Origin of the sequence: Allohoeflea poritis, assembly GCF_027889715.1 — a bacterium.
Lineage (GTDB): Bacteria > Pseudomonadota > Alphaproteobacteria > Rhizobiales > Rhizobiaceae > Hoeflea_A > Hoeflea_A poritis.
The window spans coordinates 284,603-341,589 of record NZ_JAPJZH010000004.1; the positions used below are offsets into that span (position 1 = coordinate 284,603).

The 56,987-nt window shown below is 60.1% G+C and carries 51 protein-coding genes, 1 tRNA gene and 1 pseudogene (2 of these 53 running past the window's edge); 30 read left to right on the forward strand and 23 right to left on the reverse strand.

Going from position 1 to position 56,987, the window contains the following annotated elements; genetic code table 11:
* Positions 1-262, forward strand: partial view of a TRAP transporter large permease gene (locus OOZ53_RS08705; protein WP_271089051.1) — the 3' end only. Its footprint begins 1,055 nt before the window's first position; the window shows 262 of its 1,317 coding nt (coding positions 1,056-1,317); the start codon falls outside the window, past its left edge; it ends in the stop codon at positions 260-262.
* Positions 263-289: 27 nt separating this feature from the next.
* On the opposite strand, the gene OOZ53_RS08710 is transcribed toward OOZ53_RS08705, so the two are convergent.
* The 3 genes from OOZ53_RS08710 to OOZ53_RS08720 form a co-directional block, all read right to left on the reverse strand.
* Positions 290-1,234, reverse strand: a complete 945-nt coding sequence (locus OOZ53_RS08710) for an NAD(P)/FAD-dependent oxidoreductase (RefSeq protein ID WP_271089052.1) — start codon at positions 1,232-1,234, stop codon at positions 290-292.
* A gap of 179 nt (positions 1,235-1,413) precedes the next feature.
* Positions 1,414-3,621 (reverse strand): hypothetical protein, encoded by a 2,208-nt coding sequence (locus OOZ53_RS08715; RefSeq protein WP_271089053.1) that lies wholly within the window; start codon positions 3,619-3,621, stop codon positions 1,414-1,416.
* A 737-nt stretch (positions 3,622-4,358) separates the two neighbouring features.
* Entirely contained in the window at positions 4,359-5,051 is a 693-nt protein-coding gene (locus OOZ53_RS08720) for a Crp/Fnr family transcriptional regulator (RefSeq protein ID WP_271089054.1), read from the reverse strand.
* Between the two features lie 228 nt (positions 5,052-5,279).
* Here OOZ53_RS08720 and OOZ53_RS08725 point away from each other — a divergent pair, with 228 nt between their 5' ends.
* The 3 genes from OOZ53_RS08725 to OOZ53_RS08735 all read left to right on the forward strand — a co-directional run bounded on the left by OOZ53_RS08725 (position 5,280) and on the right by OOZ53_RS08735 (position 11,671).
* Positions 5,280-6,938, forward strand: coding sequence for a S8 family peptidase (locus tag OOZ53_RS08725; protein ID WP_271089055.1), 1,659 nt, complete (start codon positions 5,280-5,282; stop codon positions 6,936-6,938).
* 90 nt (positions 6,939-7,028) lie between these two features.
* Positions 7,029-7,862: a hypothetical protein gene (locus OOZ53_RS08730; protein ID WP_271089056.1), complete on the forward strand. Its 834-nt coding sequence runs from the start codon at positions 7,029-7,031 to the stop codon at positions 7,860-7,862.
* Between the two features lie 2 nt (positions 7,863-7,864).
* On the forward strand, positions 7,865-11,671 hold the full coding sequence (locus OOZ53_RS08735) for a hypothetical protein (protein WP_271089058.1): 3,807 nt from the start codon (positions 7,865-7,867) through the stop codon (positions 11,669-11,671).
* 11 nt (positions 11,672-11,682) lie between these two features.
* Here the strand turns inward: OOZ53_RS08735 and OOZ53_RS08740 are convergent, their stop codons facing one another.
* On the reverse strand, positions 11,683-14,574 hold the full coding sequence (locus OOZ53_RS08740) for an ATP-binding protein (protein ID WP_271089059.1): 2,892 nt from the start codon (positions 14,572-14,574) through the stop codon (positions 11,683-11,685).
* Positions 14,575-15,132: 558 nt separating this feature from the next.
* On the opposite strand from OOZ53_RS08740, the gene OOZ53_RS08745 reads away from it, so the two are divergent.
* Positions 15,133-17,430 carry a methyl-accepting chemotaxis protein gene (locus OOZ53_RS08745; RefSeq protein ID WP_271089060.1) on the forward strand — a complete coding sequence of 766 codons (2,298 nt, stop codon included), beginning with the start codon at positions 15,133-15,135 and terminating at the stop codon, positions 17,428-17,430.
* A 160-nt stretch (positions 17,431-17,590) separates the two neighbouring features.
* Complete coding sequence (locus OOZ53_RS08750) at positions 17,591-19,102, forward strand: alpha/beta hydrolase (RefSeq protein WP_271089061.1); 1,512 nt, start codon at positions 17,591-17,593, stop codon at positions 19,100-19,102.
* A 30-nt stretch (positions 19,103-19,132) separates the two neighbouring features.
* On the opposite strand, the gene OOZ53_RS08755 is transcribed toward OOZ53_RS08750, so the two are convergent.
* Genes OOZ53_RS08755 through OOZ53_RS08765 form a run of 3 tightly spaced genes read right to left on the reverse strand, consistent with a single transcriptional unit; the run spans position 19,133 to position 21,893 of the window.
* A complete protein-coding gene (locus OOZ53_RS08755) occupies positions 19,133-19,981 on the reverse strand; it encodes an MBL fold metallo-hydrolase (RefSeq protein WP_271089062.1) in 849 nt (282 codons plus the stop codon).
* Positions 19,978-21,417 (reverse strand): sulfatase family protein, encoded by a 1,440-nt coding sequence (locus tag OOZ53_RS08760; RefSeq protein WP_271089063.1) that lies wholly within the window; start codon positions 21,415-21,417, stop codon positions 19,978-19,980. The genes OOZ53_RS08755 and OOZ53_RS08760 overlap by 4 nt, the downstream gene beginning before the upstream one ends.
* Positions 21,417-21,893: a MarR family winged helix-turn-helix transcriptional regulator gene (locus OOZ53_RS08765; RefSeq protein WP_271089064.1), complete on the reverse strand. Its 477-nt coding sequence runs from the start codon at positions 21,891-21,893 to the stop codon at positions 21,417-21,419. The genes OOZ53_RS08760 and OOZ53_RS08765 overlap by 1 nt, the downstream gene beginning before the upstream one ends.
* 109 nt (positions 21,894-22,002) lie before the next feature.
* On the opposite strand from OOZ53_RS08765, the gene OOZ53_RS08770 reads away from it, so the two are divergent.
* The 5 genes from OOZ53_RS08770 to OOZ53_RS08790 are packed head-to-tail and all read left to right on the forward strand — an operon-like array spanning position 22,003 to position 27,564.
* On the forward strand, positions 22,003-22,956 hold the full coding sequence (locus OOZ53_RS08770) for a Bug family tripartite tricarboxylate transporter substrate binding protein (protein ID WP_271089065.1): 954 nt from the start codon (positions 22,003-22,005) through the stop codon (positions 22,954-22,956).
* A 41-nt stretch (positions 22,957-22,997) separates the two neighbouring features.
* Positions 22,998-23,564: a hypothetical protein gene (locus OOZ53_RS08775; protein ID WP_271089066.1), complete on the forward strand. Its 567-nt coding sequence runs from the start codon at positions 22,998-23,000 to the stop codon at positions 23,562-23,564.
* A complete protein-coding gene (locus tag OOZ53_RS08780) occupies positions 23,564-25,171 on the forward strand; it encodes a tripartite tricarboxylate transporter permease (RefSeq protein WP_271089067.1) in 1,608 nt (535 codons plus the stop codon). Before OOZ53_RS08775 ends, OOZ53_RS08780 begins: the two co-directional genes overlap by 1 nt.
* A gap of 9 nt (positions 25,172-25,180) precedes the next feature.
* On the forward strand, positions 25,181-26,011 hold the full coding sequence (locus tag OOZ53_RS08785) for a universal stress protein (protein WP_271089068.1): 831 nt from the start codon (positions 25,181-25,183) through the stop codon (positions 26,009-26,011).
* A gap of 23 nt (positions 26,012-26,034) precedes the next feature.
* Positions 26,035-27,564: a sulfatase-like hydrolase/transferase gene (locus OOZ53_RS08790; RefSeq protein WP_271089069.1), complete on the forward strand. Its 1,530-nt coding sequence runs from the start codon at positions 26,035-26,037 to the stop codon at positions 27,562-27,564.
* 2 nt (positions 27,565-27,566) lie between these two features.
* Here OOZ53_RS08790 and OOZ53_RS08795 read toward each other — a convergent pair whose 3' ends face one another.
* Both OOZ53_RS08795 and OOZ53_RS08800 read right to left on the reverse strand, forming a co-directional pair.
* Complete coding sequence (locus tag OOZ53_RS08795) at positions 27,567-27,722, reverse strand: DUF3096 domain-containing protein (protein WP_271089070.1); 156 nt, start codon at positions 27,720-27,722, stop codon at positions 27,567-27,569.
* A 156-nt stretch (positions 27,723-27,878) separates the two neighbouring features.
* Positions 27,879-28,100: a hypothetical protein gene (locus tag OOZ53_RS08800; RefSeq protein WP_271089071.1), complete on the reverse strand. Its 222-nt coding sequence runs from the start codon at positions 28,098-28,100 to the stop codon at positions 27,879-27,881.
* On the opposite strand from OOZ53_RS08800, the pseudogene OOZ53_RS26535 reads away from it, so the two are divergent.
* Together OOZ53_RS26535 and OOZ53_RS08805 are read left to right on the forward strand one after the other, a co-directional pair.
* Positions 28,099-28,143: pseudogene (locus OOZ53_RS26535) on the forward strand (hypothetical protein); the annotation flags it as partial. The gene OOZ53_RS08800 and the pseudogene OOZ53_RS26535 overlap by 2 nt on opposite strands.
* Positions 28,144-28,203: 60 nt before the next feature.
* Positions 28,204-28,458, forward strand: a complete 255-nt coding sequence (locus OOZ53_RS08805) for a cysteine rich repeat-containing protein (RefSeq protein WP_271089072.1) — start codon at positions 28,204-28,206, stop codon at positions 28,456-28,458.
* Between the two features lie 172 nt (positions 28,459-28,630).
* On the opposite strand, the gene OOZ53_RS08810 is transcribed toward OOZ53_RS08805, so the two are convergent.
* Positions 28,631-29,077 (reverse strand): MerR family transcriptional regulator, encoded by a 447-nt coding sequence (locus tag OOZ53_RS08810; protein ID WP_271089073.1) that lies wholly within the window; start codon positions 29,075-29,077, stop codon positions 28,631-28,633.
* Between the two features lie 158 nt (positions 29,078-29,235).
* Between OOZ53_RS08810 and OOZ53_RS08815 the strand changes: the two genes are divergently transcribed.
* Positions 29,236-29,652, forward strand: a complete 417-nt coding sequence (locus tag OOZ53_RS08815) for a hypothetical protein (RefSeq protein WP_271089074.1) — start codon at positions 29,236-29,238, stop codon at positions 29,650-29,652.
* A 6-nt stretch (positions 29,653-29,658) separates the two neighbouring features.
* The gene (locus tag OOZ53_RS08820) at positions 29,659-32,154 is read left to right on the forward strand and encodes an HD domain-containing protein (RefSeq protein ID WP_271089075.1); all 2,496 of its coding nucleotides are present in this window, start codon (positions 29,659-29,661) and stop codon (positions 32,152-32,154) included.
* 297 nt (positions 32,155-32,451) lie between these two features.
* On the opposite strand, the gene OOZ53_RS08825 is transcribed toward OOZ53_RS08820, so the two are convergent.
* The 3 genes from OOZ53_RS08825 to OOZ53_RS08835 all read right to left on the reverse strand — a co-directional run bounded on the left by OOZ53_RS08825 (position 32,452) and on the right by OOZ53_RS08835 (position 35,182).
* Positions 32,452-32,910, reverse strand: coding sequence for a GAF domain-containing protein (locus OOZ53_RS08825; protein WP_271089076.1), 459 nt, complete (start codon positions 32,908-32,910; stop codon positions 32,452-32,454).
* A gap of 62 nt (positions 32,911-32,972) precedes the next feature.
* The gene (locus OOZ53_RS08830; RefSeq protein WP_271089077.1) at positions 32,973-34,568 is read right to left on the reverse strand and encodes an ABC transporter substrate-binding protein; all 1,596 of its coding nucleotides are present in this window, start codon (positions 34,566-34,568) and stop codon (positions 32,973-32,975) included.
* Positions 34,568-35,182 carry a helix-turn-helix domain-containing protein gene (locus OOZ53_RS08835; protein WP_271089078.1) on the reverse strand — a complete coding sequence of 205 codons (615 nt, stop codon included), beginning with the start codon at positions 35,180-35,182 and terminating at the stop codon, positions 34,568-34,570. Before OOZ53_RS08835 ends, OOZ53_RS08830 begins: the two co-directional genes overlap by 1 nt.
* Positions 35,183-35,281: 99 nt before the next feature.
* Between OOZ53_RS08835 and OOZ53_RS08840 the strand changes: the two genes are divergently transcribed.
* Genes OOZ53_RS08840 through OOZ53_RS08855 form a run of 4 tightly spaced genes read left to right on the forward strand, consistent with a single transcriptional unit; the run spans position 35,282 to position 38,743 of the window.
* Entirely contained in the window at positions 35,282-36,295 is a 1,014-nt protein-coding gene (locus OOZ53_RS08840; protein WP_271089079.1) for an ABC transporter permease, read from the forward strand.
* A complete protein-coding gene (locus OOZ53_RS08845) occupies positions 36,292-37,194 on the forward strand; it encodes an ABC transporter permease (RefSeq protein WP_271089080.1) in 903 nt (300 codons plus the stop codon). The genes OOZ53_RS08840 and OOZ53_RS08845 overlap by 4 nt, the downstream gene beginning before the upstream one ends.
* On the forward strand, positions 37,191-38,012 hold the full coding sequence (locus OOZ53_RS08850; RefSeq protein ID WP_271089081.1) for an ABC transporter ATP-binding protein: 822 nt from the start codon (positions 37,191-37,193) through the stop codon (positions 38,010-38,012). The genes OOZ53_RS08845 and OOZ53_RS08850 overlap by 4 nt, the downstream gene beginning before the upstream one ends.
* Entirely contained in the window at positions 38,009-38,743 is a 735-nt protein-coding gene (locus OOZ53_RS08855; protein WP_271089082.1) for an ABC transporter ATP-binding protein, read from the forward strand. The genes OOZ53_RS08850 and OOZ53_RS08855 overlap by 4 nt, the downstream gene beginning before the upstream one ends.
* A gap of 43 nt (positions 38,744-38,786) precedes the next feature.
* On the opposite strand, the gene OOZ53_RS08860 is transcribed toward OOZ53_RS08855, so the two are convergent.
* From OOZ53_RS08860 to OOZ53_RS08875, 4 genes are all read right to left on the reverse strand, one after another.
* A complete protein-coding gene (locus OOZ53_RS08860; RefSeq protein ID WP_271089083.1) occupies positions 38,787-39,584 on the reverse strand; it encodes an FkbM family methyltransferase in 798 nt (265 codons plus the stop codon).
* Positions 39,585-39,838: 254 nt separating this feature from the next.
* Entirely contained in the window at positions 39,839-41,167 is a 1,329-nt protein-coding gene (locus tag OOZ53_RS08865; RefSeq protein WP_271089084.1) for a hypothetical protein, read from the reverse strand.
* A gap of 225 nt (positions 41,168-41,392) precedes the next feature.
* Complete coding sequence (locus OOZ53_RS08870) at positions 41,393-41,899, reverse strand: HEPN domain-containing protein (RefSeq protein ID WP_271089085.1); 507 nt, start codon at positions 41,897-41,899, stop codon at positions 41,393-41,395.
* 459 nt (positions 41,900-42,358) lie between these two features.
* Positions 42,359-42,433 (reverse strand) — tRNA-Gly (locus OOZ53_RS08875).
* 200 nt (positions 42,434-42,633) lie between these two features.
* On the opposite strand from OOZ53_RS08875, the gene OOZ53_RS08880 reads away from it, so the two are divergent.
* The 5 genes from OOZ53_RS08880 (at position 42,634) to OOZ53_RS08900 (ending at position 45,839) form a co-directional block, all read left to right on the forward strand.
* Positions 42,634-43,173 (forward strand): prolyl-tRNA synthetase associated domain-containing protein, encoded by a 540-nt coding sequence (locus OOZ53_RS08880; RefSeq protein ID WP_271089086.1) that lies wholly within the window; start codon positions 42,634-42,636, stop codon positions 43,171-43,173.
* Between the two features lie 82 nt (positions 43,174-43,255).
* Positions 43,256-44,239, forward strand: coding sequence for a thioredoxin (gene trxA, locus OOZ53_RS08885; protein ID WP_271089087.1), 984 nt, complete (start codon positions 43,256-43,258; stop codon positions 44,237-44,239).
* 94 nt (positions 44,240-44,333) lie between these two features.
* The gene (locus OOZ53_RS08890) at positions 44,334-45,011 is read left to right on the forward strand and encodes an LON peptidase substrate-binding domain-containing protein (protein WP_271089088.1); all 678 of its coding nucleotides are present in this window, start codon (positions 44,334-44,336) and stop codon (positions 45,009-45,011) included.
* Between the two features lie 30 nt (positions 45,012-45,041).
* Positions 45,042-45,266 carry a Trm112 family protein gene (locus OOZ53_RS08895; RefSeq protein WP_271089089.1) on the forward strand — a complete coding sequence of 75 codons (225 nt, stop codon included), beginning with the start codon at positions 45,042-45,044 and terminating at the stop codon, positions 45,264-45,266.
* Positions 45,267-45,269: 3 nt separating this feature from the next.
* Positions 45,270-45,839 (forward strand): TetR/AcrR family transcriptional regulator, encoded by a 570-nt coding sequence (locus tag OOZ53_RS08900; RefSeq protein ID WP_271089090.1) that lies wholly within the window; start codon positions 45,270-45,272, stop codon positions 45,837-45,839.
* A gap of 20 nt (positions 45,840-45,859) precedes the next feature.
* On the opposite strand, the gene OOZ53_RS08905 is transcribed toward OOZ53_RS08900, so the two are convergent.
* A complete protein-coding gene (locus OOZ53_RS08905) occupies positions 45,860-46,561 on the reverse strand; it encodes a glutathione S-transferase family protein (RefSeq protein ID WP_271089091.1) in 702 nt (233 codons plus the stop codon).
* Positions 46,562-46,656: 95 nt separating this feature from the next.
* On the opposite strand from OOZ53_RS08905, the gene OOZ53_RS08910 reads away from it, so the two are divergent.
* Positions 46,657-46,983: an ArsR/SmtB family transcription factor gene (locus tag OOZ53_RS08910; RefSeq protein ID WP_271089092.1), complete on the forward strand. Its 327-nt coding sequence runs from the start codon at positions 46,657-46,659 to the stop codon at positions 46,981-46,983.
* Between the two features lie 18 nt (positions 46,984-47,001).
* Here the strand turns inward: OOZ53_RS08910 and OOZ53_RS08915 are convergent, their stop codons facing one another.
* The 5 genes from OOZ53_RS08915 to OOZ53_RS08935 form a co-directional block, all read right to left on the reverse strand.
* Entirely contained in the window at positions 47,002-48,132 is a 1,131-nt protein-coding gene (locus tag OOZ53_RS08915) for an ABC transporter permease (protein WP_271089093.1), read from the reverse strand.
* A gap of 1 nt (position 48,133) precedes the next feature.
* Entirely contained in the window at positions 48,134-49,087 is a 954-nt protein-coding gene (locus OOZ53_RS08920; RefSeq protein ID WP_271089094.1) for an ABC transporter ATP-binding protein, read from the reverse strand.
* Complete coding sequence (locus OOZ53_RS08925) at positions 49,084-50,034, reverse strand: HlyD family secretion protein (protein WP_271089095.1); 951 nt, start codon at positions 50,032-50,034, stop codon at positions 49,084-49,086. Before OOZ53_RS08925 ends, OOZ53_RS08920 begins: the two co-directional genes overlap by 4 nt.
* A gap of 1 nt (position 50,035) precedes the next feature.
* On the reverse strand, positions 50,036-50,680 hold the full coding sequence (locus OOZ53_RS08930; protein WP_271089096.1) for a TetR/AcrR family transcriptional regulator: 645 nt from the start codon (positions 50,678-50,680) through the stop codon (positions 50,036-50,038).
* Positions 50,681-50,837: 157 nt separating this feature from the next.
* Positions 50,838-52,064: a ubiquinone biosynthesis hydroxylase gene (locus OOZ53_RS08935; protein WP_271089097.1), complete on the reverse strand. Its 1,227-nt coding sequence runs from the start codon at positions 52,062-52,064 to the stop codon at positions 50,838-50,840.
* Between the two features lie 139 nt (positions 52,065-52,203).
* Between OOZ53_RS08935 and tesB the strand changes: the two genes are divergently transcribed.
* From tesB to OOZ53_RS08960, 5 genes are all read left to right on the forward strand, one after another.
* Positions 52,204-53,076, forward strand: coding sequence for an acyl-CoA thioesterase II (gene tesB / locus OOZ53_RS08940; protein WP_271089098.1), 873 nt, complete (start codon positions 52,204-52,206; stop codon positions 53,074-53,076).
* Positions 53,077-53,366: 290 nt separating this feature from the next.
* Positions 53,367-53,705 (forward strand): P-II family nitrogen regulator, encoded by a 339-nt coding sequence (locus tag OOZ53_RS08945; protein ID WP_271089099.1) that lies wholly within the window; start codon positions 53,367-53,369, stop codon positions 53,703-53,705.
* Between the two features lie 21 nt (positions 53,706-53,726).
* Positions 53,727-55,079: an ammonium transporter gene (locus OOZ53_RS08950; protein ID WP_271089100.1), complete on the forward strand. Its 1,353-nt coding sequence runs from the start codon at positions 53,727-53,729 to the stop codon at positions 55,077-55,079.
* 280 nt (positions 55,080-55,359) lie between these two features.
* Positions 55,360-56,583: an ammonium transporter gene (locus OOZ53_RS08955; protein WP_271089102.1), complete on the forward strand. Its 1,224-nt coding sequence runs from the start codon at positions 55,360-55,362 to the stop codon at positions 56,581-56,583.
* Positions 56,584-56,759: 176 nt separating this feature from the next.
* On the forward strand, positions 56,760-56,987 hold the 5' portion of the coding sequence (locus OOZ53_RS08960; protein ID WP_271089103.1) for an FtsK/SpoIIIE family DNA translocase. The gene runs 2,385 nt beyond the window's last position; only the first 228 of its 2,613 coding nucleotides appear in the window; its start codon is at positions 56,760-56,762; its stop codon lies beyond the right edge, outside the window.

Sequence of the window (56,987 nt, forward strand, 5' to 3'; positions counted from 1 at the left end):
GCCGATCTTCTTTCCGCTGGTCCGCGATCTCGGCTTCGATCCGGTCTGGTTCGGCGTTGTCGTCGTGGTGGTGACGGAGATCAGCCTGATCACGCCGCCCGTGGGCATGAATGTGTTCGTGCTCAAGGGCGTGGTCGGCGATGTTCCGACGAGCACCATCTTCAGGGGTGTGACGCCCTTCTGGGTTGCCGATATCTTCCGACTGGCGCTGCTGGTGGGGATTCCGGCGCTGGCGCTGTATCTTCCAAGCCAGATGGGCTGAACACCACGCTGTGTGGCCGGATCGGGCCTATTGCGCCGCCACGATCCGGTCTTCCGGATAGATCTCTTCGCGGGCACGTGCCTGGCACAGGTCGAAGACCAGCCAGGCGGCGGCCATATTGCCCATATGGATTGCCGTGTTGGTGTTCTGATGCCCGCCATAGGTCAAATCGCCGGCGGCGAAGATGCCGCGGCGCCCGGTGCGGTAGCATTCGTCGATCTTGACATATCCGTCGTCGCTGATCGGCAGGTCGAGCGACTTCACCAGCTCACCCTGGGTCTGGTGGGGCCAGACAAGCAGGATATCGCGCGGGACGCGCCGGCCGGAGCGCAGCACGACATGTGTCAGTTTTTCGCCGTCTCCCTCGAGCGTCTCGATCCGGCCGGGAATGAGCCGGATGCCAAGCGCCTCGATGGCCTCGGCGCGTTCCGGCGGGACATCGATCCCCGGTTCGATGAACATGACAAGGTCATCGGTCCAGTTGCGGTAGATTTCGGCGGCGGCGAGAATTTCCGGCCGATGCACGTAAATGCCCCAGGACTGATTGCGAACCTCGTAGCCCTGGCAGAACGGGCAATTGATCACCGAGGCGCCCCAAAAATTCTTCAGGCCCTCGATGTTGGGATAAAGGTCCACCATTCCGGTCGTCATCAGCAGGCGCCTGGCGCGATAGGACGAGCCGCCCTGGGTCGAGAGCACAAATCCTTCGTCTTCCTCGACGACCTTGGCAATCTCGGCCGATTTCAGATCCGCGTAGCCATAGGGCCGGATGTTGGCTGCGATGCTCTCTCGAACATCCTCGGGCTTCGCCAGATCCATGGACGGAAAGGCGCCGACATGCGGCGATGCCGCATTCCTGGCAGGAATGGGCGAATCAAAGACTATGGTGCGCATCATCGATCGCGACAATGTCAAAGCCGCCGCCAGACCCGCCGGTCCGCCACCGATGATCGCAACCTCGTATTCCGTCATGGTGAGGACCTCCTTGACGTCATTGCAGGTGCGTGATTCGAAACTAGGATAGCATTGAGAACGCACAAAGTGCGGCCCGCCTGTGGATAACGGGGATTGCGGGACTAAACGGTGCTTAAAGGCCTCATTCGGCCGCCGGATCGGCCCGAATATGGCGGACCGATCCGGTCAACAGCTGATTACCTGCGACGCTGGAAGCGCCGGGTCGTCGGGCGCTGCAATTCGCTGCGGCCGCCCCTTTCCACCTGACGCCGGCTTTCCACGCGCTGGATGCCGCGATCGCGCGAGGCGCGCTGGCGGTCAAGCGACTGGCGAAGTTCCTCCACCCGCTGCGTCCGGTTGGTTCCGGTTTCGCGGGAACGGATGGATTTCCACTGGCCCTTTTCGTGCTGCTTCCACTCACCGTTCTCCTTGCGGAAGACGTTGCCGTCGCGATTGGCGATCAGGTCGTTTTTGCGGGCGTCGGAAATGGCGCTCGTGTCGCGCTTCTGCCAGCGGTTTTGCGCGTTGGTCTTGACGTTGTCGCGTGACCACCGGTTTGTCGTCGTCACGCCCCGATCCCAGGATTTGTAGATGTTTCCGTTGACGTCGGCGACCCAGTAGCGGTTGCCGGCCGGTCCGCGCACGGAGACGAAACCGGCATTGTTGTAGGGGCCCCAGGCTCGGCCGCCGCGGATATAGGCGCCGGTGTTCTGGTTGTAGATGCCGCCGGCGGCAATGCCGCCATAGGGGCCGTAGGCCCGGCCATAATGGGCGGTGAAGGTGCCGCGTCCCGGAAGGTAGTAGGTTCCCGAGCCGTAGGTTACCCGCCACGGCCGGTAGATCGGCGGATAGCCGGGGCGATAGACCCAGTAGGGCGGATAGTACCAGCCGGTGCCGTAGATCAGCGTGCCCCATGCCAGGAACGCCCACAGATAGCCGGATGTGTAGCCGTAGACGACATATTCGGGCGTGGTCTCGTAGACCCGCACATAGGTCACATTGTAGACCGGCGAGGACGGGGGAATGGAATAGATGTCGTCCGGAACCGTATCGGCGACCGCGAACGGGCCGGTCGGCGTATCGCCGACGAACCAGACGCCGTTGTAAAGGACGAAATATTTGCCGCCGACCCGGATGACCGTGAAATTGGTGTTGACCGCGTAGGCCATGTCGGTTCCGGTGATGCGTTCGAATTTCGGATCGCCGAAATAGGTGACATCCACGGAGACGCCCGTGCGGCTGACGCGTGCCGTGGTCGGGATGGATGCCTGCAGTCGCGCCTCTTCGCTCTCCGATGTTCCGGGCACCGAGGCGCGCACGATCGAATAGGGCTGACCGTCCGGAATATTGCGGAAATCGTCCGGCAGGTTTTCCGACGCAAAGGCCCAGGGCCCCTTCAGGTCCGTGGCGCTGAACCAGCGTCCGGAGGCAAGGAAGTACCAGGTGTTGTTCGCCGAATCGAAGAACAGGTCGGAATTGGCGTTGGCGACCCATTGCAGATCGGTGTTCTCGACCGGCTGCAATTGCGGCTGTCCGTCAATGACCACAAGCTCGGCCGGCTTGTCACTGTAATAGACCACCGGAACGCCGTCTTTCGAAGCTTGCGGCGGTATGGCGGCGCGCGCTTCCTTCCAGTTGTCGTCATCCGGCAGCTTGCCGAAGATCGCCGGCAGTTCGCTGACCGCGGTCCACGGCCCCTCGATCCTGGCGGCCGAGACCCAGGAATTTTCGATGCGCAGATAGTAAGTTGCCGGATCGCCGGTTGCCAGCAGGTCCCAGTTCGTGTTGACGACGAATTCCAGCCCGTCGGCGCCCTTGACCGGCGCCGTCGTCGGCTTGCCGTTGGTCTGCAGCAGGATGGCCGGCTTTTCGGAAACGAAGATCGCTGGCGCGTCGGCGCCGAAGCCCTTGGCGTCCTGCAGTTGCTCGTAATTGTCGAGGCTGGCGGTCAGGCGGGTCAGGGAGACGGTGATCGGAGCGGTCGGCAGCAACTTGCCGATCTCAAGCGACGTGTCGGCCAGCTGTTCGCGACCAAGGGTCGAAAAGTTGATGTTGGCGACCTCGATGTTCGACAGCGTGACCTCGTCCGCCTCCCGGTCCGCCGCCGTGTCGGCGGTGACCTCGATGACACCATAGGCCGGATCGCTGCCGCCCTTGGGGCTGTATTCGCTGGCGATGAGCGCCGTGAGCTTGGAAAACCCCGTCCATTCGGTGACCTGCGGCTGGTGCAGGGTTATCGTCGCGCCTGCCGGCGACTCAAAGCTGCGCGGCCATTCGGCAGTGGATTGCTGCTGCTGTTCGGTGCCCGAGGAGGCTGACTGGGCAAAGCCGTGCGCGGTCCAACTGAAGGACAGTGCAGAGGCCAGAGCGATGCGCAGGAAGGACGATGCGGTGACGCGATTCATCGATACTCTCCTTCGTTAAAAGGTCTCGTTCGACACCATTTGCACGAACTATAGCGCAATTATGATCTGTTGTTACTTTTGTGCTGAATTAGTATTAGCCGATTATGTATTTTGTATTTCTGCATTAACGCCAAGCGGCCTCCGTCCGCGCAAGACTGGAGTATCGCGCGGACAGAGGGCTTGGGAGTCGACCAAGGCGGGGGCCTGACCTGCTCCGGCCGGGTGCAGGGTGGTCAAAAACCCGGCTTGCGCATCAGGTCTTCCGACCGCTGCCGCTGTCTTGCGTTTGGGCCCGCAAGAGTGCTGTCATCGCGGTCCGAAGTCCCCCCATCACGATGCGCGACGAGATTGGCCGAACGGGATCGCAACGGATGTGGCGAATCCCACAATGCAGTGAAATACCGCCGCCGCGCCGGCTTAGAGCGTATCTGGTTTAGATTGAAGCATTTGATGGCGGAAAATCGGTTCACTCGGCTAGGCGCGTCGCGCAGCGCGATGCAGGGCATCGGGCAAGCGGCGCAACGACGTCCGATGGGTCGATTTTCCCCACCCTGGCGAAGTCTATCGTGTTGAAATTCAGAGATGACCGGGCCGGGCGATTTTGGCCCCTGGCGTCGTTGGTCCGCGCTTGTGGTGGGCTGGCACCACGGCGCGCAATCCGCCTAGCCAGCGACCAAAATCGCCTCGGTCAAATGCTTCAATCTAAGCCAGATACGCTCTAATACACTGACTTTACTTTAATAAATGCCTGATTGCGCCAGCTGTCGAAGGCGTTCCAGATCCAGGACTTCGATCTTGCGCCTGCCGGAACTGACGATGCCGAGCTTGGACAGCCGCGCCAGTTCCTTGCTGACCGCCTCGCGGTGGGTGCTCAGCTTGGTGGCGATCTGGTAGTGAGACGGCGCCGGTTCGATCAGGTGCTTGCCGTCCGCATTGCCGGCATCGACCATGCGCAGGAGTTCGGTGCAGATGCGCTGATGCACCGCCATCGTGCTGTATTCGAACATGCGGTCCGTCAGGCTGCGGTTTTTGCGCACCAGAAGCTCCGCCATTTTCAGCCCGATCACCGGGTAGTCAACGATCAGGGCGCGGAACTGGGTGGAGTCCATGCGGGCGAGATAGCTGTCTTCCAGGGCCTCCACGGCCGCCGAGCGGGGCCGCTGGTCGATCGCGGAAAACTCGCCGAAGACCTGGCCGGCCGAGATTTCCGCGTAGGTGACCTCTTTTCCCTCGATGGAATAGCCCTTTGCGGCGACGCTTCCTTCGACAATGAAATAGGCATCGGTGGTCAGCTGATTCTGGCTGATCACCTCCTGTCCCTTCGAAACGCGGATCCACTCGCAGTTTTCGCCGATTTCATTAAGCTGAACCACATCGAGATCCGCCAGCAAGTCGACGAGATACAAAAGATTTCTTGCGCCCGATTTCATCAATTCCACCCTTGGGCCTGAAGCCGGATCAAGAGTAGCGCCATTACCCTGAACTTGCAGCAAGTTTTTCGCCCGGTGGCAAGTTTGCAACGTCGCCGATCCGATCGGCCTCAATGTGGGTAATCTCACATTTGCGCTGCCCGCGTTGTGCCATAGCTCGCCCTTGTGATGCCGACCGCAAGAATCGGCGTACGGAATGTGAGGTGGAATGGCAGCCGGAACCAAGCAATGATGCCGATCAGAACCCTCAATCACTTGCTGGTCAGGCCGGAGGTGAGCCGCAATCCGACGGCCGGTGAAACGTGCCGGAGCGCGTTGCCCGCCGATGAACTCGGATTTGTCCTGCAATATGCGGTCAAGCCCGATCTGAGCCGCGCGCGCAGGGAATTGGCGGCGATCCTCGATATGCTCGATTTCACACTCGACCCGCTGTTTCCGCGCAGCGCCGACGAACTGGCCCATTTCGTTGTCCTGAGGTTTCCCGGCGTTCCGGCGGGGCGGGCGTCCGATGCGCTTTTTTCCATTGCCTATGAACTGCGCGACAAGATGGACCTTATCTCCTGCGAGCCTTGCATCGGCGAGCACATCATGACCGTTCCCGAGCCGCCGGACGGGAAAAGCCAAGGCGGTGCGGTTGCGGGAAGCCTTTGCTGGGTCAACGGGCCGGCGCCCGCGGACAAGAAGTGGGCGCTGGAGAATACGCGCGTCGTGTCGGCTTGGCACCTTTCGCCGGATCAGGGCAAGGGAATCTTCATCGCTCAGCCGGATACGGGTATCGCCCGGCACGATCAGATCGAATCCGAAAGCCTGCGCCTCGACCTTGCAGCCGACGTCCTGGAGGGCGGCGGCGATCCCACGGATCCGCTGGATCCGGAACTGGCCGGTGCCGGTCATGGGAGCGGCATTGCAAGTGTCGCCGTCGGACGCAATTCCGATGAGATGAGCGGTGCCGCGCCAGGGGCGCATCTGGTCCCGATCCGCTGTGTGCACGACGTGCGCATCGTCAATCCCGCACCGATCGCGCGGGCAGTCAACCACGCGCGGCTGTCGGGTTGCCATATTATCTCCCTGAGCCTGGGCGGGCTCGGCAGCGAAGCGCTGCGGAAGGCCATCGCGAAGGCCGTCGAGGCAAATCTCATTGTCGTCGCGGCTGCGGGGAACTGTATCGGGCTGGCTGTCTACCCGGCCCGCTACAGCGACGTGATCGCGGTCGGCGGAACGAATGTCAACGACCGCAAATGGCGCGGCAGCTGCGCCGGGCCGACGGTTGATCTTGCCGCGCCGGCCGAAATGGTGTGGCGCGCCAAGCACGACGTGAATGATGGTGGCCGGCCGTTCGTTGCGGAAGGGCAAGGCACGTCCTATTCGGCGGCGCTGGTTTCGGGAATAGCGGCCCTCTGGCTTGACCGGCACGGCAGGGACAACCTTATCGCCGAAGCGCATAGGCGCGGCGTGCCGCTTCAGCAGCTCTTCAGGGCGGCGGCTTGTCACACGGCGCGGGTTCCCACGGGCTGGAACAGCAGTCGCATGGGTGCCGGTATCATTGATGCCGAGGCTCTGCTGCGTCAGAACCCGGCGGATATCCCGATCGAGCAACACGACCACGAACAGGAGACGGCGGACCATACGGATATCCAGCGCCTGGTTTTCGAGGTGACACGGCGCAAGCCCGCAGACGATAGGTTCGACTGGTCGCGCTACGGCGCGGAAATCGCCAATCTGGCGTTGCGGCTGGCGCATGTCAGGGCGCAGTGGAACGGCATAACCCGGCAGGACGGCGGTCGGCGGATTGCCGTTTCGGGCGCGCTGGAACAGGCTGTCCGGCGATCCGGAGACCCGGCGCTGGAAGCTTTGATGGAGAGCTTCCAGGGTATTTTGAACGAATGAGGAATTGCCTGTTTGCATCCGCCGTATACGGCTATTGTTGAAATGCGAGATTGCTTGCCCGGCGACTGATATTATTTGAGGGGAGATATTATGGAACGCGAGCTGTTGGACTGGTCGATGTCCGCAACCATGGGCGGCGTCACCGAAATCGCCGTGATGTCGCCGATCATCCGGGGGCGAGCCCCCGGCGAGAGACTGACCTACGAGGAGAAGCTGCGGCGCGTCATTGAATCGATCGCCACCCGTGCGGATCGCGGCATTCCCCATCAGCTCAACACGATTTCAAGCATCCATTTCGGCCGGATGATGATTATCCGTCCGGAACAATATCTGACCAATTCCAGATCGGACGATGTCGACTATTACGATGCCAAGGGCTCAACCGGCGGGCCGCAAGGCAGTTTCAACGTCCCGAGGCCCATGGACGAGTTCGAGATCAGCGTGCTCGGCACAGACGGCAACATCATCGATGCGGGCGCATGGGGAAACACAGCGGTTTCCGACAGGCCCGGATTCCATTCCTGGCTGCTTACGATCGTGTCCTTCGACGGGGACCTGAAAGTCTATTTCAGGGACATCGCGCAATTTCTCGCGCGTGATTTCGACGATGTTTTCGTCAATTGCGTCGATTTTCCATCGACGCGGGATTTTGAGAAGTTCTGGCAGTGGATCCGGCGCTACCAGGTGCCGGTCGATCTGTTTCTTTGCGCCTATCCCGACCTAACGGTCGCCCGGATCAAGCAACTGGAAGACTTCAAGCGATGTTTCGACGCTTTTGTCGACAAGGTGCACTCGCCGACGGGCCGCAAGGTGGAGAACATGGAGGAGCTGTTCGACGAGTTCCTGCGCGAGACCGGACAATATGCCTCCGATTTTCCGACACCGGGCGGCACATATCGCATGAAGAGCGGTAAGGGAGCCTGATCATGACCAACACATATGCTCAAGCACCCGACCATGCCGGGTCCGATACCGCCGCACGCATCCAGGCGCATCTCGGCCAGCCGTCGAAATTCGCCAACGGCAAGACACGAAACTGGTCGCTGTTCGTTTTTTTCCGCATTCTCAGCAAGACCGAGATGGAGACCTCGCGGGCGCTTTTCGCCAGGCTTGCAAAGGAGGTGCTTTCTTCTAAACCCGCGAAAAGAGGATCGGCCGGAGCAACCGATTATGGCAGCGAACTTGCCTCGCCGCACCTTGCCAGATCAGCAATGCCCGGGGCAGCGGCGCCGGGTGCCGAGGCGGCGGCGCTGCCGGAAGATCCGCTGGCCGAAAACCTTGCCTGCGACGAATTCAGGGCCTGGCTGAAGCTCCTTTCGACCGGCGACCACGGTGAGCTGCTGAAACAACTGGATGGTTTTCTTCAGTTGGATGCGCGCAAGGCGCCCAGCGCGAAGATAATGAAACTGGTGAGCACGTTTGCCGGAGCTCTCAGAAAGGGCAACGGCATTTTCGGCGCGATCGAGCTGGCTCAGAAGAAATTCAGCCGCGGTCTCGGCAATGAACGCGACCTCGTCGCGGTGATCCTGGCGCTGACGGTGTTCCTCAAGAGCAGAGATCCCAGGATCCGCAGGGCCGTTGCCAGAATCTTCGACCTGAGCGCTTTCGGCAAAGACGCGGGCGAGGCGGGCGTCAACGTGGTTTCGCACCGGCTTGTCGCTCTGTGCGCCTACGAGCTCTTGCGCCAGACCAAGCTGGCGCGCGATTCAGCGGCAGAGGCCGGGGACGCCTCGCCGGTGCGCAATGAGCGGGCCGAGGCCGGTTCCGCCGCTCACGCCGACGGCGAGGGATTGAAAAAACAGGTCTTTGACCCGGTTCCCGTCAACATAGCCTTCACTTTTCCCGGGCTGGAAAAGCTGAATATCGATGCGAACACGCTCCGTTCCTTCCCGGATGTGTTCAAGGAAGGCATGGCGGCCCGTGCCAAACGGCTCGGCGATACCGGTGCGAGCGCTCCGGAAAACTGGGACGGCGAACTCGGACTGAAAAACGTTCATGGCTACTTCACCGGCGGTTTCCAGGTCGGCGACGTCATTGGCGGCGGCAAGTGGGACATGGGTCCCGAGGAAAGCTGGGAAGCGCTGCGCCGGGACATTGACGATTTCAACCACAGAAACGGCGAGCGCGGAAAGGCGCTGCGCACGATGCTGGGCGGCCTGTTCCGGTTCCTCGGCATGGAGATCGTCCATATCGAGCTGGGACAGGATCCCTATTCGGTCGAGAACGGCAGGGCCGTCACCTCCGGCTACCGCAAAGAGCATTTCGGCTTCCGGGACGGTATCAGCCAGCCCTTTGTCGACATGAAGCTCGGCAAACCGATGCCAGGCGGCGCCACGCCCGGACCCAACGGAACCTGGGCTCCGGTTGCGCCCGGCGAGATCTATCTGGGCTTTCCCGACGAGGACGGCAATTACGCCAGGCAACCGGCCAACAAGGTGCTGCGCGACGGCGCGACATTCGTTGTCTTCCGCAAGCTCGAGCAGGACGTCGCAGGATTTCGCGATTTTCTCGAAAAACAGCGTCCCGGCGACGCGCAGGCGCAGACCAAGCTGGCGGCGCAATTCATGGGGCGTTGGCACAACGGAACGCCGCTTGTGCTGCAGCCGGACAGCCCGCGCCCCCTCGGACCGGAAAGCGACCGCAAGATCAACGACTTCCTTTTTGTCAGGGACGATCCGAACGGTGACAGATGCCCGCTCGGCTCGCATGTGCGCCGCACCAATCCGCGTGATATCGGCGGACGCAACGACGTGCGCCGCCACAGGATATTAAGGCGCGGCATCGGCTATGGCGGTCCGCTCATGGCGGATGGATCGCGCGGAGACGGCAAGAAGCGCGGGCTGTTGTTCATCGCAGCGAACGCACGCCTCGATCTCCAGTTCGAGGTCATACAGGCCGACTGGATGAATGGCGGCGAGTTCCTCGGCCAGGCCGGGCTGGACCGATGCCCGGTCGCCGGCACCAATTCGGGCGGTCTTGAAGACCGTTTCCACGAATCGGGCGCTGCGGTTCCCATCACGCATATTCCGAGTTTCGTGACGACACGCGGCGGTGACTATTTCTTTGCGCCGAGCAAGGAAGCGATCGCCGGCATGGCATCGCGCGACCGGTTCGAACTGGATCCGTCGGAACTGCTCTCGCAGGGTCACAGCATGAGCGATCCGGAAACGCCGGGTCTGTTCACGGAGACCCGTATCCGCGGCTTTGTCGGCCGGTTCCTAAAGGACAAGAGGGTTTCGCTTATCCGCGCGAAGCTGCCGGATATTCCGACCGATTCGCCCTATAATGACGGCACGACGCTGCATGAACCGTCCGGCCTGGACCATCCGGTTTGTTTTGTCGGCAGGCACGGCGACGTCGCTGATGTTCTGAAACTTGTCGACGACAAAGGGGACGGCCGGTTCTCGGTCGACCACTACAGCCTTGCTGGACGACGGGTCCTTCGCGGCGACGACATGCTGATCGGTACGGCGCAGTTCCCGGCGGACAGCGGGAAACGCCGTAAACTGCTCTATACAATCCTGATGGAAGCATGGAAGGCGCTCGATGCTGCCCATCGGGCCGGCAATGCGGGCACCGGAGTCCGTGGCCGCCTGGAAGATATCGTTTCCACACGCATCGAAATGGCGCTGGCGCGAACCGGAGACAGCCACCGGATCGACCTCGTCCGCGACCTTGCAAGCGACGTCTCCTATGCCGTTCTCAAGGATCTGCTCGGGACGCCGGGACCGGCCTGGATCACGGAACTGGGAATTTCGCTGCCCTTCGCGCGCCAGCATGTCGGTCATCTTCATCCCGACTGGCTGAGTGTTTCAAAGGGCAAGATGCCGCAGGATCCGGGCCTTGCGACCATGCAGATCTGGTCGATCCTGACGCTTGGCGACGTCTTCGGAAACGTCCTGTCCTACAAGACGCTGATGCACCTGTCCGAACAGGCGGGGGCGGAGTTGCTCAACCATCTCAACCGGCTGATCATGGACGCATGGTCCGCCAGGCCCTCCAGGACACGCACGCTGGTCGATGCGTTCATCGCCATCGAGGACCAGATGTTGCGCGACAACAAGGGTTATACGAGAGCCCAGTATCATGCGGATGTGGCGGCGATCCTGTTCGAGCTGATCGCTTCGACAATGGCCGCCATACCGTCAACCTTCGGCAATATCATGGATACGCTGCTGACGTTCCGGATCAGCCTTCCGAGCCTGTTCGATCTGATCAGGAAGCAGGGCCTGGAACCGGACGGTGCGGATAAATGCGGATATTCGCTGGCGACCCAAATCATCTATGAGTCCGAAAGGCTGCAACCCAATTTCAAGCTCCTGATGCGCCGTTGCGTCAAAGGAACCCAATTGGAAAGCGGTGCGCGGCTCGATGCCGGCGAATGGGTTGCGGCACTTATTCCCGCCGCCAATCTGGACGGGTCGGTCTTCGATGACCCGTACCGCTTCTCGCTGTATCCGTTTGTCCAGGAACATCCGCAACGGTCGCTTGAGAAGTATCTGCTGTTCGGCAGCGCCACGAATTCCGTCGGCACAGATGTCGATGCGCGGGTCGGCGCACGCCATTGCTGGGGCCGCGATGCCATCGCCCTTTATATACTGGAGCGGTGCCTGTTGGCCGCAGGCCGGCTCGAGGGGCTTCGCAAAGTCGCGGGCGAGGCAGGCGAAATGCAGGAGATTGCCAAGGCGGCCACCGGCCTTTGGGGACGCTTCAACCAGCTCCGGCCGCGATAGTAAGACACGCTCTATACCAGCTGCTTGAAACCGTGCCTGTCGCACAGCGTCCTGTGCTCATCGATATCCGGCTGTATCAGCGGGCTGTCGGACTTGATCGCCATGGCGAGCTTGGCCCTGATGGCCAGTCCCTGAACAATCAGACCCGGATTGTTGATGCTGCGGCCGATCTCGATGGCCTGGTCGATCGCCGGAAGGCAGCGCTCGACGGCGCCGGACCGGAAGAGCGCTTCCGCATAGCCGGCGTAAAGATAATATATCTCCAGCCTGCCGGTGCGCAGGTGAAGCGCTTTCCTGAAGCAGTCATCAACGCGTTCTATGGCCTCCTCGGCGCGACCGTTGCGCGCCAGGGCCGTCGCCAGAAGACCCGTGATATGGGGTTTCGGCGCGTCATAGCCGTGCTGCTCGATCAGGTCCATCGTGGTTTCCAGGCACGCGACGGCTTCGTCGGTCCGTTCCATCATGATGAGGACCCTTCCGAGTGCGTTGAGCGCCACGACCTCGGTATAGGGATCCTTGCACGATCGCGAGATATCAAGCGCCTTCTGAGCGTGTTGAAGGCTTTCTTCATACGCTCCGATGTCGATCAGAAACCACCCCAGAAATGCGTGTGAAATGGCGCCTGGAATGCCGGCTGCTCCAAGCCGCTTGGTCTCAAGGTCGCCGGAGAGCCGCTGACACAGGTCGCGCGTGAAGTCGAGTGCTTCATCCATGTTGCCCATGGCGTGGTTCAGGACCGCAAGCAGGTGCTGCGCGGCAAAGATGTGCGGCAGGCTATCCAGTTCCCGCGCCATCTGGAGCGCTTCATCGACAGTCCTTATGCCGTCTTCATAGCGGCCTTCAAACCAGTCGACCATGCCCAGATTGCACTTGGCCGCGCATATCTGGTTGGTCCGGTTCTGCTTTTTCGCCAGAGCCAGTACCTTCGGCAGATGATCGTGCATCTTGGAGAACTCGCCGAGCTGCAGCATCGTGGTGCAGACCATGATCGTCAGATCGACAAATGCTTCTTCGGCCGGTTCACCGATTCGATCGATGCAATCGAGTGCGCGGTCAAACAGAAGCTGAAGCGATTTGCCGGCATAATTTTTCATGGCGCCGCGGGCCGCCTTCGACAAATACTCCAGCGCCAACCGGTCATCGCCGGCTGCCTCGGCGTGATACGCAAGTCTCTCATACTGGCCACCGAGATCGTCATAGGTGGCGGTAATCACGTCGATGGCCGTAAGGTGTATGTCCTTGCGCCGCGCGCGCGGCACCGTGTTCTGGCAGGCTTCGGCGATGATGGCATGGCAGAAACGTACGGAGCGGCCGGAAATCACTCTGGTGATGGCCAGGTGATTAAGCTGGGCGAGGTTTGCCATCAGCTCCTCGGTGCCGATGCCAAGCACCTTGCGGGCGAAATCCAGTTCAACCTGCTCACCAAGGATGCTGAGTGATTGCGCGCAGTGTTTGGCGGCGCGCGGAAGCCGGTTGAGCCGGGCATGGATCATGGACTGAACGCCCTGCGGAATGGATTGCAGGGGATCGACGCCCTGCGCATCCACGGAACAGACAAGCTGCTCAAGCACGAAGGGGATGCCGTCGGCCTGGTCGAGCGCCTTTTCTATGTCCAGCTCATCCGGAATGTTCTTCGTCCACAGGCGTCGCGCCAAGAGGCGCATCTTGTCGCGCGACATCGGCTCCAGGCGCAAGACGGTGTCGGCAATCTGCTGCGCGTCGAAGGCGGCTTCCGGGCGCCCTGTCAGCAGCAGGTAAAGCGCGTGGCCGTCATTGCCGCCGCAAAGCAGCTCAAGACACAGCTGGCTTTCCGGATCGACCAGATGCAGGTCCTCAAGAAGCAGCAGTGTGCGGTCCTTGAGGGCCAGCCGCGCGAAGATATCGACGAGCCCCTGAGCAATCTGCTTGAGGGACAGTCGCGGGCCGGATTGCGCCGAATCGCTGCGCCCGTCGGACAGGAGGATCGCGTGAAGGGCGCCGCCACCGTCCGCCTCAAAGCCGGCATCGCAAAAGGCAGCCTCGATCTGTGATTGCGTTGCCTGCTCGTCCAGTTTCAGGGCGTCAAGAATGAGGCTGCGAAAGACGGCGAAAGGTGTCGTGCGCTTTTGAACATCGCCACGGTAAACCAGCAATCGGTCGACCGCGTTCTGCGACAGTGCCTCATCGATGGCCGCGGCGGCGAGACGGCTCTTGCCGATGCCGGGCTCGCCAATGATCGCAAAGGCTGCCTTGGCGTGCGAATTGCGTGTAATGGATTTCCGCAATATCGCCCGTTCCATGTCACGGCCGACAATCGGAAAGGCATATTCGTGGAGTGCGTCGTTCGCACGGCGCCGCTTCGGCGGGGCGCTGAGCTGGTAGACCGTGGAATTGATCTCCTCCAAAATCGCCAGATCGGGCCGCGCCGTGTGTTCGAAATCCAGCCTGCAAAGCTCCAGTGTTTCCGCGCTGAGGAGAATCTGTCCCGGTTGCGCGCTCTTTTCCAGGCGCGCGGCGAGGTGCACGGTGCCGCCGACGAGATCGATCTGCGAGCCGCGCTCGAGTTCGAGGTGGCGCAGGCCCACAAGCCCCGAATGGATGCCGACCCGAAACTGGACCTCGTTCTTTTCGGGATCGAGTATGGGACTGTCGCCGCCGGTGAAATGCTGGATGTTCCAGGCCGCCTCGCAGGCCCGGTCTGCGTGGTCTTCCAGCGAATCGGGCCAGCCGAACACGGCAACGCCGCCGTCGCCCGCAAAACTGACCAGAAGCCCGCCGGCGCGTTCCACCGAGTGACGGATGTGGGCGAGGACATCATCTACCATGAGTTGTGCGTCATCCGGGTCGACGGAGGCTATTCGGCTTGTTGAGCTCACGGCGTCGACGACCAGGACGGTCACGACGCTGCGTTCTGGATACGCCATCAAATGCAATGCCTGCGCCCCTACGTCCGGCATTTCACCTCAGCACAATTTCGGACATTTCCCGAATATGCGCATGCAGAAGTCGGGGATTCCGTAATTCGTGTGAAACGGAGATCTTCCCCGTCAAAAATCATAATCTTGCAATTATTGACCCTAGCAGTTGACTATATCAGATTTTTGTAAGTTGCGACAGTTGCTTAGGTCCCACCGGCCTTTGCTCTTGCCTGGCCAAGCGCAGGTTGTACCCCTTTATTTGCAGGTGAAGGGCTGTCCGAAGGCGAAATAAGCCGGCTAAATTGCAGAAAAATACGATTTGAGCGGCCGTTATTGGTCATTATGCGCCAAAAGCACGCGTATTGCTCGACGGTTTCGGCGGGGCAACGTCATTGCGCCAGACGCGAAGTTTCCATTGCAATTATTCGTTGTTAATTGATCATTTGCATTTGCACCATAATTTGACCTTGCCGGTCATTCGCGCCTGTAGCGCGGACAGCATGATGCCGCTGACCGGTCTGCCGCCCTGGCATAATACTTCATTCCATTTTTCGGACGCGCTTCATGCTTATTTCAAGGAAACTGCCCCTGGCAGCCGCCATCCTGACGGTTGTTTCGATCGCCGCTTCAAGTATCGGCGGCCTGATGATCAGTTCCAAGGCCCTTACACGCGAATATGACGAGAAACTCTCGGCAATCGCGGATGGCCGGCGCAATCAGATCGAGACCTATCTGGAGGCGACCAAGAAGGATATCGAGGAAATTGCCGTCACGCCGAACGTGGCCGCGGCGCTGAATCTGTTCGGTATCGCGCTGACGATGGTCAAGGAGGGCATGGAGAGTGAATTCCTGTCGCTGGTGACCGACCAGACACTCAGCCAGCAGGAAAAAATGGATCAAAGCACACCAAGCGGCGCCCGCGTCTATCTCAACCACGAAGCGAAGTTCAGTCCGGTCTTTGAGAAGATTGCGCAGGAAAATGATTTCGAGGACATCTTCCTCATCAATACCGACGGCCAGGTCGTTTACACGCTTCGCAAGAAGAACGATTTCAACGTCAATGTCCGTGACGATGCATGGAAGGATACGGCGCTCGCGCAAGTCTTCGACAAGGCTGCCGCCATGGGCGATGCACAGGGCGTGGCTTTCCTCGATTACCGGCCCTATGCGACGGGCAGCCGCCCGCTGACGGCTTTTGTCGCCAAGCCGGTGATCGTCGCCGACGAAATCAAGGGTGCCTTCGTCGTCGCGCTTCCGACCGGCCGTATCGAATCGATCATGAGCAACCGGACGGGCCTTGGCGCGACCGGTGAGACCGTGCTTCTGCGCTCCGACGGATTGCTGTTGACCGATTCGCCGCTGACGGAGGCCAATGACGTTGCCGAGGCGCAGCTCGACCCGCAGCAGTTCCGAGCCCTTGAGGCGCGCGAGATCCTGACCGGGAAGACGGACAATTACCGCGAAATGAATGCGACGGTTGCCTTTGCCCGCGTCGATTTTCTCGATTCGGGCTGGGTTGTCGCGGCGCTGGTCGACAGCCGGGAGGCCGGACAGGCCGTTGCCTCCATGCGGCAGATCGTCATCGTCGTGTCGCTGGTTCTGCTGGCCCTGGCACTTGGCGGAGCGCTGCTTTTCTCCCGTAACCTGACCGGTCCGATCAACGCGCTTGTCGCCAATATGCGGCAGCTCAGCGAAGGACGAACGGATTTCGACATGGGCAACACGGAGCGCAAGGACGAGATCGGCGACATGGTACGCTCAGTGGCGGTCTTCAGGGATGCGGCCATTGAAAAGGACCGGCTGGAACAGGAAGCAGAGGAAACCCGCGAAAGCTCGCAACGCGAGGCGGCCGAGCGCGCATCGGAAAAGGCCGAGGAGACAGCCCGCATGCAGGCTGATGTCGACGCGCTTGCCGGTGGCCTGACGCGGCTTTCCGAGGGCGATCTGTCGGTGCGGCTGGACGAACCCTTCATGGACAGCCTCGACCGTCTGCGGGTCGATTTCAACGCGACCGTCGAAAAGCTCAACTCGACGCTTCACCGCATCCAGGACAATTCCGGCTCGATCGACGGCAATGCAAGGGAAATGCGCGCCTCGGCGGACGATCTTTCACGGCGCACGGAACAACAGGCCGCATCGCTGGAGGAAACGTCCGCGGCGCTTGAGGAGATTACCTCGACCGTTCGGGAAACCTCGGAACGGGCCGCCGAGGCCGAGCAGATGGCCAATGCCGCAAAGGACGACGCGGACCGTTCCGGCGGTGTCGTCGCCGAAGCCGTCTCGGCGATGGAGGGCATAGAGAACGCGTCGCGGGAAATCTCCAATATCATCAATGTGATCGACGAGATTGCCTTTCAGACCAACCTGCTGGCGCTCAATGCCGGGGTCGAGGCGGCACGGGCCGGCGAGGCAGGCAAGGGCTTTGCGGTAGTCGCGCTGGAAGTGCGGGAACTGGCCCAGCGCGCGGCGGGTGCGGCTACCGAGATCAAGGAGCTGATCACCAAGTCGGGCACGGAGGTCGCAAATGGCGTCAGCCTGGTCAAGGCGACGGGCGAGGCGCTCGACCAGATCTCCAATCATGTGGCCGATATCAACGGTCGGATCGCGACCATCGCGACCGCGGCGAAGGAACAGCTGACCGGCGTCCAAGAAGTCAACTCGGCCGTGACGCAGATGGATCGCATGACCCAGCAGAACGCCGCCATGGTCGAAGAGACCAATGCCGTCATCCACAAGCTCGCCGACGATGCCGGTGGCCTTTCGGAAGTGGTTGCGGAATTCCGGCTTGCCGGGGAGGATGCGGCGGCCGGGCTGTCGCCGGATCACGATGAACCGGCGGAGGACCACCGTCTGGCGGGTTAGGTCTGCGCCTGGAAGGGGCGCTTTCAAATCCCAAATACGAGCATTTGCGAACGGCCGGGATGGGGTCATATCCATCCCGGTCTTTTTGGTGGATCGACAGCGTTTTTGCAGATAGTTTCGCCTGAAGCCTGTGGTTGTAGAAAGAGTAAAGCGGAGCGCCGTGAAGCCTGTAGTTCTCTTTGTGGTATTCATGTTCGCTGTGAGTATTCCCGCCTCGGCGGACAGCGGCGCAGAATTTGACCGGATTTACACGCCGGGTGATTGCGGATCGGGTTGGAACTCCGACAAAAGAATGCGCTGCGGCACGTTGCGAGTCCCGAGCAATCACTTCGATCCGGACGGAACTTATTTTGAACTGCCCGTCGTGCGGATAAGTATCGACGATTATGACAACCCGTCGCCGCCGCTTGTCTATCTTGATGGAGGTCCCGGCTCAACGACCAATCTGAAAACTGGCGAAGGCCTGGCGTATTGGGTCAATATCGCCAATGGCATTCTGTTTCGACGGGACCTCATTGTATTGGAGATGAGGGGCTCCAAGTATAGTCAGCCCGCACTGGATTGCCCGTCGTTTAGTGACCCGGCCATCTATATGGGAATACTGCCCTTTGGGCAGGCCCGAACAGATCCGCAAGTCGATACCAAGGAACTGTGGCGGAGGTGTTTGGAAAAATTGCGGGCGCACGGCGTCGATCTGTCCGTAGTCAACCGGCACCAGGTTGCCGAGGATGTTAAGCTTCTGGCTGATGGTTTGGGCGCTGAAAAAATATCCCTTTACGGTGCGTCCTACGGAACCACATATGCAATGACTGTTATGGAGGAGTTTCCGGATCTTGTGGCTGATGCCGTATTGGATTCGGTGTTTCCGCCCGAGGCTACCAGCGATATCCGGCACACGCTCACATTGCGAACAACGCTGGCGAAGTATTTTTCCGCTTGCAGCGAAGATCCGGTCTGCAATGCGAGTTATCCGGATCTGGAGCACGGCTTTTTTGAAGGGGTAAAAAGGCTCTGGGAGGACCCGGTCGAGATCGTTTTCATCGGCTATAGTGATCTGCAAGCCAAGACCGTGATCGTTGATGCAGCACTTTATCTGACGGCTCTGCGTGACGTTATGGGATGGCCCGGTTGGCAGGTGCACGTTCCCTTTTTCATCAACGCCGCCGAATTTCCAAGTGATTTCGCAATGGCCTATCTGATGTCGCTCCACCTTGAATATGGATTTCACAATTCAGTCAGTACCGGGGCCAGCTTTTCATCCATGTGCTATGACCTGCCTGCTGAGATTGCCGCGCCCGACACCTATGCGGACAATGAGAACGAAACAGTATTTGTTCGCGCCGAAATGGAAAGCTGGGGCCTGGCTGAATGCGAGTACTGGAGTGAACTGAGAGCTCCGGACAATCAACGCCGGAAGCTAGTTTCCTCTATTCCGACATTGGTGCTAGCGGGTGAATTGGATCCGGCGACACCGCCCTATCAATCGCGGATGGCAGTCTCCGGATTAAAGCATGCCTATTATTTCGAGTTTCCATCGGCCGGCCATGCGATTTCCTTTTCCGACAGTTGTGCAAAGCAGATCATTTGGGATTTTCTGCGCGACTCCGATGAGCGGCCGCATCGGAACTGTCTGAAAGAAACGACAAAGCTCGAGTTCGTCGAGCCAGGATAGTCAGCGGAACTGAATTCCGACAATCTTTCGTCATATCCGATAGACGTTCAGATCCTCGACGATCTCGGCAGGACCTGCGAAATACGCGCGCAGGTCCTTGCGGGCGCTTTCATGGCCTTCTTCTGAATCCATATGAATGCGAAAATGGCTGATCAGGAGGCGTCTGGCGCCGGCGCGGGCCGCCATTTTCGCAATGTCCTGCGGGGTCGGGCACTTTTCCGACAGCGCCGGATGGACCGCTTCGCCGCTGAGGCGATAGCACCAGTGCAGCAGCAGGTCGGCATCGGCGCTGAGGTGTTCGAGGTCATCGCAAATGGCGGCGTCGCCGGAATAGACGAATTTCTTGCCGCCGCTCTCCACCGAGAACGCCATGCAGTCGAAGGCCGGCTGCGCATGCGGCACCTCGCAGGAATTCAGTCGCCAGCCGTTTCCTTCAAAGGAAAAGCCGGGTTTGATTTCGAAGACCTCGGGGGCAGGCCACGGGCGCGGCAGCGTGCCGCCGCGCGCCAGCCACACCTCCTGGCTCGGTTTGAGCTCGGTGCGGGCGTAAAGATCGGCGGACAAGACGCCATCGCGGCCGAAATAATCCTCGGTGATCCTTGCGATCGGTGACGGACCCCAGACCTTCAGCGGCGGCGCACCCTCGTCCCAGGCGGCATGCACCAGCCGGGCGTAGTCCATCATGTGATCCGTATGCAGATGCGAGAAGAACAGATGGGTGATGTCGGAGGGCAGGCGTCCGGAGCGGACCAGATTGTCGAAGACGCCGCCGCCGCAGTCGAACAGGATACGGTCGTTGCCGATTTCGAGGAGATAGCCGGTCGAGGCGCGGCGGGCATAGGCTTCCGGCGAGCCGGATCCGAGGATGGTCAGTTTCATGGTTTCAGTTCCGGTGGAGGTGTGGCGCCGGGCGCGCCGAGGCCAAGCGCGGCGTCGCGGCCGCCCATGCGCTCGATCAGCGCCGCCTGGTCGTCAAAGGCCCGGGCGTCGGTTTTTTCCGGGTCGCAGATTTTCCGAAGTTCGGCGCCCATCATGGCCACGACATCCCGGAAGGCCGGGTCGTCGGCCAGGTTGGTTGTCTCTTCCGGATCTTCCTGAAGATCGAAGAGCTCGGGCGGGAAGCCGATATAGTGGTGGTATTTCCAGCGGCCCTTCTTCAGCATGAAGGCACCGGAAACGGCGCCGGCGGCATGATATTCGCTGAAGATGACGCGCTCCGGATCATCCGGCTCGCGGGCGATGGCATCAAGGGGGCGGATGCCGGCGGCGCCGTCGATCCCGGCGCCGAACAGGGCGGGTATCGTTGCCGAAAGATCGATGAGGCTGACCGGCGTGCCGCACGTTCCGACGGGAATGCCGGGACCGGCCATGATCATCGGAACGGCAACGCTTTCAAGATAGAGGTTCGATTTGCCCCACAGGCCGCGCGCGCCGACATTGTCGCCGTGGTCCGAGGTGTAGACGACGACCGTGTTGTCCGCCTGGCCCGAAGCGTCCAGCGCCTTGAGGATCTGTCCGACATTGTGGTCGAGCCAGGTGCACAGCCCGTAATAGGCAGCCATCGCACGCAGGCGTTCCTCTTCATTTTCGAACTTTGCTTCCGAATCGTTGAAGCCGTTCTGCTTTTCCACCCATGGATGGCGCGGATGACCGTCGCGGGGGTTCAGTTTCGGGCGCGGCAGGCCATCCAGCGGATAAAGGTCGTAATATTCCTGCGGCACGACCAACGGGAAGTGCGGCGCGACCAGTCCGACATAGAGGCACCAGGGGCGCCGGTCATTTGCGGAAGCGCGGTCCGTCAGCCAGTCAACGGTGCGCCGCGTCACCGCGGCATCATAGTCGGTGTATTTGCTGTCGCCGGGGCCGATATAGTCGCCGAGCATCCGGCCCTTGCCGCTGACACGTTCGTCCTCCTTGCGGATCGAGGCCCAGACCATGCCGACGCCACCGGCGACCATCATCGGGATGTGTTCGATGTCGAAGCCGGCGGGATCCTCCTCGGAGCGGTAATGAAGCTTGCCGATGGATTCCACCGGAACGCCCTTCTCCTGCAGGGCATGGCCCCAGCCCGGGATCGAGCCGTCATAGGGCATGGCATTGTCCCACATGCGCGTCTGGTGCACATAGCGGCCGGTGGCGAAGCTGGCGCGCGCCGGAACGCAGATGGAACTTGGCGTATAGGCGTCGGCGAAGCGGGTGCCGCGTGCCGCCAGGGCGTCCAGATTCGGCGTGCGCACGAATGGATGGCCGGCGCAGCCCATGGCACGCGCCTGGTGCTCGTCCGACATCAGTACAAGGACATTGGGCGCGTCCATCACAGGAACTCGTGGTTCTGCGCGGCGACTTCCAACTTGTCGAGGGCGGAGAAGATCATCCTGCTTTCCGATTTCGACAGTCTGCCGATCAGATAGGACTGCCGCTTGCGCATTTCGGGCAGCGTCTTGTCGAAGATCCGGCGGCCCTTCTTCGTCAGTGACAGGCGTTGCTGGCGCTGGTCCGCCGCGTCTTCCTGCGTAACCACGAGGCCCTCGTCGACCATGCCTTTCAGGCAGCGGCTCAACTGACCCTTGTCCATGGCGATCTTGCGGCGGATCTCGGAATGCGTCGTGTTGCCGTCGGCGCCGATGCACAGCATTACCCGCCAGTGGGCGAGCGCTATGCCGGAGGTCTTTTCGAGGAATTTCGCCGCATGCACGTTGAGCCTGTTGTGCACCTGATGGATGCGCCAGGTCAGGACGTTCTGAAGCGGCGTATCGCTGTCGAACTCGGGTGGGTAAATCGCGGTTTCCATGCGGTCCTCTTTTCAGCCAATCATAGGCGTATTGGTTGACATGTCAACATTTTAGTTGACCTATCAACTAAACTATGAGAGCCTTTGCACAGTTGAATGGGAGGAACCAATGAAAAGATTAATTCGACTTGGGATCGCCGCGCTTGTCTCCGCCGCCACGGCAACGGGCGCTCTGGCCGCCGAATGGACGCCGCCCGGCCCGATCAAGCTGCTGATTGCGTTTCGCGCCGGCGGCGGTGCCGACACGCAGGCCCGGCTGATTGCCGAGGAACTGGAAAACCGGCTCGGCTGGAAATTCATTCCCGAACAGGTCACCGGCAAGGGCGGCATGAACATGGCGGCCGCGCTGAAAGACATGCCCAATGACGGGACGGTGATTGGCATGGCCGTCACCGAGACCTTCGGCTACAACATGGCCGCGGCACCGAAGTCCGGCATGTCCCCGGCAGATTTTACGGGTCTTTCGACAACGGCCGGGTTCCAGATGGGCGTGGTCGCCCTGTCCTCCAAGGGCTGGACGTCCTTCGAGGATGTGGTCGCGGCTGCCAAGGGCGGCGAGGAGCTGCGTTTCGGCGCCATGAGCCCGCGTCTTGCGGACCTTGCCTACCTGCTTGGCAAGGCGCAGGGCGTCGATTTCAACATCGTTTCCGTCAAGGGCGGCAAGGCTGTCATGGACGGCGTCAATGCCGGCGACCTCGATCTCGGTTTCATGGCCGGCATCCAGCAAAAGGGCGTCGCGGCCGGCGATCTCGTCAATCTCGCATCGGCGCTCTCGGCGCCGCTTGTCCAGACACCGGACGCGCCGACTTTTGCCGATCTCGGGGTTGAATTCGATTCCGACGGCCAGTTTGTCTTTGTCGGACCGGCCGGTATGCCGGCGGAGGCCCGCGAGGCGCTGGCAAACGCCATAGCCGAAGTCGCTTCCGACGAGAACACCAAGGCCGGCGGCCTCATCAAGAAGAATTTCGGCGGCGCCACGGTGGTCACGGGCGATGATCTGACGGTGCTGTTGCAGAACGGCTATGAAAGTGCCGGCAAACTCCTGGACGCCGCATCCGAATAGCGTCCTTTGCGGGCCCCTCCACAGCCCAGGGAGGAGAGACCATGTCGCATGATTCCCGGTCCAATCTCATCCTCGGCATTTGTTTCGCCGCTTTCGCGCTGCTTCTGATCTTCATCTGGATCCCGTTCGATACCGATACCGGGCTGATCGAGAAGGTCCGGCGGCAGATAACGATCGGCGACGCGCTGGCGCCGACCGTCGCGGGAATCTTTCTTTTGCTCGGCGGTCTCATCCTGATCCTGTTCGAGCGCAACGCACCGGACCAGCCGGAGGTCGATCCGGTCAATCTCGGCTTCATGGCGGTGGTGTTCGTGCTTCTGGCGGCAAGTTTCCTGGTCATGCGTTATGGCGGGCCGGCTGTTGTGGCGCTCGTCAATCTGAGCCGCGAGACACCGCTTGAATACCGGCTTTTGCGCGACAGCGCACCGTGGAAATACACCGGCTTCTTTTTCGGCGGCACGCTGATGATCGGCGGACTGATCAGCCTTGTCGAAGGCCGCATCACGCTGCGCGCCGTGTTGATCGGCATTGTTGCCGTGCTGGCGATGATCGCTGTCTACGATCTTCCTTTCGACGATCTTCTGCTGCCGCCGAACGGTGATGTCTGATGGGTGCGCTCGACTATATCTGGGCGGGCGTGCTGGCGGTTTTTCTCGGGCCGGAGCTGTTTTCGGTTTTCGGCGTGCCGGTGCCGGTGACCATCGTGATGATCTTCGCCGGGTTCTTCCTTGGCATTGCCGTCGGGGCGACGCCGGGTCTTGCCGGGCCGATCGCCATGGCCATCGCGCTGCCGATCCTGATCTCGATCTTCGGCTATACGCCCGATGCGCTGCTGCCGGTGATGGGGTTTCTGATCGGCGTCATGAAAGGCGCGACGATCGGCGGCGCGGTGCCGGCGATCCTGTTCAACACGCCGGGCACGCCCGACGCCTACATGACGACGCTGGACGGCTATCCGATGACCCAAAAGGGTCAGGCGAAGAAGGCCCTGCGCGTCGCCCATCTCTCCTCCGTCACCGGCGACACATTCTCCGACATGGTACTCTTTATCTGCGCGCCGTTCCTGGCGTTGCTCGTCGAGGGGTATCTCGATCTGCCGGAAAAGACGGCGCTGCTGATCCTGTCGCTGTCCTTCATCGCCGCGGTGATCGGCGGCTCGCCCGCCAAGGGCCTGATTTCGACGGGTCTCGGCCTGCTCTTTGCCTATGTGGGCACCGGCGAGGATTTTTATCCGCGCCTGTCGATGGACAGCAAGGTGCTGGCGCAGGGATTTCCGCTGGCGACCGCGATCCTGGGGGTCCTGATCGTTGGCGCCGTGTTCAAGGAACTCACCGATCTTTGGCGCGAGAAACGCGAAAGCGGTTTGCTTGCCGGGACCATCGAGGACAGTGGCGACCAGCGGCTGCACATGCGGGAAATCCGCCGGCTGGTTCCCTATATCGGCCGCTCGGCGGTGATCGGGACGGCCATCGGCGCGCTGCCCGGTATCGGCTCGACCCTTGCCGCCACCATCGGCTATACGGTCGGCAAGGCGCGCTACCAGCGCACCAAGTCGCCCGAGGCCCCTGATTTCGGCAAGGGCGCGCCGGAAGGGATCGCGGCGACCGAAGCGGCCAATTCCTCCGTATCGGGCGCCAATCTCATCCCGGTGCTGTCGCTGGGCATTCCGGGCAATGCCGCCGCCGTCTTCCTGATCCTTGCCGCCGACAGTATCGGCGGCTTCAATCCCGGCCCCTCCGTATTCCGCTTCACGGCCGATGCGGTTAATCCCGAACTCGTCATCGCCTTCGGCCTGTTTACCGCCATGCTGATCGCCAATCTCCTCAACTGGACGATTGGCGGCGTGTTCATGCGCTCGATGGGCATCATGACGCGCATTCCCAAACAGGTGCTCTTGCCGACCGTCCTGTTGCTGACCCTGACGGCCATCTATGTGCAGGAAACGCGCATGGAGGCGATCTGGTTCACCCTCGGTTTCGGCCTGCTGGGCTATGTCATGCGGGTGGTCGCCATTTCGCCGCTGCCCTTCGTCATCGCCTTCATCCTCGGCGGCAAGCTGGAGGAAAGCGCCCGGCAGGCCTTCGCCGCGACGGGCGGCGATCCCTGGTTCCTGTTTACCCATCCGATCGCGGCCGTCTTCATGGCGTTGTCGGTCGGCGTCATCTTACTTACGGCGCGCAACAACCGGGTCCGCGCATCGCGGGCATCGGCATAGGAGGTAAGGATGGCCATCAAGAACATTCTCGTCGCCTATAATGGCTCCGAATCCTCCGATGCAGCGGTGCATGCCGCCGTTCTGGCGCATGAGAAATACGGTGCGCACGTCACGGGCCTTTTCGCCCATGCCAGCGCGACATCGCGGCTGGGCCGCTATACCTGGGTTCCGGACACGGTGAGGCAGACACTGGATACGCTCGAGGCCGACGCCCATGCGGGCATCCATGAACGCTTCACAAAGGCGATCGCCGGCCGCGTGCCGGACGATCGGCTGCACTGGATCGAAAGCAGCGGCGAATCGGATACGGCCGTCGCCGATTACGCCCGCATGTACGATCTGACCATTGTCGGTCGCCGCGATATCCTGCAGGGCGCAAAGCGACTGGAGCTGCATCCGGACCGCATCGCCATGCGCAGTGGCCGGCCGGTGCTTGTCGTTCCGCGCGACTACCGGCCCGAACAGATCCATGAGCACGCCGTGCTTGCCTGGGACGGCCACCGCACGGCCACCCGCGCCATGAACGACGCGATGCAGATCCTCGAGACCAAGCAGAAGGTGACGGTTCTGAGCATTGACGACGGCGAGCGCGGAGAAGCGCTCGACGGCATCGACGTGGCGACGGCGCTTGCGCGCCACGATATCGATGTGGAGGTGGCCGAACCGCCGCTCGGCAAGAAAAGCGTCGGGCAGGCCATTCTCGATTTCTGCGACGAAGCGGGCGCCGGGCTGCTGGTCATGGGCGCCTATGAGCACAGCATGTTCCGCGAAGAGCTCTTTGGCGGCGTCACGCGCTTCGTGCTGGAAAATGCCAAGCTGCCGATCCTTATCTCCCATTAGAAAGAAACCCGGACGCGACACAGATGACCAGACCGAACTTCCTCATCATATCGGCGGACCAGCAGCGCGGCGACTGCATCGGCGTGGAAGGCCGCGGCGTCAAGACGCCCAATCTCGACCGGCTTTGCCGGGATGGTACGCGGTTCTCGGCCTGCATCACCTCATGCGTCGTGTGCCAGCCGGCGCGGGCGTCGATCCTGACCGGCCAGCTCTGCCGGACGCATGGCGTGCACGACAACGGCATCGATCTCGATCCGGAGACCGGCGAGAAGGGCTTCGCTGGGGCGCTGGCGGCAAGCGGCTACCAGACGGGCTTTTTCGGCAAGGCGCATTTTTCCACCTATCACGCCCGCCACAAGACCGGTTCGCCAGAGAGCGTGCTTTCGTCCGAGGATTTCGGCGACGACTGGTACGGCCCCTATATGGGCTTCGAGCATGTCGAGATGATGCTTGTCGGCCACAACTGGTTCGCCCCGGAAAAGCCGCCGCGCGGCCAGCATTTCGAACGCTTCTTCCATCGCGGCGGACGCGGCGACGAACTGCAGGCGCTTTATTGGAAGAACGGCGGCGATACCAGGGACGCGGCGCAGACCTGGCACTCGCAACTGCCGCTCGCCTATCACAATACGCCGTGGACGGCGGACCGGGCGATCGAGTGGCTGAAATTCGGGCGCGACAGGGACCGGCCGTTCTGCGCATGGGTCAGCTTTCCCGATCCGCACCATCCGTTCGACTGCCCGGAGCCCTGGTCGCGGCTGCACGATCCCGCCGAAATCGCTCTGCCCGAACACCGCACCCGCGACTTCGGCAACCGTCCCTGGTGGCACGCGGCGGCGGTGGAAAACGAGCCGGAGGGCGATGCCGAGAACGTCAAGATGCGCAAGGCCTACAGCCGCATCCAGGAGCAGAGCGACGGGCAGCTGCGCGAGATCATTGCCAACACGTTCGGCCAGTTGTCCTTCATCGACGACAATGTCGGCCGGCTGATGAATGCGCTCGCAGACGCCGGGCTCGATGACAATACCTTTGTCATCTACATCTCCGACCATGGCGACTGGCTCGGCGATCACGGCCTCGTTCTGAAAGGTCCGATGCACTATGAAGGGCTGCTGCGGGTGCCGATGATCGTGCGCGGGCCGGGCGTTATGGCGGACGCGGTTGTCGACGAGCCGGTCTCGACCCTTGATATCGCGCCGACGCTTTTCGATCTGTCCGGCGCGGAACCGCTGCTGGCGCAGCACGGGCAGAGCCTGCGACCGCTCATGGAGGGCGCGGACGCGCCGCGCGATTTCGCGCTGAATGAGTGGGAGTTGCTGCCGGCGCGGGTCGGCGTCGGGCTATCCTTGCGCACGGTGCGCACGAAGACCCACAAGCTGACCATGGACCTGCGTTCCGGCGCCGGCGAAATGTACGACCTCGTCAACGATCCGAATGAGGTGACGAATATTTTCGACGACCCTGCCGCGCGGGATATGCGCGAGCAGCTCGTCGCCTATCTCGAAAGCCGTCCCGACGATATCGGTCCCGAGCGTGCGCCTGTCGGACCGGCTTGAACCTATCCGCCGCCCATGATGTTCGGCCACAGGCCGAGAACGCCGAACAGGATCAGGTAAAAGGCGACCACATAGTTCAAAAGGCGCGGCATGATGAGAATAAGGATGCCGGCGATCAGGGCGATCAGCGGCTGAATGGTGACGACGTTGATTTCCATCCAAGTTCCTCCAGGGTTCGATGTACCGGTATGGATGCCCCGAATGTGGAGCCTGGCGCCCCCTATGCGCGTAGAACGTGCGCGCGATGGTAACTGAGTCGGGGATTCTTGGGAACAGTGCGGGAGCCGGGTCTTCCTTGAGGGTTTTCCACCCAATTATTTGGCCGGTTCGGATCGGTTCGCGTTCAGATTGCTTGATGTGCGCGGCCCTGACGCTGCATGGTGCAAGGGTGGGCGGGCCTTCAAGGCCATGAGAAATTTCGCATCGGGATGGTGGGTATCGATGATCAGCTTTTGCAGAATTGCCTTGTTTTGTTTCGCTTCAGTGTTTTTGACGACGGTGAGTGCAACACAAACCGTTCTGGCGTCCGGGCTCATGGAGGCCTGCAAGGCCGACATTGCCTCCAATTGCAAGGGTGTAAGCGAGGGACGCGGCAGGATTTCAGCCTGCCTTTATGCCCACAGCAACAAGATATCCAAAATGTGCGAACCCGAGCTGACGAAAGTGACGACCAGCCGGATGTTCGAGCGCATGATACCGCATGAGGTCCGCAGCAAGAACGACACGGCCTATGAGGAAACTCTCAGAAAGACCTGTGCCGCCGACATCAAGGCCCATTGCGCCGATGTGAAGCCGGGTGAGGACCGGATCCTGGCGTGCCTCTACGGATGGACCAACCGTCTGAGCGGTCCCTGCCGGACCGAGGCCAAGACGGTTCTCGATCATCTGCAGTAGAAGAGTGTGGTGAGTCGATCAGAAACGCAGGTGTTCACAAAACACAGTCATGTGAGCTGAGTTAGTAGGTGCGAATGAGTACTTCTGAATGAGAATACCCATTGACATCGCAAATTGAGAGCACTAGAACAAAAAGAGAACATTTGAAAATAGCTGGAAGAAATACAAAGAGCTAAGCAGTCGCTGTCAGCGTTGCTAGACGAGCTGCGTTGATTTCATTTTCGCATACGCTCAGGTCAATGACGAATGCAAAACTCAACTGCCCATTCTGTGTCAGTGATTCCAGCGTGCCGTATTCGTGTAGGAAAATTTCTCGCCCATCGGTCACCAAATATTTCATTTGGTCCTTTGCTTGTGGGCCGAGTTTTGCCCGCATTGTTCGGAGCCCCTTGGCGAGCCGCCGTACTTCAACTCCAGATTGCAGAAGCCGTGCAATTACCTTTAGAGTGAGTAGGTCGCCAAAATTAAACTGCCGCGCCCTGCCTCGCCCTCGAGTTTTTGAAGCGGAAGGGCGAACAAATTTCTCCCGACACAGGTAGTCGAGCATTGTCAGGGTTACACCGGACAATTTCGCTGCTTCAGATGCTGTGAATGTCAAAATTGGCATAAATTTATTCATAGATCATAGCTGAACTATGAATTATGATACACCAATGAAACGAATTTGACGAGAGATTCGTTTGAGCAAGCAGGGCTCGTTCGGCTATGGTGAATACCGAAGCGGTGTGAAGCAGTGCCTACGACCCAGCGTAGGCTTTTAGACACCGGGAGATTGGCATGGCAAATAGATATGAAAAAGCAGAGTTGCTTGCGGCGCTCTGGCGGTTGGGGGTTGATGGTGACGAGAGAATTCCGACATCGCATGGAGTGCTTGATCGCGCATTGAAAGCATCACTGGCAGATCTGCCGGAAGCGCTCAAAAGCGATCTTACTTTTCGGGTAACAGGTGTGGGCCTCCGATGTTTTGAATTGCCATCCATTCTATTGGCAGCACAAGAGGCTGAGTTTACTACGGAGCCAAATCCCACTTACTTGAGCTCAGTGGTGAACTTGGATGAAGATCGTGCTCGACAGATCGTTGTCGGCCACGGATTGAGTACAAAGGAAGCACAGCGAATAGGCGCTCTGTTGAGGCATAATGCCGCAACTGCACGTAAAAGTAGCGAAGACATTTCAGATGTTTCTGCTGCATAATAGCAAATGAGCGGAAGCTGCCTGCGCAAGCGTCTTTTGAAAGAAGCTCCACACCTGGCTTCCGAAGCTAACTCATTGATGTCCGGTTGGCTGGCTGAACTTCATCGGCAACTTGAGACTGGCGACATACCAGAGTTTAGGCCAAAGCAGGTTAATGACCCTATCTGGGGAACCATTGAGTTACTGCCTTGGGAGGTAGCGCTACTCGATACACCATTGCTCCAACGAATGAGGGGCGTTCGTCAACTGGGACTTGCACACTTGGTGTTCCCTGGCGCAAGCCACGGACGCTTGGAGCATATAATCGGAGTGGTTGGTTCGATTGAAGAAGCGATGCGAGCACTCAGCCGCCAGATCGAGAGATGGAATCGCGACCAACCAGCCACACAACATATTGCTACGATCAGTAGCAGGGATCGTTATGCACTGCGTTTGGCAGCGTTGTTACATGACATCGGACATGGGCCATTTAGCCATGCATTGGAACCGGTACTCTTGGCTGAAGACCCTTTAGGCGGCTCTTCCACGCAATCTGAAGCAGTTGGCTGGCGAGAAGATATAGAACGTGCGCGCGAAACATTGTCTGATGAGTACACCTTAAATTACCCACCCTCAGTCTCTGAGATTATTGCAGTGTTTTTCGTAATGTCGGATGCTCTGCACAAAGTGTTCGCGAGCGACAAAATCCTTCGGGACCATAATTATTCTGCAACTGAGCTACAAGACGTCATCGTTGCGGCCATTATTGGAGCATTGGCAGGTCCAGGCGCTACACATCTATCAGCTTTGGTAAGCAGCCAAATTGATGCGGATAAACTGGATTATTTATCGCGTGATGCACATCACGCTGGTCTGGAAATTGGATTTGACACCGATCGACTACTTGCGAAACTTGAGATACTACGAGTCCGGCAAGACAACCTTGATGAAAATCTTGAGGATCTGCGGCAGCGAGCTGCTGAAAGCACCGATCAACTTTTCCTACAACTTGGTATTTCCGCATCCGGCTTCGGCTCATTCGAACAAATGCTGATTGGGCGAACATTCCTTTATGATCGCCTCTATCACCATCATAAAGTGCGTGCTGCCGAAGCCATGGCTCAGAGGCTCATACTGGTTGCAGAGAAAGAGCGCGCAAGGCGTTTCTCTTTGAGCGAGATTTTTCTTAGTGTTGATGATGACACCATATTGAGAATTTTGGCGGGGGAAGTCACTCACAATCAGCTTTCTGTGTCTTCAGCTTCGGCATCTACTTTGGCTCAAGACGTCCTCAACCGACGCTTGCTTCACAGGGCGTTCGCATTCAGAGGCCGGTTCATTGCTTCACCGCCGGGGTTAAGTGTTGATAGCGCTGATCAAAATCGCAGAGCTCTCTGGTCGCGTATCATTAAGGATCTCGACGGCCTGTCTTCTCGGTTCAAAATCGGCGAAGAAATATACGAAACCGCGCTCAGGTGCTGTGATGCGATAGAGGAAGCTGGAAATGACAAAGAAAAAATGCAGCGTTTCAGAGGCCGCCTAAAGGAAATCGGACCAGAGCAGATTATTGTGGATTTGCCCGGCAAGAAAGCGGAAGCTATTCGTGTTTTAGCACGATACCCGACGGGCACTATTCGCGTTCCAGAGTTTTCATTCAATCCAGTTAAGTGGTCTGACGCATATGACCTTCAAAAAAGAACCGGCTATGTTTTTTGTCCGCGTGATGTGGCTGCAATAGTCGGATTAGCATCTAAGATAGTTTTTCTCGGTCGCTATGGCGTTACTATGACGGAGGAAGCCGACGGATATATCAAGGCTTCTCAGGCACCAGATAACTGGATCGATCCGCTAAAACGGTCCGGGTTGGTCGATGAAACAATGGCGGACTACATCACAAATCGAAGATACTCGCTGTTGCAGTTGCGGCCGAGAGATCTGAAGTTGCCGGAACCGTGGCTTATAGAAGATCCGGATCTGGCAGTTACGCTGTCTAATGAAATCCAAAAATTATTACAGGGCGGCCTGACAGCGGAGCATCTGACAGCTTTTGGAAAGGTTCTTGAAGTACTCTTTGCATTCGTCGATGATTGGTATGCAGGACCGCAAATTTCGAGCGAACTAGAGGATGAAAACGCACTACAAGCCAAGCTACGAAGTGCTTTTCGGATAAGCTCTCTAATTGTTGAAGAAGGTTCAGTTCTCGGTGGTGGAAAGCTTGACTTAGCTGTTGAAAACTCGATCCTTGTTGAAAACAAGTTCAAGCACACAGCAGGTATTCCTGAAAAAGCATTTCCGGCTGCAGGAATGCAGGGTCGAAGATATGCGATCGCTTTAGGTTCGCAAGTGGTAATTGTTGTTGGCGCCCAGCGAGTTGAAGCCGGGGCATTGCCAAATAAATCTTCTTGCGTCTCTGTACGTCCGATTTTCAGTGGTGATCGCAATAGGGTAGAGATTAGATTTCTTCTGCCATTTGGTGCACCAATTCCATCACGAGAAAAGAAAGAAAACCCAACCAAGCCGTAAATTATTTGACAAAAGATCAGATAATTTTGGCAAATTCTGGACGGGTTAGTGGAGTGATTCTTAGATGTTACGTACTCGCAGCTGAGTAGCGCATCCCGGATGCAATAAGACTTCGGTCGTGTGCTATTGCCGACTTTTTGAGAAAATCTGGGGAGCAGGATTACATTCGAACTACGATCTCAACTTGCTAAGATCGCGCTGTACTTTAGTGATGCGTTTGTCGCTCCGGCGCCCGCCACGATCCGTCCTCGGCTTACTCCCAGATCACCAATTCAGGTCATGAGAACCTGCTGGCGGTCAATGCGATTGCTCGTTCCTGCCATCGCGGATTGCCTTGAAGGCATTGAGCAGATCGGCGCGGTTGTCGGCCACGAGGCTTTCCAGCGCCGCCACGCGTTCAGGCGTGAAATGGCCTTCCTTGTCCAGAATGTTGATCGTCCCCTGAACCAGCTCGTCATCTGAGACCGGGATATTCACGGCGGCTTCGCATCCCAGCGCATTGATCAGCGCATGGTCGGAGAAATAGGATGAAAATTCCGCCGTTTCATTGGCGACGAAGGTCTCGCCGCGCTCAAGAACGTGCCGCGTCCAGTCGTTCTCGCCCATGGGCTTGGTGCCGGTGACGGGGTAATCGTCCGGATGCGAGGAATAGGCCCGCCAGGCAAGCCCCGCAGTACGGTCGAGCAGTGTGACGGTGAAAAGCTGCGCGCCGCAGGCCGCCTTGGCTGCGGCGTGCAGAGCCGTGAAAGTATCCATGGGAATCATGTCTCGCGCGATTGTGGCGAGCCCGGGCGCGCATGGCGCCCGGGCATCAGTTCTTACTGCTTTTCAACGAGGCGGTAATAGACGTAGTCGGCATTGGCGCCGTTCACGAAGCCGGTGACCGCATCATCCATGGCGACCTGCTTGACCGCCTGGAACATGATCACGAAAGGCGCCTCTTCCTGCATGGCCTGCTGCAACTCGACATACATCTTGTTGCGGGCCTCGGGATCCTGCTCGGCCAGAGCCGCCTTGGTCTTTTCATTGATCTCCGCCGGAGGCATCCACGCATTGCGCCACGTCGTGGTCGAGACGTATTTGTCATCGGAATTGTCGGCGTTGTAGGCGAAAGCCTTGGCGTTGGAATGCGGGTCCATGAAGTCCGGTCCCCAATAGAGCAGCATGCCCTCATGGGTGCGCGCACGATACTTGGTGATGACCTGCGCACCGGTGCCCGGCAGGATCTCGAAGTTGATGCCGGCAGGGGCGAAGGTCTGCTGCAGGCTCGCTGCGATGTCGGTGAAGGGTTCGGCGTTGATCACGTCAAGCTCGATCGTCAACGGCAGTTCGACGCCTGCTTCCTCGAGAATGGCCTTGGCCTTTTCGGGGTCGTATTCGAACGGCGTTTCCGTCAGCGCACCGGGGAAGCCTTCGGGCCAGAACGCCTGATGCACTTCCATCTGCCCTTTCAGGAAACTGTCGGCCATGCCGTTGTAATCAACCAGATAGCGGGATGCTTCCCACAAGGCGGGGTTGGTCAGCGGTTCGTGTTTCTGGTTGAAGCTGAACCAGTGCACAGCGGTCTGCGGGTAGGTTTCCACCTTGATGTCCGCGTTGCCCGAAAGACCGGCGATCTGGTCGGGCGTCAGGTTCTTGGCCATGTCCACATCGCCCGACTCCAGAAGCAGGCGCTGGGTGGCAGCCTCCGGCACATGGCGGATCATGACGCGTTCGATCGCCGGTGCCGTGTTCCAGTAATTGGGGTTGGCCTGAAGCATCAGCACTTCACCCGGCGCATAGCGGGCCAGTGTGAACGGGCCGGTCCCGGCGCTGTTCTGGTTCAGCCAGGCATGACCCAGATCGCCATCCACCTCGTTGGCCATCGCGGTCTTGACGTCGACGACAGCAGCTGGGCGCGCAGCCAGCACGTTCAGGACAAAGGAGGGTGCGAAATCGCCGGCCCAGCGGACGGTCACGGTGTTGCCGTCGACGGTCACCATTTCCTCGATGTTTTCGGCGGTCCAGCCCAGGTTCTCAAGGATAAAGGCCGGGGCTTTCTGCAATACCAGGACACGTTTCCAGCTTTCCAGAACGTCTTCCCCGCGCAGCGGGTTGCCGGACGAGAACTTGACGCCATCGCGCAGCTCGAATGTCACTGTCTTGGCTGCGGCATCGATATCCCAGCTTTTTGCCAACCCGGGAGCCAGCTTGGTGGTGTCATCAGCATCGTACTGAACAAGCTGGTCATAGGTATTGGCGACATATTCACCCGAGGTGAATTCATAGGCCGAGGCCGGATCGATCGTCACGATGTCATCGATGTTCTGCGCGATGACCAGCGCGTTGGCGGGCGTGTCGGCCACCGCCGGCACCGCGGACAGCGCAAACACGCTGACGGCCGCCGCCGCGATGAGATTCGGTATGTGTTTCATCAGTCTCTCCCTTTGGTGTTGTTGTTGGAATTGGCCGAGGGCCTTGGCCCAAGCAGCCTTGGTGAAGTGCCCGTCCACAACAATTTGGCCGGGCCGTTACCGATATTGGCGAAGGCGTGGGGCGTATCCCCCATGAAGTGCAGGCTGTCGCCGGGATGCAAAACGAACTGCGCCCCGTCCAGCGATTGGCGAACCGTTCCCTGCAGCACGTAGATCAGCTCTTCGCCGAAATGCGCGGTCACCTCGGACGCGTAGTGTTCGGGGATATGTATGATGAGCGACGAAATCGTACCGCCCGGAAGGGTGGTCGACACATGCTCGTAGGACAGGGATGAATCGTCCAGCGCGAATTGCGGCCGCTCGCCCTCGCGCGTTACGCTGTCAGACGGTTTGGGATTGGAGACGAAGACATCAACGCCCACACCCAATGTCGCGGCGAGGCTGGCCAGCGTCCCCAGGCTTGGTGTGGCTTTACCGCGTTCCACCTGGCTCAGGAAACCAACCGAGATGCCTGCCTGATCCGCCAGTACCTGCAATGTCAGGTTGGCCTTGCGGCGCATATCGCGAATGCGCCCGCCAAATGCCGGGGGGCGGGCGTAGTCCAATTTCGTCATGTGTTCAGACGCAGGGCTCCAAATAATAATTGTGATGTTAGTAAAAAAATTTTGATGGGTCAAAGCACCTTTGCTAACCATAAGTAAAGGGAGTCCATATTGACCCGAGTCCTGCCCGCCGCTCAGTTCCTGCTGACCTTGGCCGTAACCTTCCTCGGTCTGCTGGCGATCACATTCGTGATCGGCCGCGTGGTCCCCATTGACCCGGTGGTGGCCGTCGTCGGTGACCGCGCCAGTATCGAGACATACAACGCGACGAAAGAGGCGATGGGGCTCGACGATCCGCTGGTGGTGCAGTTCGCCCGTTATGTCGGCCAGGTGGCTCAGGGAGAGCTTGGCACGTCCGTCTCGACCGGTCGCCCGGTGGCGGAGGACCTGGCCCGCGTTTTTCCCGCCACATTCGAGATGGCGACGCTTGGCATCATCATCGGCGTGGCGCTCGGCGTTCCGATGGGCGTGTTCGCGGCGGCGCGTCAGGGGCGGATGGCGGATCAGATCATCCGCGTCATCGGTCTGGCGGGCTACGCCATTCCTGCCTTCTGGCTGGGCCTGATCGGTCTGGTGATCTTCTATGCCCATCTGCGCTGGGTCGGCGGGCCGGGGCGGATTGATTTTTTCCTGGATGGCATGGTGCCCACGCACACCGGTCTGCTGCTCGTCGACAGCCTTATTGACGGAAACCTGGAGGCATTCAGAAGCGCTCTGTCGCACATCATCCTGCCCGCCACCATCCTTGGCTTTTTCGCCCTGGCCTATATTGCGCGGATGACGCGCAGTTTCATGCTCGAGCAGCTCGGGCAGGAATTCATCACCACCGCCCGCGTCAAGGGCGTGCCGGAACGGCTGATCCTGTGGAGACATGCGTTCCGGCCCATACGCGTGCAACTGATCACGGTCATCGGCCTGAGCTATGCCGGCCTGCTCGAAGGCTCTGTCATGATCGAAACGGTTTTCAGCTGGCCGGGCATTGGCAACTATCTGACGACGGCGCTGCTGAACGCCGACATGAACGCCGTATTGGGCGCGACGCTGGTGATCGGGGCTGTCTTCGTCGGGATCAACAAAGGGTCCGACGCGCTCTACCGCCTGCTGGATCCGAGGGCACGCGCATGATCACACGAGGCTGGCTATTGTCGGATGATCCCGAAACCCGGATGCAGGCGCGGCTGGGGGTCTCCTATCGGCTGGCGCGGGACCTCATGCGCAACCCGCTGGCGATGGTCGGGCTGATGATCATCCTCGCTCTTTTGCTGGTGGCGGCCTTCGCTCCGTGGCTTGCTCCCTATTCTCCCGTCGAAGGGACGCTGGCCGACCGTCTGCAGCCGCCTTCGGCCGCCCATTGGATGGGTACCGACGAACTGGGCCGGGATATCCTGTCCCGCGTGATCTATGGCGCACGCATCACCTTGATGATCGTGTTGCTGGTGGCGATCATATCGGCCCCTCTCGGGCTGCTGATCGGAACGGTCGCGGGTTATTTCGGCGGTTGGGTGGATCGCGTGCTGATGGGGCTGACCGACATCTTCCTGTCCCTGCCCCGGCTGGTTCTGGCGCTGGCCTTTGTGGCCGCGCTCGGTCCGGGGATCGAAAACGCGGTGATTGCCATCGCGATTGCCGCCTGGCCCGTCTATGCCCGGATCGCCCGCGCCGAAGTGCTGACCTTTCGCAATTCCGAGTTTCTCGACGCGATCCGGATGCAGGGCGCCTCGCGGCTGCGTATCATCGCGCGCCATGTCATGCCGCTCTGCATTTCCTCGACCATTGTCCGCGTTACGCTCGATATGGCCGGCATCATCCTGACAGCGGCGGGCCTCGGCTTTCTGGGCCTGGGCGCGCAACCGCCCCTGCCCGAATGGGGCGCTATGATTTCACGCGGGCGCTCCTTCATACTGGATCAGTGGTGGGTGGCCACCATGCCGGGCTTTGCCATCGTCATCGTATCTTTAGGGTTCTGCCTGTTCGGCGACGGTCTGCGCGACGTGCTGGACCCGAAACAAAGGTCGCGCGGATGAGCCTTTTGTCGGTGGAAAATCTGCGCGTCACCTTTCCGACGGATCACGGGCCTGCCGATGTCGTGCGCGGCTTGAGCTTCACCCTGGGGCGGGAGCGGCTGGGGATCGTCGGCGAGAGCGGATCGGGCAAGAGCATGACGGGCCGGGCCATCATGGGCCTTGTTCCGGCACCGGGAAAAGTGACAGCCGATCAGTTGATGTTCAACGGCAAGGATTTGCGCGGCCTGTCCGAAGATGAAAGGCGCGACCTGCGGGGCACCGCGATGTCGATGGTGCTGCAGGACCCGAAGTTCAGCCTGAACCCGGTGATCAGGATCGGCGAGCAGATTGAAGAAGCCATGGCCGTTCACGGCACGCTCGGCAGGCGCGAGCGCCGCGAGCGGGCGCTTGAAGCCCTGACCGCCGTGCGCATCAAGGACCCGGAGCGTGTGGCGCGTCTTTTTCCGCATGAAGTGTCCGGCGGGATGGGCCAACGGGTCATGATCGCGATGATGGTGGTGCTTGAGCCCGCCCTGATGATCGCCGACGAGCCCACAAGCGCGCTGGATGTTTCGGTGCGCGGCCAGGTGCTCGACATACTTGCCGATCTCGTGTCGCGGCGCGGCATGGGTCTGATCCTGATCTCGCACGATCTCAACATGGTCGCGCGCTGGTGCGACCGTATCCTCGTGATGTATCGCGGGGAGATTGTCGAAGAGATCGCTTCCGGCGCGCTGATGGATGCACAACATCCCTACACGCGCGGCCTGGTGGCCAGCCTGCCGACAATAGACGAAACCCGCGACCGTCTGCCGGTGCTGGACCGGGGCAAGCTATGATCCACGTCAAGGACCTGTCCGTCAGTTTCAGCGATGTGCGTGTCCTGCACGATGTCTCGTTCGATGTCGCAACGGGCGAAAGCTTCGCGCTTGTCGGGGAATCGGGTTCGGGAAAGTCGACCATCCTGAAGGCACTGGCGGGCCAACTGCCGGCGTTCACCGGGACCTTGAGGATCGGTGAGGATAACGACACCGATCGGCCATTCTCGGCCCGCGACCGCGCGCGCCAGGTTCAGATGGTGTTCCAGGACCCCTATGGCAGCCTGCATCCGCGCCGCACCATCGACGACACGCTCAACGAGCCGCTGCTGATCCACGGACTGCCGGACCGCGACAGCAAGGTCATCGCCATGCTGGACGCGGTCGGCCTGCCGCGACGGTTCCGGTTCCGCCTGCCGCATCAGCTGTCCGGCGGGCAACGCCAGCGCGTCGCGATTGCCCGTGCGCTCATGCTGAACCCGCCTGTCCTGCTGCTGGACGAGCCCACCAGCGCCCTTGACGTGAGCGTGCAGGCGGAAATTCTGAACCTGCTCAAATCGCTGCGGGAAGAAAAAAACCTGACCTTCCTGCTGGTCACCCATGATTTGCCCGTCGTCAGCTTTCTGTGTGACCGGCTGGCAATTCTGCACGCGGGCCGCATCGTTGAAACGGCGAACACGGAAGCCCTTCGGTCCGGACAGTTGTCGTCGTCCTACGGGCAGGAGCTATTTCAGCGGTCCGTCTACGGCTGACGCGGGAATTGATGCGGATGCCGATTGCGATTGTCCAGGCCTGTCATCTTGCTCTAAACCAGCAATCCGGCAGCACGATCTCGTCTCGTGACGCAACGTTTGGCCGATCCAGATGGTGGGGAAAGGTGTGCGCCGGCGATTTCTGCTCGATCCGATCGTTTCGCAGAAACGTAAATTCCATGACTGAGGGAATCTCGAGTCCGTGAAATTCAATCACGGGCGTGTTGTTGTTCGGGTGCAGATGCACCACGGTGTGGTTTCTGAGCAGTTTGTCAAACACGGCTTTTGCAAAACGAAACCCTGTCCTGCCCAAAAACAAAGGCAGGTCGTGAAACTCAACAACCATTATCCGGAAACGGGACAGAACGTCCTCCGGGACATCGAGAATGACGTCGTATTCGGTCCCTTCAATATCCATCTGCAGGATCAGATCATCGTCCGGGGCACATCCCGATGTCTCCACCCAGTCGCCCAGCCTGATGGTCGCCTCGTCATTTGTCGTCCCGACAAATTTCTTTTCAAAGCTGAAATGCGGATTCGGGCTGGCCGGTCCCTCGACGGAATGGTCGGCCAGAAAGGAGCGAATGTCGCGTTTTGCAAGATCTGTTTCGAATTCGCTGACGTCTCCGACGCCGGGTGAAAAGCAAGCCAGTATCCCTTCGAGATCATCCGGCACAAGATATCCGCCGTCCGTATCGCCGCCCAACCGGATCAAACGGTGCTGCGTTGTAACCGGTCGGAGCGATTTGAGAAGCTGGTTCAGGACCTGATGACCGACCCAGCGTTCGACCAGAAAGCCCTTGCGTTTGACATACCAGCGTACAACTCTCGTGGATCCCACTTCGCGCGCCCATTGCAAGCATCGATAAAATTGTGTTTCGAGCTAAAGACAATAATGTGAGAAATACAAGCTGGACCGGCGCTTGTTCCACGGCCGGTTGGCCGGGATCGGACTTGCCGGCTGCGGCTTTGACCAGGGCTCTGCGCTAGACTGGATGGAAGTCCTCACGTCACTTCAGTTGTCTTCGCCGCTGCTCCCACATCCATTTTGACGCCGATTGGCAACTTTGTGGAGTGTCAAGTCGTCTTAGAAAACTAGAAATCTGTTTTGTGTTTCTTGTGAACTAGCTCGACCAAAAAATCATATGTACCCTCTAGGGCCCAATCCTTACGGCTAGCCTTTATTGTGACATTGCAGCAGTCGATGACAAAGGTACGTCCGGATAACAACGCGCCATTGTTATCCAGTCGTAATTCCAATCCCATTTTGTCAGTAATTGCCTGTAGCTCTTCCATTAGCCTGTACAATGCCGCTGTTTCCGTGGCCATCTGCCGGACGTCCAAACTAAGCAATAGTCGAGTTGCAACGTGAGCGTCACCCTCGATCGAATAAGACAATTGATTGGCGAACGCACCCTTTTCCAAATCAACATAGTTGGAACTTGCGCGCCATTCTTCCCCGCCTGACCAGAGTTGTTTGTAATGGTGGGGGCGCAGAGCTTCGTCCCTCGGGAATTTCATGGCTGCGAACGGAGACCAGCCATCCTCCACTGGGATTTCCGGTGGCTTAGCTTCAACAGCCCGTCGCATCTTCACAACGGAAAATGTGCTGTCGAGATCAGATATCGTTTGTATGTCAGCAATGGCAACTTCATGAAACCAGCGGTTTAAGCCGTCCAAGTCAAACGCATAGTGCCATAGGGCACATCTTTTCGCGCTGCTCCTGAGGGAGGCATCCTTTAATTGGAAGTTTAAGCCAATAAAGCGAGTCTCGAAGGTGATCAAAGTGATCAGCGCAAAATGGAATGGAAGAATCAGAAGGGACAGTAAGATGGGAAGTAGGAAGTCTTTCAGCGTTCGCGTATTCCAGAAACTGTCTGGATCAAACCAGATCGATGTAAATCCAATAATCAGAAGCGATAGTCCAAAGACTGAGAGCAAAGTGTTTAAGAACCTTGTGGCAAACTCGTTCTCTGGCTTCCCTTCTGAAACCGACAAAAGCAGCACCAAAAAAGTTAAAACTGGCAAAATGAGTAATTCCACCATCAGATTGAACGTCTGAAACGTCACAACATATTCAACGAAAATAATGACGCCAAGTTGGCTACGAATTGCTTTTGACAAGAGTTTCCTCGTGTCGCGCAGAGAAATCACCTCGAAGATACCCGCTATGCCGGCGCCTATGGTCCATAAGATCGTCGCCTTCAGCAGGGATATATCCCAAACCCCAATCAACCAAAGGAGGTATGAAATCGCCGCAACGTAAACGAACAAACCTACGAAAATAAACAAGATCTTGGGGCTAACGAACGCCTTGAGAACACTTACCAAGGCAGAGCGGAGTTCCGCTTTCAGCGCAAAGAACAGAAATATGGGTATTATCCATATGAGCAGCGCAATATCCCGATTTGTCAGAAAATCCACAAAGTATCACCTCGGCATATTTTGATATCCAGATAGGCACTGCATGTGAGCTTTAGCTTAGCGCTTACGGGTCGTCTGCTTCGGTCTCGAAACAAATAGGGCTCAAGTGTAGCGATTGGCGAGTTCTGAAAGGCGGGGCTACAAAGCCTCCAGCGGCTCGACGGTTCCGTCTCGTGGCCGCCCAGCCTTATTTAATGAATTGGAATGACGCGTACTCGATCGGTGCTATTGTTTTTGCGCCCGAATATCATCAATAACCTGTCTTACCGCGTCGATCATTTTGAGTGCAAAGCCTTTGTGATAGAATAGCTCTTTATGCTCGTGCGAATATCGGAATTCCTCGAATCCTTTGCTGATGACGTCCATCTGGTCTTTATAGTCGTCAAGTGTCCAGTGATAGATGTTTCTCATATGGATCTCGGCTATTTTGGTCTGTACGTCGGGCGGTAGCTTCTCAAAAAGTTCCCTGATGTTGTGACCTCGCTGCCGCCGACCTAGCGCTTCGAACACGGCTTTCACGAACAGCTCGACCGAGAACGCTAGACATACAAAATCCGAAACCCCGATATGCTCATCCGTTGCATAGCAGACTTGATCAACAGATGGACTGTCTGAATGGTCAAGGTTTTGTCTCTGCGCGCGACGCTTCTGCTCGGCTTGTAGCGCCGCCTCGTTTCGTTCAAGAATGCGGTATGCGTTAAGAAAAAACTGCGCTTGGGTAGTGATCGCCATAGCCCACCTTACCGTCTCGAAAGCTTGAGTACTACATGATGTACCTTCGGTGCTCCGTGACGCTGAGCGGCCCGTCGGTGGCAGGAAAGCGGACACTCTTACGTTGCGTTGGTATCGACGCTTTGGGTTCGATCAGGGACTTTCGACGCAATCACACACTGATGTCGGCTATGGGGCTAACGGATTGCTGCCTAGTGAATTCTCAGCACCGAATACAAGTGCCACAAATATTCCACGTCAACGCTTAGTTCCCGAATCCGGATTGAAACAGGCGGCTCTGTTAGCTGCCGCAAACGCACGGTATCTGGCGTTCCGGTGGAGACATTCACGATCTTGCTGGTTGGATTTGCTGGTCCTCCCAACTCACCGATATCTGGTTCTTTGGTGGACACCCACGGGAAAATCGCAAGCTGCTCAATATTCACCTGCGACGCAAACAACTGTTTTTATTTGGAAAACTGGAGCGGGCGATGAGATTCGAACTCACGACCCCAACCTTGGCAAGGTTGTGCTCTACCCCTGAGCTACGCCCGCTCGGCTTTGCCGGTATCTGATGCAACCGACTGGGGTATCGATGCGGGGCGTGCCCCGCGTCCGGCGCTATATGGCGCAAGCCGGCGACAAATGCAACAGGAAAATGAATCGAAACGGCGGCCCGGTTTTCGATTGCGATTTCGGCGCGCGCGCCCTATCACATGCCGCTGAGAAAGGCCACATCAGGGCAGGAAAAGCCGATGAGCGAAAGCACCGCAGCCGTGCCGCCGAAAACCGACGAGGAGCTGTTCGCGGCGCTCGACGAAATGGGCATCGCACACAGGACCAGGACCCATCCGCCGGTCTTCACGGTTTCCGAATCGCAGTCGCTGCGCGACGAGATTCCGGGCGGCCATACAAAGAACCTGTTCCTGAAGGACAAGAAGGACAATTTCTTTCTTGTCACGGTCGAAGAGGATGCGCAGATCGACCTGAAGACGATCCATCCGCTGATCGGCGCAAGGAGCCGCGTTTCCTTCGGCAAGCCGGACAGGCTGATGGAATTTCTCGGCGTTATACCGGGTGCCGTGACGTCCTTCGGGGTCATGAACGACACGCAGGGCCGGGTGCAGATGGTGCTGGACGAGGCGTTGCTGGAGCACGAGATCATCAACGCGCACCCGCTGCGCAACGATGCGACGACATCCGTCGCGCGTGACGATCTGCTGCGCTTCCTTGAAGCGACGGGCCATAAACCGCTAATAGTGGCGCTGAGCGGGCGCAACGAAGGCGCATCTTGAAATTGCGCGTCTCCTGGCCGATTTTCCGGGGACGGCACACAATATTGCGGCCCGCGGGCCGAGCAGAGACCGGAGAGACCTGATGCAGGACGGCGACAATCCCTATGGCGGCTCCTTTGGAAACCAGATGGGCGGCACGGTGAGCTTCGGCGACGGCCAGTCGCCGGAGCCGGCGCAGCCGGCCGGGCAGGCGGGCGGGCCGCTGATCAAGGACACGACGACGGCGGCGTTCACCACGGATGTGATTGCCGAATCGAACAACCAGCCCGTGCTGGTCGATTTCTGGGCGCCGTGGTGCGGACCGTGCAAGCAGCTCGGCCCGATCATCGAGAAGGTGGTCACCGAACAGGGCGGCCGGGTCAAGCTGGTCAAGCTGAATATCGACGATCATCCGGCGATCCCCGGTCAGATGGGCATCCAGTCGATCCCTGCCGTGGTGGCATTTTCCGGCGGAAAGCCGGTCGATGCCTTCATGGGCGCGGTGCCGGAAAGCCAGATCAAGCAGTTCATCGACAAGCTGGTGAAGGAAAACGGCGCGCCGGATATCGATGCGTTCCTCGCCGAGGGCCGCGCCGCGCTCGATAGCGGCGACGTCAATCTGGCGGCGCAGATCTTCGGCTCCATCCTTCAGGAGCAGCCGGACAATGCCAAGGCGATGGCCGGCATGGCCGAGTGCATGCTTGCGGCAGGCCAGGCGGACCGTGCGAAGGAGCTGATCAACGGCCTCGACGAGGAGCAGAAGAAGGTGCCGGAGGTGGCCAGCCTGCTCGCCCGCTTTGCGCTGGAAGAAGAGATTTCGAGCCTCGGCGATCCCGAGCAGCTCAAGGCACGGCTTGACGCCAATCCGGATGACCACGAGGCGCGCTTCGACATGGCGAAGATCCTCAATGTCCAGGGCGCGCGTGAAGAGGCGGCCGAGCAGCTTTTGCACATCATGAAGGCGGACCGGCAATGGCAGGATGACGGTGCGCGCAAGCAGTTGCTGACGTTTTTCGAGGCCTGGGGCCCGACCGATCCGGCGACCCTTGCCGCGCGGCGCAAGTTGTCGTCCTTGATGTTCTCCTGATGCGGCGGGCGGTTGTCGGCACAAAAGACCTTGAGAATTGCGTGATCAGCACCAATTCCTCTACAATATCGCGTTAAAACCAAGGTCAGTGACGTTGCAAGCAGGAAATGTACATTACCGGACCGAGAAGGACATTCCGGCCAACGTTGCCCTGTTTCCGCTTTCCGGGGCCCTGCTGCTGCCCTGCGGGCAGATGCCGCTGAATATATTCGAGCCCCGCTATCTTGCCATGATCGACGATGTCATCGCGGCGAAGCGCCTTGTTGCCATCATCCAGCCGCGCTTCGATCTTTCCGGTAATGTGGAAAGCGGCGACAATCCGCCGCTTTGCTCGGTCGGAACGCTCGGGCGCATCACGTCGCTTTCGGAAACCGGCGACGGACGCTACATCATCTCGCTGGTCGGCATATGCCGGTTCCGTCTGCTTGAGGAACTGCCGATCAGGAAGGGCTACCGCCAGGGGCGCATCGCGCCCTTCCTCAACGATCTTTCTGCGGACAATGGCGAAGACAGCGTCAACCGCGAGGCGCTGCTCGAGAGCTTCCGCGCCTATCTGGAGGCCAACCAGCTCGAGGCCGACTGGGAAAGCGTCGGCCAGGCGAGCAACGCGACGCTGGTCAACACCATGTCGATGATGGCGCCCTACGGGCCGGCCGAGAAACAGGCGCTTCTGGAGGCGCCGGACCTGAAGACCCGCGCCGATACCCTGATCGCGATCACGGAGATCGCCCTGGCGCGCGACAGCGACGACTATGATACGGTGCTGCAGTAGATTCGTTTGCACGCACGACAAGACCACGCCATGCCAGACACACGCCCATCCGCCACGATCGACAGCAAGCTGCTCGAACTGCTCGTCTGTCCGCTGACCAAGGACCGGCTGGACCTGGACGAGGAGAACAACGAACTGATCTCCCTGTCGGCGGGGCTTGCCTATCCGATCCGCGACGGCATTCCGATCATGCTGCCGTCTGAGGCACGGCCGCTCGATGATGACGAGAGGGCGGCCCACAAGGCGGGAGCATAGGCCTTGTCAAAGCGCGGCGATCAGAAAAGGCAGCAATTGCTGGCAGCCGCGGCAAACCGGTTCTGGCGCCATGGCTATGGAAGCACGAGCCTTGCCGACATCGCCAAGGATGCCGGTGTGCCGCTCGGCAATGTCTATTATTATTTCCGCACCAAGCAGGACATCGCCACCGGCGTCGCCGATATCTTCGTCGCCGAGACGCAAGACATGCTCGAAGAGGTCGCGGAGGCCGAGGCGGATCCACGGCGGCGGGTGCTCGGCCTGTTGCGCCGGCTGTCGCAATCGAGCCGCAGCCGCGTTGACCATGGCTGCCCGATCGCGCTCGCGGTGCGCGATTTCCGCTCGGAGGCGCCGAAGGCCTCGGCGCGGGCGGCCGAATCCTTCGAGCTGCTCACCGGTTTCATCGGCCGCGAATTGCAGCGCACCGGCTCGCGACCGTCCGTCGCGCTCGCCAAGGCGCGCGAAATCGTGGTCGAATGGCAGGGCGGCATTTCGCTCGCCCATGCGCTGGGCGACGCGACGGTGCTGGCCGAAAGCTTCCGCCGCGCCGAGCAGCGGCTGATTCAAATCTAGACAAGCTTGATGGACACGCTCTAACAGCAGGCGCTCGCCTTCCGCTCGCCGGAGGCCAGACCCGCGCTGAGGTCGCCGCCGCGCCCGAGAAAGGTCTCTTCGGACAGATAGAACGCAGAAAACGCATCTTCGAAATCGGCCGCGACCGAACGGTCGCCGATGCCGGTCTGCACCAGATGTTTTTGCCATTTCTTTAGTTTCGGACGGCCGTCGAGAAAGTCGTAACCGGTGCGGCGTTCGATGATGTCGGCGCGGTGCAGCAGCACCAGCCAGGCGATGTCGACCATGCCGATGGCGTCACCGTTGAAATAGCGCGTGTCGCCAAGCTGTTTCTCCACGCTGTCAAAGGTCTTGGCAAGCTTGGCCGACCGCTCTTCGAGCGCGATGGCGTCGGGGCTGCGCTGCGCGCCGCACTGGACGAGGTAGTTTTTCGCGGCGAGATAGCTCCAGGCCCGGTTGGCCGCCTTCTGTTCAAGCGAGATGTCCGGCTGTAGCGGCGGAAAGGCTTCTTCCAGATATTCGACAATGGCGTCCGATTCGAAAAGCGCCGTGCCGCTATCGGTGATCAGTACGGGAACCTGGCCATTTGGAGAGATGTCCAGGAACCACTGCGGCTTGTCTTTCAAGCTTATATATTCGAGCTCGTAGTCGATGCCTTTTGCTTCCAGCAGTGCCGTTACCCTTTGCACGAACGGGCAGATCTTGAAGCTGACGATTTTCATCCCGGTTCTCCAGTCTTGTGCCTCGGTGGACTTGATTGTCCGCGTCCGATGGCGATATATTCCCAATAATTCAACATTTCAAGAGATATTGAAATATGAAAGAAGACTCAGCTCTGAAAATGTTCGCGGCGCTTTCCCAGGAAACGCGGCTTCGCATTGTGCGCCATCTGGTCGAATGCGGAACGGAGGGCGCTTCGGCAGGTGAAATCGGAGAGAAGGTCGGGGCGATCTCCTCGCGTGCCTCCTTCCACCTCTCGGCGCTGGAACAGGCGGGGATCGTCACGTCGGAGCGGCAGTCGCGAAACATCGTCTACCGCGCCGATTACGCAGCGCTGGGCGGGCTCGTGTCCTTCCTTCTCGACGATTGCTGCGGCAAGCACCCCGATGTCGTGGCCTGCTGCGATTTCAGCGATTGCTGTTGAGCGCTGCGGGCGGCAGCGTCAGTCGAGCGTGCGCTTGTAGCGCAGCATGGCCAGCACCGAAACGGCGACCAGAATGATCAGGAGTGCGCGCAGATCCGGCACGATGTCGGAAAGGTCCGCGCCCTTGAGCATGATCTTGCGGATGACGCGCATGAAATGGGTGCTTGGCAGCAGCGTTCCGAGGACCTGCGCCCATCCGGGCATGGCGGCGAAGGGAAACATGAAGCCGGACAGAAGGATCGAGGGCAGCAGATAGAAGAACGACATCTGCATGGCCTGCATCTGGTTCCTGGCGACCGTGGAAAAGAGGAAGCCGAGCGCCAGGTTGACGATGATGAATATGTTGAGACCGAGCAGGAACGGCGCCACGGGACCGGCAAAGGGCACGCTGAAGACCCAGAAGGCCAGGATGAAGAAGACGCAGGTCTGCACATAGCCGATCAGCACATAGGGAATGATCTTGCCGAGCATGACCTCCGGCGCCCGCGCCGGCGTCGAAAGCAGGGTCTCCATGGTGCCGCGCTCGCTCTCGCGGACGATGGCGATCGCCGTGATCATCACCATGGTCATGGAGATGATGATCGCGAGCAGTCCCGGAACGATGTTGTAGCTGGTCCTGGCGGCGGGGTTGTAGCGCTGATGGGCGATCACCGAGAAGGCGTCCTGCGTGCCCGCAAGGTAGGACAGCGGCCCGATCGCCAGATTGTTGACGGTGTTCGCGGCCAGAACCGAAAGCGCCGCCGACGCCGACCCGGACGTGGCCGGATCGGAGGCATCGGCGGCGACCAGAAGCGCCGGCTTTTCGCCACGAACGATGTCGCGCTCGAAATCTTCCGGGATGGTGACGACGAAGGTCGCCTCGCCCGTCTTCAGCGCCCGGTCGACCTCGGTGCTGTTGGCGACGGTTCCACGAATGTCGAAATAGGTGGAGGTCTGCATCGCGGCGAGGAAGCCGCGTGTGAAGGGGCCTGTGTCATGCACCTCGACCAGGGTCGGCAAATGGCGCGGGTCGGAATTGATGGCAAAGCCGAACAGCATGAGCTGGACGATCGGAATGACGATCATCATGGCGAATGTCATGCGGTCGCGCCGCATCTGGATGAATTCCTTCATCAGGATCGCCAGGAATCGGCTGGACGACAGGGCCATCTCAGGCGGCCTCCTGTCCTGCCGCGAAATTGTCGGTCGAGCCGCTCATGAGGTGGATGAACACCTCTTCCAGCCCGGCCGGTTGCTGCTTCCATGTGTAGCGCTTGTCCTTGAGGAAGGGCTTGATGGCCGCTTCGAGCTTTTGCGCATCCATGCCGGAGACATGCAGCGCCGAGCCGAAGCGCGCCACCTGCTCGATGCCGTCCTTGCCGTGGAGCTGCGTCGCCAGTTCAGCCAGATCCGGGCCCTCGACCCGCCAGGTGGCGAGGCCCACCATTTCCGGGATCTTCCGCGCCGGCCCGTCGATCAGCTTCTTGCCATAGGCGATATAGGCGATGTTGTCGCACTGGATGGCCTCGTCCATGTAGTGGGTCGAGACCAGCACCGTGACGCCATCGTCGGAAAGGCGGCGGATCTCGTCCCAGAAATCGCGGCGCGCCTTCGGATCGACACCCGCCGTCGGCTCGTCGAGCAGCAGCAGATCGGGCTGATGCAAGAGGCAGGCGGCGAGCGCCAGGCGCTGTTTCCAGCCGCCGGAGAGTTCGCCGGCCTGCTGGTGCGACCGGTTGGCAAGACCAAGGTCCTCGAGCGCCGCATCCACCTTTCGCTTGCGGTCCTTCACCCGGTACATGCGGGCCATGAAATCGAGATTCTCGCGGATGGTCAGGTCCTCATAGAGCGAGAATTTCTGCGTCATGTAGCCGACATGCTCCTTGATGTTGTCGGACTGGCGCAGAATGTCATAGCCGAGGCAGGTTCCGGAGCCGGCATCCGGCGTCAGCAGGCCGCACAGCATGCGGATCGTCGTCGTCTTGCCGCTGCCGTTCGGGCCCAGAAAGCCGTAGATCGCGCCTTTCGGAACCGAGATGTCGAAATGATCGACGACGGTCTTGTCGCCGAATTTCTTCACCAGCCCGTTGACCTCGATGACCGGCGTTGTGCCGTTGCCGCTCATTTTGCCACCGTCACGTCGATCGGCTGGCCGGGCAGCAGGGTGGTCGGCTCGTCGGGCAGGGCCTCGGCCATGAAAACCAGCTTGGAGCGTTCCTCGAGGCTGTAGATGACCGGCGGCGTGTATTCGGCCGACGAGGAAATATAAGTGATGCGGGCGGCGATCGGTTCCTTGCAATTGTCGCAGCCGATCATGACTTTCCCGCCGACGGCAAGACCTGCCCGGTCGGGCTCGCCGACATAGAAGCGGAACTTGATCTCGCCGGGCGGCAGGATCGAAACCACCGGCATGCCCGCCTGCACATATTCGCCGGGCAGATAATAGGTCTGCTGCACATAGCCGCCGGCTGGCGCCGTCAGCGCACGGTCATTAAGCTTGATGCGGGCGCTGTCGACGGCAAGCTCCGAGGATTTGACCGACTGGCGCGCCTCGTCAAGCTGGGCGCTGCGGGCCGGCAGGCGCGCGACCCGCAGATTGGCGCGCTGTTCGCCGACGGTCGCGGCGGCCTGATCGAGCGTTGCCGCCGCCTGGTCGAGCTGGCTCGGCGAGACGAAATCGTTGACCGAAAGCTCCTTGTAGCGCTCGTAATCCGCCTGGGCGAGATCGAGACTGGCTTCCGCGTTGCGCAGCTGTTCCTCGATGACGGCGATTTCCTCGGGCCGCTTGCCGGTGCTCTCATCGATCAGCTTGGAGCGGGCGATCATCAGGTCGGCCTCGGCCTGGCCAAGGGCGATCAGTTGCTGGTCGGCATCCAGCGAGAACAGCGCCTGACCGGCCTCGACCGTGTCGCCGCGGTTGACATCGAGGCTCTCCAGAACGCCGCTCTCCTTGGGCGCGACATAGACATATTCGCCTTCGACATAGCCGAAATAGCGATTGTCGGGCGGATCGGCCGCGCCGGGCCAGATGGCGGTGTAAAGGGCGACGATCCAGGCATAGACGGTGTCCATGTCAGCCTCCCGCCCGCGGCCTGAGCAGGCCGTTCATGAGGATGTCGAAATGGCTTTCGATGAAATCCTGGGGCGTGGTTTGCGCGTCCTCATCGATCCTGAAGATCTGGGTCAGCAGCATATGGGCAAGCAGCGGACCCATGACGTTGCGGATGGCGAGATGCGCGTCGACCGGCCGGAACTGACCGGTCGCGATGCCCTTCTGGAGGATCAGCTCGAGGGCGCCGATGCCCTTGTCGATCACCTGGCGGCGGTAGGTTTCGGCAAGCTCGGGAAACCGCCCGGCCTCCTGCAGGACAATGCGCGGCAATGCCATTGTGTCCGGGTCCGAAAGCCTGGCGGCGATGACCGACAGGACGGCCTTCAACAGCACTGCCGGATCCTCGTGGGAGGTCCTGGCCAGATCCTCGGTGCGATCGGCGATCGGCGCAATCGCCCGCTTCACCAGCGATTCGAAGATGTCTTCCTTGCTCGGAAAGTAGCGATAGATGGCGCCCTTCGACAGGCCGGCCTCGCTGGCAATGTCCTCCACCTTGGTGGCCGCAAAGCCGTTGCGGGCAAAGAGCGTCAGCGCCGCATCAAGGACTTCATCGGGCCTGTCCTCGGCGCGTCGGCGCCATTTCGGTTTCGTTTCGGCGGCATTCATGGGTTCGCTCTTTAGTAAATGACTGGTCATTTACTTATATGGTTTGTGCGCACTACAAGTCAAGTCCGGAAGAAAGATTATCTATTTCAACCGTTTATGGTAGGTGGACTTCTGTAAGCTCATGCAAGAAGCGCTGCCGATCCGACTGGAAGCCCCGTCAAATCGCCTCGCCGCGCAAAAGGCGCGGGCCCTGGCGGCCGGGCAGGCCGGAGGCCTGGCGGATGAAGAAGCCCTTGAGTGTCGGCATGCGGTCGACGAGGCCGAGGCCGAAGTCGCGCAGCGCCCTGACCGGCATGATGTCGTTGGAAAACAGCCGGTTGAGCACGTCGCAGGTCACGCCCATCTGGAAGGTGTCGAAACGGCGCCAGACCTGGTAGCGCTCCAGAACCGAAAGCGATCCGATATCGAGCCCCAGCCGGTCCGCCTCGACAATCGTCTCGGCAAGGGCGGCAACATCGCGGAAGCCGAGATTGAGGCCCTGGCCGGCGATCGGATGGATGCCGTGCGCGGCGTCGCCGGCAAGGGCGATGCGCGGGCGGATGAATTCGCGGGCAAGCGTCAGCCCCAGCGGAAAGGCGCGGCGGCCGCCGTCCAGTTCCAGCGTGCCCAATTTGTGGCCGAAGCGGCGCTCCAGCTCGGCCTCGAACACCAGATCGTCTTCCTTGACCAGGCGTTCGGCGTCCGCGGTGCGCTCCGTCCAGACCAGCGATGAGCGGTTGCCCGGCAGCGGCAGGATGGCGAAGGGGCCGGCCGGCAGGAAATGCTCCTCGGCGCGGCCATTGTGCGGCCGCTCATGCCTGACGGTGGTGACGATGCCCGACTGGTCGTAGGACCAGCGCACGGTTTTGATCCCGGCCATGTCGCGCAGGCGCGAGCGCACGCCGTCGGCGGCAATCAACAGGCGCGCCGAAAGGGTGGTGCCGTCGCCGAGCGTCACCTGCGTCGTTGCTTCGCCGTTTTCGAAGCCTTCCACGGTGACGCCCTGCAGGATCTCTATGCCCAGCGTTTCCGCCTTGTCGCGGAGGGCGCCGACAAGGGCGGGGTTCGGAACCATATGGGCGAAGGGCTCGCCCGGCGCGACATCGCCGTCAAAGGTGAGAAACACGGGCCGCACCGGATCGGCGGTGCGCGAATCGGTGACGATCATGTCGGTGATCGGTTGCGCTTGCCCGGCAATATCGGCCCACAGGCCCATCTGGGTCAGCATGCGGCTGGCGCCGGCGGCGATCGCCGAGGCGCGCTGGTCCCTGCGCCAGACATCCGCCGGCGCGGCGTCGACGACGCGGATTGTCAGATGCGGCGCCGCCGATTTGATCGCGACGGCCGCGGCGATGCCCACATATCCGCCGCCGGCGACAATGATGTCGAAGCTTTGCTCTGTCACGGTCCATTCCCTTGCGCAGCCTGCCGGGCGCGCTTCGCCCTTGCAGTCGGCCGGGCCATCCCTGTAAGAGGGGTGAAACCGGCCGAGAGCGATCATACAGGTCTGATGAGCCGACAAAAAGACCCGACGGAGTTGCAAAATGTCGCGTGCCATGGAAAGCCTTCTGGCCATTCTGGACCTCGAGCGCCTGGAGCTCGATCTTTTCAGGGGAAACAGTCCGAAGGCCGGATGGCAGCGGGTCTTCGGCGGCCAGGTCATTTCGCAGGCGCTGGTGGCGGCGCAGCGCACGGTCGACGAGGACCGTTTCGTGCACTCCCTGCATTCCTATTTCATGCGCCCGGGCGATCCGGCGGTGCCGATCATCTACGAGGTGGACCGTATCCGCGACGGATCGAGCTTCACGACGCGGCGGGTGGTGGCGATCCAGCACGGCAAGGCGATCTTCTCGCTGTCGGCGTCCTTCCAGCGCGACGAGCCGGGCCTCGACCACCAGATCGACATGCCGGAGGTGCCGACGCCGGAATCTCTCATTGGCGAAGCGGATCTGAAGGAAAAATTCCTCAAGAACGCGCCCGAAAATGTGCGGCGCTACTGGGAGCGCGAACGACCGATCGAGATGCGCCCGGTGTCGCTGACGCATTATATCTCGCGCGAGAAACTGGCGCCGGTGCAGAATATCTGGGTGCGGGCCAACGGCACGGTTCCCGATGACCGGCGCATCCAGGCGGCGGTGCTCGCCTATCTGTCCGACATGACCTTGCTCGACACGTCGCTGTTCGCGCACGGGCTTTCGGTGTTCAGCGGCAAGATCCAGGCGGCAAGTCTCGACCATTCCATGTGGTTCCACCGGCGCTGCCCGCTCGACGACTGGCTCTTATATGCCCAGGACAGCCCCAATGCCAGCGGCGCACGCGGACTCAACCGGGGCGGCCTTTATACCCGCGACGGCGTGCTGATTGCCTCGGTTGCCCAGGAGGGTCTCATTCGGCAACGCACGAAGCCTAATAAATAGGCATATATTAATCACAGCTTAATTCTTAATCATATTGCGCTGCAGCAAGGATCAGCCGGTCTTTGTGCTTTCTATTTTTGATAATTAAAACAAATAGATAAAGAACTCTCCATTAAACTGGCACGATCCTTGATTGGTAGCGGTCAGAGCGAATGGCCGTTGATCACCGGTCGCTGCTCCGCCGTGCCGGCTGCCGTTTCGTGCAGCACCGGGCGGCAGACAAGCCGGAGCCGGTATCGGGCAACAGCGCTACAGCCGCCCGCCGCCGCCGAGAAAAGGATGGAAACCGGATGAAATTCATAATGGCAGTCATCAAGCCGTTCAAACTGGACGAGGTGCGCGAAGCCCTGACCGAAATCGGAATTCAGGGTCTGACCGTCACCGAGGTCAAGGGATACGGCCGCCAGAAGGGGCACACGGAAATCTATCGCGGCACGGAATATGCCGTGGCGTTTCTGCCGAAGCTCAAACTCGAAATCGCCGTCGCGGCGGATGTCGCCGACCAGGCCATCGAAGCCATCGCCAATGCCGCCAAGACCGGCCAGATCGGCGACGGAAAAATCTTTGTCTGCGACCTCGAGCAGGTCATGCGCATACGCACGGGTGAATCCGGCGGCGACGCGCTTTGAGTATCTAAGGAGTCATCTGCAATGAAAATCTCATCACTCTTGACGCCGGGCGCGGTCCTGGCAATCGCCGGCGCCATGGCCGTGCCCGCCATGGCGCAGGAAACGGCGGCCGCGGAAGGGCCGGTGGCCGTCTCGACGCACACGGTCTTCATCCTCAACTCGCTGCTGTTCGTGGTTTCCGGCTTCCTCGTCATGTGGATGGCAGCCGGTTTCGCCATGCTGGAGGCCGGCCTCGTGCGCTCCAAGAACACCTCGATGCAGCTGACCAAGAACATCTCCTTGTTCTCGATCGCGGCGATCATGTACTACCTGATCGGCTACAATCTGATGTATCCGGCCGACAACTGGTCGATTACCGGCATCCTCGGCGCCTTCGGGGTCGCCGTCATGGAGCCGGTCGGTGTCGCCGCCGACGCCGTGGGCGACCTGTCCTACGCCTCCGTCGGATCGGACTTCTTCTTCCAGCTGATGTTCTGCGCGACGACCGCTTCGATCGTGTCGGGAACACTCGCCGAGCGCATGAAGCTGTGGCCGTTCCTGATCTTCACGGTCATCCTGACCGGTATTCTCTACCCGATCCAGGCATCCTGGAAATGGGGCGGCGGCTTCCTCGACGCCGAGTTCGGTTTCCTGGATTTCGCCGGCTCGACGGTGGTTCACTCGGTCGGCGGCTGGGCGGCGCTTATGGGCGCGATCATCCTGGGCGCGCGTAAGGGCAAATACGGCTCCAAGGGCGAGGTTCACCCGATCCCCGGCTCCAACATGCCGCTGGCAACGCTCGGCACCTTCATCCTGTGGCTCGGCTGGTTCGGCTTCAATGGCGGCTCGCAGCTCGCCATGGGCTCCGTCGGCGATGTCGCGGACGTATCGCGCATCTTCGCCAACACCAATGCCGGTGCCGCCGGTGGTGCGGTGGCCGCGCTGCTTCTGACGCAGATCATCTACAAGAAGGTCGATATCACGATGATCCTCAACGGCGCGCTGGCCGGGCTGGTCTCGATCACCGCCGAGCCGCTGACGCCGTCGCTGGGCGCGGCAACGCTGATCGGCGCCGTGGGCGGCGTGATCGTGGTCTTCGCCGTTCCGATGCTCGACAAGCTGAAGATCGACGATGTCGTCGGCGCCATTCCGGTGCACCTGTTCGCAGGCATCTGGGGCACGATCGCGGTCCTGTTCACAAACTCCGATGCAACGCTCTACGGACAGGTCGCCTCGATCGTCATCGTCGGCGTGTTCATGATCGTCACGTCCGGTGTCGTCTGGGTCATTATCGACAAAACGATGGGCCTGCGGGTCAGTGAAGACGAGGAACTGGTGGGGCTCGACAAGGCCGAGATCGGCATTGAGGCCTATCCGGAATTCACCAAGATCTGACGGTTCCCGGACCGTCTTTCCCAAACCCTCATGGGGCCCGTTCGCGGGCCCCATTTTTGTTGCCCTACGGCTTTGCGTCGCTGATGCACACCGATTGGACACCTTCGGGCGGATTGCCTAAATTTTAGCCAGTACCGATGCGGCCTGGTTCATATTTAGGCAAATGCACGCATTTTGACCCCCTGTGCCCACCAAATCGGCAGCCCTGCCCGGACTGGCACGAAAATTGACTCTTCTTGATCGGATCAACGGTCACACATCTTCAAACGGAGTCAATTCCATGGATCAGTCACAAATTGGTGGCGACGTCTTTTTCGTGCTTCTGGGCGCGATCCTGGTGTTCGCCATGCATGGGGGGTTTGCCTTTCTCGAGGTCGGCACGGTCCGGCACAAGAGCCAGGTCAATGCGCTGGTCAAAATCCTTGCCGATTTCGCGCTTTCCACCATTTCCTATTTCTTCGTCGGCTTTGCCGTTTCCTACGGCGTGACGTTTTTCGTCAACGCGGCCGTGCTGTCGGGCGCCGAGGGCGGCGAAATCTTCCTGCCGCAGGGCTTTACCCTTGTGAAGTTCTTCTTTCTGACCACATTCGCGGCGGCCATTCCGGCGATCATCTCGGGCGGCATCGCCGAGCGCATGCGGTTCCAACCGCAGTGCTTCGCGACCGTGGCGCTGGTCGGCCTGGTCTATCCCTTCTTCGAGGGCATGGTGTGGAACGGCAATTTCGGCTTCCAGGGGTTTTTCGAGAGCGCCTTCGGCGCACCCTTCCATGATTTCGCCGGTTCGATCGTCGTCCATGCCGTGGGCGGCTGGATCGCCCTGCCCGCGGTGATCCTGCTCGGCGCCCGGCTCGGCCGCTATACAAAATCCGGCGGCTCGCATCCCTTCCCGCCCTCATCCATTCCGTGGCTGGCGCTCGGATCCTGGCTGTTGTGCATCGGCTGGTTCGGCTTCAACGTGATGAGCGCGCAATCGGTCGGCGGCGCGACGGGCCTTGTCGCGATCAATTCGCTGATGGCGATGGTCGGCGGCATCGTCATGGCGCTGCTTGCCGGACGCAACGACCCGGGCTTCGTCCACAATGGTGCGCTGGCCGGGCTGGTCGCGGTTTGCGCCGGCTCCGACGTGTTTCATCCGATCGGCGCATTGATCGTGGGCGGCGCGGCGGGCTTCATTTTCGTCAAGGGCTTTACCTGGTGCCAGGAGAAACTGCGCATTGACGACGTGCTCGGCGTGTGGCCGCTGCACGGGATATGCGGCCTGTGGGGTGGCATTGCCTGCGGCATATTCGGCCTGGAAGCGCTGGGCGGCCTTGGCGGCGTCTCCCTGCTCGCGCAGATCGTCGGATCGGTGGCCGGGGCGCTCTATGCGGTGATCGGCGGCTTCGTCGTTTACGGCCTGCTCGACCGCACGGTGGGCCTGCGTCTTGCGGAAGAAGAGGAAATGCGCGGCGCGGACCTGTCCATCCACAAGATCGGCGCCAATCCGGAAGCGGAGATCCGCTAGCGTTCATCCGACCAATACCGGCCGCCGCCCGGGGCGGCGGCTGTCCACTTTCTGCACGATCGGCAATTTGCGATTTGCGGCGCATGGTTAATGCGCCATTAACTCCGCTTCCCCTAAAATCGCCACCAGTTCGGCGGATTCTTCCGCCCCATGCGTATGCGAGTCGGAGCGTTGCAATGCAGTCCAGTGGTCCTTTGGCTTTTGGCGGCCAGTTCCTTCCCAGTGTATCCGTACCGGGGTTTCTCAGGAGGCCGCTCAAGCTGCTGTTCGGCCTCGCGGTGCTGGCCGGCCTGTGCCTGGCAGTTGCCGCCCTTGCGACATGGAACGTCCAGGATCCGAGCTTCAGCTATGCAACGGGCAAGCAGCCGGTCAACGTGCTCGGTTTCGGCGGCGCGGCCTTTGCC

Bases quoted from the DNA above. Each gene is read 5' to 3' on its own strand.
- OOZ53_RS08710 (WP_271089052.1), bottom strand. From the start codon at position 1,234: ATGACGGAATACGAGGTTGCGATCATCGGTGGCGGACCGGCGGGTCTG.
- OOZ53_RS08715 (WP_271089053.1), bottom strand. From the start codon at position 3,621: ATGAATCGCGTCACCGCATCGTCCTTCCTGCGCATCGCTCTGGCCTCT.
- OOZ53_RS08720 (WP_271089054.1), bottom strand. From the start codon at position 5,051: ATGAAATCGGGCGCAAGAAATCTTTTGTATCTCGTCGACTTGCTGGCG.
- OOZ53_RS08725 (WP_271089055.1), top strand. From the start codon at position 5,280: ATGATGCCGATCAGAACCCTCAATCACTTGCTGGTCAGGCCGGAGGTG.
- OOZ53_RS08730 (WP_271089056.1), top strand. From the start codon at position 7,029: ATGGAACGCGAGCTGTTGGACTGGTCGATGTCCGCAACCATGGGCGGC.
- OOZ53_RS08735 (WP_271089058.1), top strand. From the start codon at position 7,865: ATGACCAACACATATGCTCAAGCACCCGACCATGCCGGGTCCGATACC.
- OOZ53_RS08740 (WP_271089059.1), bottom strand. From the start codon at position 14,574: ATGGCGTATCCAGAACGCAGCGTCGTGACCGTCCTGGTCGTCGACGCC.
- OOZ53_RS08745 (WP_271089060.1), top strand. From the start codon at position 15,133: ATGCTTATTTCAAGGAAACTGCCCCTGGCAGCCGCCATCCTGACGGTT.
- OOZ53_RS08755 (WP_271089062.1), bottom strand. From the start codon at position 19,981: ATGAAACTGACCATCCTCGGATCCGGCTCGCCGGAAGCCTATGCCCGC.
- OOZ53_RS08760 (WP_271089063.1), bottom strand. From the start codon at position 21,417: ATGGACGCGCCCAATGTCCTTGTACTGATGTCGGACGAGCACCAGGCG.
- OOZ53_RS08765 (WP_271089064.1), bottom strand. From the start codon at position 21,893: ATGGAAACCGCGATTTACCCACCCGAGTTCGACAGCGATACGCCGCTT.
- OOZ53_RS08770 (WP_271089065.1), top strand. From the start codon at position 22,003: ATGAAAAGATTAATTCGACTTGGGATCGCCGCGCTTGTCTCCGCCGCC.
- OOZ53_RS08775 (WP_271089066.1), top strand. From the start codon at position 22,998: ATGTCGCATGATTCCCGGTCCAATCTCATCCTCGGCATTTGTTTCGCC.
- OOZ53_RS08780 (WP_271089067.1), top strand. From the start codon at position 23,564: ATGGGTGCGCTCGACTATATCTGGGCGGGCGTGCTGGCGGTTTTTCTC.
- OOZ53_RS08785 (WP_271089068.1), top strand. From the start codon at position 25,181: ATGGCCATCAAGAACATTCTCGTCGCCTATAATGGCTCCGAATCCTCC.
- OOZ53_RS08790 (WP_271089069.1), top strand. From the start codon at position 26,035: ATGACCAGACCGAACTTCCTCATCATATCGGCGGACCAGCAGCGCGGC.
- OOZ53_RS08795 (WP_271089070.1), bottom strand. From the start codon at position 27,722: ATGGAAATCAACGTCGTCACCATTCAGCCGCTGATCGCCCTGATCGCC.
- OOZ53_RS08800 (WP_271089071.1), bottom strand. From the start codon at position 28,100: ATGAGCCCGGACGCCAGAACGGTTTGTGTTGCACTCACCGTCGTCAAA.
- OOZ53_RS08805 (WP_271089072.1), top strand. From the start codon at position 28,204: ATGTGCGAACCCGAGCTGACGAAAGTGACGACCAGCCGGATGTTCGAG.
- OOZ53_RS08810 (WP_271089073.1), bottom strand. From the start codon at position 29,077: ATGAATAAATTTATGCCAATTTTGACATTCACAGCATCTGAAGCAGCG.
- OOZ53_RS08815 (WP_271089074.1), top strand. From the start codon at position 29,236: ATGGCAAATAGATATGAAAAAGCAGAGTTGCTTGCGGCGCTCTGGCGG.
- OOZ53_RS08820 (WP_271089075.1), top strand. From the start codon at position 29,659: ATGAGCGGAAGCTGCCTGCGCAAGCGTCTTTTGAAAGAAGCTCCACAC.
- OOZ53_RS08825 (WP_271089076.1), bottom strand. From the start codon at position 32,910: ATGGATACTTTCACGGCTCTGCACGCCGCAGCCAAGGCGGCCTGCGGC.
- OOZ53_RS08830 (WP_271089077.1), bottom strand. From the start codon at position 34,568: ATGAAACACATACCGAATCTCATCGCGGCGGCGGCCGTCAGCGTGTTT.
- OOZ53_RS08835 (WP_271089078.1), bottom strand. From the start codon at position 35,182: ATGACGAAATTGGACTACGCCCGCCCCCCGGCATTTGGCGGGCGCATT.
- OOZ53_RS08845 (WP_271089080.1), top strand. From the start codon at position 36,292: ATGATCACACGAGGCTGGCTATTGTCGGATGATCCCGAAACCCGGATG.
- OOZ53_RS08850 (WP_271089081.1), top strand. From the start codon at position 37,191: ATGAGCCTTTTGTCGGTGGAAAATCTGCGCGTCACCTTTCCGACGGAT.
- OOZ53_RS08855 (WP_271089082.1), top strand. From the start codon at position 38,009: ATGATCCACGTCAAGGACCTGTCCGTCAGTTTCAGCGATGTGCGTGTC.
- OOZ53_RS08870 (WP_271089085.1), bottom strand. From the start codon at position 41,899: ATGGCGATCACTACCCAAGCGCAGTTTTTTCTTAACGCATACCGCATT.
- OOZ53_RS08880 (WP_271089086.1), top strand. From the start codon at position 42,634: ATGAGCGAAAGCACCGCAGCCGTGCCGCCGAAAACCGACGAGGAGCTG.
- trxA (WP_271089087.1), top strand. From the start codon at position 43,256: ATGCAGGACGGCGACAATCCCTATGGCGGCTCCTTTGGAAACCAGATG.
- OOZ53_RS08895 (WP_271089089.1), top strand. From the start codon at position 45,042: ATGCCAGACACACGCCCATCCGCCACGATCGACAGCAAGCTGCTCGAA.
- OOZ53_RS08905 (WP_271089091.1), bottom strand. From the start codon at position 46,561: ATGAAAATCGTCAGCTTCAAGATCTGCCCGTTCGTGCAAAGGGTAACG.
- OOZ53_RS08910 (WP_271089092.1), top strand. From the start codon at position 46,657: ATGAAAGAAGACTCAGCTCTGAAAATGTTCGCGGCGCTTTCCCAGGAA.
- OOZ53_RS08915 (WP_271089093.1), bottom strand. From the start codon at position 48,132: ATGGCCCTGTCGTCCAGCCGATTCCTGGCGATCCTGATGAAGGAATTC.
- OOZ53_RS08920 (WP_271089094.1), bottom strand. From the start codon at position 49,087: ATGAGCGGCAACGGCACAACGCCGGTCATCGAGGTCAACGGGCTGGTG.
- OOZ53_RS08925 (WP_271089095.1), bottom strand. From the start codon at position 50,034: ATGGACACCGTCTATGCCTGGATCGTCGCCCTTTACACCGCCATCTGG.
- OOZ53_RS08930 (WP_271089096.1), bottom strand. From the start codon at position 50,680: ATGAATGCCGCCGAAACGAAACCGAAATGGCGCCGACGCGCCGAGGAC.
- tesB (WP_271089098.1), top strand. From the start codon at position 52,204: ATGTCGCGTGCCATGGAAAGCCTTCTGGCCATTCTGGACCTCGAGCGC.
- OOZ53_RS08945 (WP_271089099.1), top strand. From the start codon at position 53,367: ATGAAATTCATAATGGCAGTCATCAAGCCGTTCAAACTGGACGAGGTG.
- OOZ53_RS08950 (WP_271089100.1), top strand. From the start codon at position 53,727: ATGAAAATCTCATCACTCTTGACGCCGGGCGCGGTCCTGGCAATCGCC.
- OOZ53_RS08955 (WP_271089102.1), top strand. From the start codon at position 55,360: ATGGATCAGTCACAAATTGGTGGCGACGTCTTTTTCGTGCTTCTGGGC.